Raw genomic sequence first — 43,768 nt, 5'->3', positions numbered from 1 at the left:
ACTGCTACCAAATAGCCGGTCGCAACACCCTTGTCGGAATTCCTTATCACGTTAGAGCACAGTTCATCCATTGCCCTGAGAAGAACCGTTGTGTGCACTTCAGAAATGCCCTCGCTGCTCTCCACCGACACCGATGGGGACAATCCACATGCGTGCATCTTGTCAGCCCATTCCATCGCCGCACCTCGAACAGTGCGTCTACGGCCCCTTCCCGCTTGGCTTGCGACATGTGATAATGCCTCAGCGGCCCGTTGAACTTCCTGCATAACAAGATTTAACTGCCCCGAATCACCATGCTGAGCTGCCGCCAATTGCGCACCCAACGTGGCAATGCTTAATGGATTACCCACATTGTCATGCAAGTACTCCCGCAGTGATTCCTCTTGTTCACGCCGGACATCGGTGCTTCGTTTCACCGTTGCCTGCAAGCCAAATCCTAGTACCCATAAGAGCCCAGCAATTCCCATCACTGTTGTTGACGCCGCAAAAAGGGACGTAGAAAATGGTTCTCCTGGTTCTGCCCAGGAAGGAAAAAGAACAAACACCAGCGGAACATATCCAACGAGAAATATTCCTACAAGCCCCGTTCGCACAAAACCGAGAACAGCTAAGCAACAAATGAACAATGCACTGACCGCGTTCAACGCGTATCCATTGAGTCCTTGAGCGTTAAGGATAAGAAACAGAGCAAAAACAATCGCTATGGAAACTCGTGGACGAATACTAGAGATAGCCATCCCCAAGGCCAGCAGCAGCCAAAGAAAACTCATGGCACTCCACTCGGCAAGCGCCGCCCCGCAGGACACTATGACTGCCAAGCCGACCACGAACCTATGTATCAGCAACACTCCGCGATCAACAGTAGACACCATAAAGACGCTCCTCCGGTTTTCTAGATTTTATCGCCTACGTGCTTATCCGACCACGAAACTGGAAAAGATCTATCAACTCCGTTAGGGTGCTTCGAACACGATGAGACGATCATCAACCAACCGCTCGGTCTATTTTTATTCCGCCGCTCGCCTGCATTTTCCGGTAGGCCACTTACAGTTCTGAACCGCTTGGTCTAGCGTTGCCAAGCATGAGCACTAAGTACGATAATTCCGCAGTAAACGAGTGGTCTTTTGCCACCCGCGCCCTCCACGCCGGCCAGAACCTGGACGGCTCGACCAACGCACGCAACGTGCCGATTTACCAGACCACGTCGTACGTCTTCAACGATGCCGAGCACGCCGCCAACCGTTTTAACCTCTCGGATGCCGGCCCGATTTATACCCGCCTGACCAACCCCACCCAGGATGCTTTGGAGGCCCGCCTGGCATCGCTGGAGGGCGGTGTTGCCGCCGTAGCTTTTGCTTCCGGCCAGGCCGCCGAGACCGCCGCCATTTTTAATCTGGCCTCCGCGGGCGACCACATTGTTACCTCCCCGCGCCTCTACGGCGGAACCTCTACCCTCTTTACCGTCACTCTCAAGCGCCTCGGCATCGACGTCACCCTTGTGGAGAACCCGGATGACCCGGCCTCGTGGCAGGACGCCGTCCAGCCGAACACCAAAGCCTTCTACGGCGAGACCTTTGGCAACCCGGTCGCTGACGTCCTCGATATCCCGGCCATCGCCGAGGTCGCCCACGCAAACCAGATTCCGCTCATCGTGGACAACACCATCGCCACCGGCGCCCTGGCCCGCCCTCTGGAGCTGGGCGCGGACATCGTCGTGGTCTCCACCACGAAGTTCTACACCGGCAATGGTTCCGCCATCGGCGGCGCGATTATTGACGGTGGCTCCTTCGACTGGACCGTCACCCGCGACGGCGAGCCGGTCTTCCCCTACTTCGTCACCCCGGACGAGGCTTACCACGGCCTCAAGTACGCCGACCTGGGTGCGCCGGCCTTCGCCATCAAGGCGCGCGCGGGCCTGCTGCGCGATACGGGGGCTGCCATTTCCCCGTTTAACGCCTGGCTGACGCTCAATGGCATTGAGACGTTGCAGTTGCGCGTCGATAAGCACAATGCCAACGCCCAGGCCGTGGCTGAGTACCTGGAGGGCCACGCCAAGGTCACGAAGGTCAATTACGCGGGCCTGGATTCCTCGCCGTACAAGGCCACCAAGGAGAAGCTGGGTTATGCCTACACCGGTTCCGTGCTCTCCTTCGACATCGACGGCGGCCGTGAGGAGGCCTGGGCGTTTATCGACGCCCTGAAGCTGCACTCCAACCTGGCCAACATCGGTGACACGCGTTCCCTCGTGGTGCACCCGGCCACCACGACGCACTCCCAGTCCGATGAGGCAGCGCTGAAAGCTGCGGGCATTACCCAGGCCACGGTGCGCCTCTCCGTGGGCATCGAGGATGTCCAGGACATCATTGCTGACCTCGAGCGCGGGTTCCAGGCCATTGGCTAGCACCGTTCCCGAACTCGCGCCCGAGGGCGAGCTGGCCCAGGTCCCCATCGGAGATTTCACCACCGAGGCGGGCGCCGTGCTTGCCGACGCCTCCCTGGCCTACCAACGCTGGGGCGCCTTCGCCGGCGACCCCGACGGGGTCAACAACGTGCTGCTGGTGGAACATGCCCTCACCGGAGACTCCAACGTGGCAGAGTGGTGGTCTGACCTGGTCGGCCCCGGCAAGGCCCTGGACACCACGCGGTGGTGCGTTATCGCTACCAACGCCCTGGGCGGTTGCAATGGCTCCACGGGTCCAAGCAGCCTGCACCCGGATGGCGAGCCGTGGGGCGGGCGTTTCCCCGCATTGTCCATCAGGGATTTGGTTGAGGCGGAACACGCCTGCTTGAAGGAGCTGGGCATCTCTCGCGTCCATGCCGTGCTAGGCGGCTCGATGGGAGGGGCTCGCACGCTGGAGTGGAGCCTCATGCACCCGGAGAGCGTGTCAGCGGTGTGCGTGATTGCGGTCTCAGCCCGAGCGTCGGGCTGGCAGATCGGCATTCAGACCGCCCAGATTTCCGCGATTGAGCGCGATCCGTTCTGGCACGGCGGCAATTACTACCGCACGGATAAGACCCCGCGCGATGGCCTGGCCGCCGCGCGCCGCATCGCGCACCTGACGTATCGCGGCGAGCAGGAAATCGACGAACGTTTTGGTGCCTCACCGCAGCAGGGCGAAAACCCTTTGGGGCCGTACCGTCGGCTCAACCAGCGCTTCGCGGTGAACTCCTACCTGGATTACCAGGGCGGCAGGCTTACTGATCGTTTCGATGCCGGCTCCTACGTCGTGCTTACCGAGGCCCTCAACCGCCACGACGTCGGCCGCGGGCGCGGCGGCCTCATCAAGGCGCTGGCGGCCTCGCAGGTGCCGACAATGGTGGTGGGCGTGGACACGGACATCCTGTATCCCTATCACCAGCAGGAGCACATCTCCCGCAACGTCAATCAGTTACTAGCCATGGCCAAGATTGTCTCCCCCGTCGGCCACGATGCCTTCCTCACCGAAACACGCCAAATGAACCGAATCCTGCGCAACTTCCTGTTGCTCTCCGCCCCGAACGGCCTCGACGTCGGCCCCGCATACGTGGGAGATGAGTACTACATCTAGGAGCCGAGCGCGTCGATAGAAAAGGCCATAAACGCCATCGCCGCGCCGAGGATGCCGGTGAAACAGGCGTCGAAGCGCCGCGAGCGCACGGCCAACACGCCGACTCGTGAGGAGTCACAGGTCAGGCGCACCACCGTGAGCCACATCAGTGCCCCTCCCAGCAGCATGGTGGCGCGGCGCCAGTGCTCGGAAATCGCATAGATACCCGACACCGCCACCGCCGCCACGAACAACCCGATGGCTACCCACTGCACCACCGGCGGCAGCGGCGAGGGCTTGAGGTGGGCGTCATGTGGGTTCGCCAACGACACCGGCGGCTTGGCCGGTGCTGCTGGCGCTATCTGCGGACGCTCCCGGGGGCTCTGCGTGTGCATGGAACTGCTGCTAGCTACTGGGCGGCCAGCTTCTCGGCACGTTCGACGATGTTGCTCACCAGGAACGCGCGCGTCAACGGCCCCACACCACCCGGGTTCGGGGAGACAAAGCCGGCCTTCTCCCACACGTCCTCAGCCACGTCGCCGGCGAGTTTGCCATCGACGCGGGAGACGCCGACGTCGAGAACCGCGGCGCCTTCCTTAACCATGTCGGCGGTGAGCATGTGCGCCTTGCCGGCGGCAGCGATGATGACGTCGGCCGCACGGGTCTCCGCGGCTAGGTCCTTGGTGCCGGTGTGGCACAGCGTCACCGTGGAATTCTCGCTGCGGCGGGTGAGCATGAGGCCAATCGGGCGGCCCACGGTCACACCGCGGCCGATAACCACGACCTTCGCACCGTTCAGCTCCACACCGAAGCGACGCAGCAGGTGGATGCAACCGTTCGGGGTGCACGGAAGCGGGGCGTCCTCGTTGAGTACCAGCTTGCCCAGGTTGATCGGGTGCAGGCCGTCGGCGTCCTTAGCTGGGTCGATAAGCTCCAGCACGCGGTTTTCATCCAGGTGCTTCGGCAGCGGCAACTGAACGATGTAGCCAGTGCAGGCGTCGTCATTATTGAGTTCCTTGATGACGCGCTCGAGTTCCTCCTGGGTAACGTCGGCAGGCAAGTCCTTGCGAATCGAGTTGATGCCGAGCTTCTCGCAATCGCGGTGCTTCATCTTCACGTAGGAGTGCGAGCCCGGGTCATCACCCACCAGGACCGTAGCCAGGCCCGGGGTGATCCCCTTCTCCTTGAGGGCGGCCACGCGCTGGGCCAGGTCCTCAAAAATCTCGTCGCGGTACAGGTTGCCATCTAGTTTGGTAGCGGTCATGCCCACCATCCTAGACTGATGCCTATGAGCAGCCTGCACATCGTCTTCGACAACCCCGTGATCCCCACCAACACCGGCAACGCCATCCGCACCGCCGCCGTCACGGGCGCGAGCCTGCACCTCATCGAGCCACTCGGCTTCAACTTCGAGGACAAGCACCTCAAGCGCGCCGGCCTGGACTACCACGACCTGGCGGACCTGCAGATCCACAAAGATTTCGACACCTGTATGGAGGCCCTCCCCGGCGCGCGGGTCTTCGCCTTCACCACCCACACGGATAAGTGGTTCACGGACGTCGAATACCAGGAGGGCGATGTCCTCCTCTTCGGCACCGAGCCGACCGGACTGCCGGAGGAACACGCCTTCCACCCGCGCGTGACTGAGCGGGTGCGCATTCCCATGATGCCGGCGCGGCGCTCGATGAATTTGTCCAACGCGGCGTCGACAGCCGTGTACGAGGCCTGGCGGCAGCTCGGCTTCCGTGGCGCGATCTAAACGGTCGCAAGGAACATGGAGCGTGCCGTACACTGCCATTAGCTGTGAACAGCCTGCTTGTATCCTGTCCTCGCTACCGAAAGTGTCTGTATGGCTCTCCACACCACCACTGCTTCTCTGGGCCGCAACCGTCTTCTCGCGGCCCTCAGCGCCGCGGTACTGCTTACTAGTTGTTCTAACACCGATGCCGGGTCCGCATCTGACTCCCAAACCACCACTGAAAACTCGGCTGGGGCCGAAATTTCGGAGATTCTCGCTGCCCCCACAACGCCTACTGCGACGTTGAAAAACACAACTTCGGCCAGTACTTCAACGAATCGCCAGCAGCAAAACTCAGCTGAGCCGCCAGTGAGGCGGTCCGTAATCGACCCAGGAAACGATGCTTCCGGCCAAAGGGGGCGCGACGACAACCGAGGCATCTACTATCACAACTCTGTTGACTGGGAATGGCTAAAACAGCCAGGTGGAATCGTCCCTGGCGGAAGAATTGTCAACGAGACCAGAAATGGCACGTGCTCAACAGGTTTTCTCGCTTCCAAGGGAGAGCGCTTATTCATCATTACCGCAGGCCATTGCGGTGATCGCGGGGACCAGTTTTATGTGAGCGATGCACAGAACAATTGGTCTTACGTGGGAGAGATGGTCGAGTCTTACCTTCAAGAGTCTGCCGACGGAGGCATCTACGGCACTGATATCGGCCTCATCGAAATTACGGGCGACGCCCGCTATAGATCTACCCTCCCGCTCGATCTGCCCATGCAGGGATGGATCACACCGCAGGAAGCACAGCAAAGAAACATGATGATTTGTCGGCTCGGTGCAACGACCGGGTACTCGTGCGGTGAGTTTGAAAGTATTGGCAACGGCGGCCTTTTCTACTTTCGAAATATCTCTGATCGCGGCGATTCGGGCGGCGCGATCTTCGCGGTGGATGACTCCGGAGTGTGGGCGCTAGGAGTCAGTTCCAACGTCTCCGATAGCAACAAGACTCTTCTCGGTGCCATGGAGATCGGCAGCGCCATTAATCACTGGGGGCTGACCATCCACGGATAGCTCTAGCGCTTCCGTGGCGCGATCTAGTAAGTAGCGGCACAATAAGGGTGATATCCACCAGGAAGGAGCCCACCATGTCGAGTTTGCGCCCGCGTCTTGATGCCCTGATTGACCGCGTCGAGAAGGCCACCGCCGAATACACCGAACCTATTGCCAAGGTTGCGCCCAATCACCGCCCCGGCGCGGTCAACTTGGTGCGCTATATGGCACTGCGTTCCCAGGATGCGGTGGAGGTCCAAGAAGGCCTCAGTGCGCTGGGCGCGACGAGCCTGAGCCACCCGGAGCCGGCGGTGCTGGAGCGCCTGCATGCGGCGCGCAACGTGCTCGATGCTTTTGACGGCCAGGCTCCGACCTACCCCATGCAGGCCATCGCCACCGCCTATGCGGATGCTGACGACATCCTCGACGCGAACACCGAGGCGCTCCTCGGCCCGACACAGGAGGGCACCCATGCCCGCATCATGGTGACTCTTCCGTCCGAAGCCGCCGAGGATTACGACCTTGTTCTGGGGTTTGCCCGCGCGGGCATGGAGCTGGCCCGCATCAACTGTGCCCACGACGGTGAGGCCGCCTGGGAGAAGATGGTCGAGCACGTCCACCGCGCCGCCGCGGAGGTGGGTCGCGAGATTCTCATTTCCTGCGATATTGCCGGCCCCAAGGTGCGCACCGGCGCCATCGAGCCGGGGCCGCGAGTGGTTCGGATGCGCGGCGAGCGTTCCGCGGCGGGTGAATTGTTATCCCCGCCGACGCTGGTGCTTTCCGACGTCCCCCAGGCCGAGAAAGCCCAGGAGGTGGCGAAGGGGGCGTCGGCAAGCGTGGCTCGCCCGGCCATCGCCGTAGAGGTTGACGGCGCGTGGCTGACCGATCTGGAACCGGGCAGCGAGGTGCGTTTTACCGAGGCTCGCGGCCGTTCGCGGTCCTTCACCGTGGAGTCTGTAGAGGAGGACGTGGCGGTGCTGCGCGGCGAGCGCAATTGCTACCTAGCGGAGGGTACGGTGCTCAGCCACGGTGCCGAGACGACACAGGTGCGCGGGGTTCCCGCACTAGAGCAGAAAATTCGCCTCCACCGCGGCGATGAACTGGTGCTAAGCACCTCGCAGGAGCCGGCGCGGATTGCGGAAGACGAAGTGACAACGATTGGCTGCACCATCCCGGAGGTCGTCACCGCGCTCGAGGTGGGGCATGCCGTGATTTTCGATGACGGCGCCATTTCGGGCCGCGTCACCGAGGTCCGCACTCAGGGCGAGGACCGCGAGGCCGTCATTGCTATTGAGCACGCTGGGCCTAACGGCACCAACCTGGCAGCGTATAAGGGCATCAACCTTCCGGAGACCGACATCCCGCTGCCCAGCCTCACCGAGGAGGACATTGCGGCGCTGCGTTTCGTCGCCACGCACTGCGACATCGCAGCGGTGTCCTTCATCCGCACACCTGCTGACGTTTCCTTCCTCCTCAGCACCATCGAAGAGATTGCTGCGGAACAGGACTCCGAGGATATGGCACAGCGCGTGCGCAACCTGGGCGTCGTGCTCAAGATCGAGACGGTGCCCGCATATGAACAGCTGGGTACTGTGCTGCTGGAGGGCATGCGCCACGAGAAGTTCGGCATCATGATTGCGCGCGGTGACCTCGCCGTGGAGCTGGGCTTTGAGCGCATGGTGCAGGTTCCGGGGCGCATCATGAAGCTTGCTGAGGCCGCGCACATCCCGGTCATCATGGCCACGCAGGTGCTGGAGACCTTGGCTAAGACCGGCCTTCCCTCACGTGCCGAAATCACCGACGCCGGCTACGCCCTGCGTGCGGAGTGCGTCATGCTCAACAAGGGCCCGCACATCACGGAGGCCATCCAAATTCTTGACCGGATGTCTCGCAAGCTCGGCCGCTCGCGTCTGAAGAACCGCCAGATGCTGCGCCAGGTGGGCAGCTGGACGCATCCGAACGGCTAACACGTGACGCGACTGCGTCACGTGGTGAGGATCACCTAAAAAGTGCACGTCAGAAGTAGGTAATTTCTTCTTTACTTAGGGTAACCTATATAGGAATACACGATAGGAAGAGAGCCGACCATATGTTGTCTGGGTGCCCACGGCAGACTGCCGACGCCATCCCCACCGGATGCACCGTAACCTTGGGTAGCGAATGTATTTCCTGCACCTGCGATGCCGCCTTGGCAGTGCGCTTGGGAGAGCTGGGCATCCGTCCCGGCGCCACGCTCACCATGGGCCCGCGCGTGGCCGGTGGCGCACGGGTGGTCTCGGTGGGTAACTGCCGTTACGCCATCGATAAGGCAACTCTCAAAGCCATCGAGGTCTAGCTTATCCATGGCCTCCTCCCCTAGCTGCCACGGCGATCCGGGCGGCGCGCTCGCCCCTGCTGGCGCACCCATCCTCGCCCTTGTCGGCTCCCCCAACTCTGGTAAATCCACCCTGTTCAACGCCCTGACCGGTGCGAAAGCGCAGACCGGCAACTGGCCGGGAACCACGGTGGAGGTCAGCCGCGGCGCATGGAAACTTGGTGAGTCTACCGCCGATCTCATTGATTTTCCCGGCACCTATTCGCTCGATCCGCTCAGCCCGGATGAGGCGCTGACCCGCGCCATGCTCATTGAGTGTGCTGAGGACGAGCGTCCCGATACCGTCGTGGTGGTCGTCGATGCCACCGCGGTGGCCCGCGGCCTCAACGTCGCGCTCCAGCTGGCAGAGCAGCCGTACCGCCTCATCATCGCCCTGACCAAGACCGACGTGGCCCTTAACCAAGGCCAGGCGGTTGATGCCGCAGCGCTCGCCGAGGCCACGTCGATCCCGGTGGTGGTTGTGGATGGGCGTAGGAGGGAAGGCGTCGAGAAGCTGCGCGAGGTCGTGCTCGAGTCTTTGGCTCACCACCCGGTGCAGCTGCGTGAGAATACCGGGCTGGAGGGGCGCTTCGCGGAGCTGGACGCGGCGGCGAAGGCCTCGGTGAGCGAGGTCGAGCACGCCACTCCCCTTTCGCACCGACTCGATGCCGTGGCACTCCACCCGGTTGTCGGTCCCTTGCTGTTTTTGGCCGTCATGTGGCTGGTTTTCCAGATCACCACGACGGTGGCCGCTCCCCTTCAGGACGGATTGGAGGCGTTGGTCTCCGGGCCGCTGAGCGATTGGGCTCGGGCGGGGCTTGAGGCCATCGGCCTGGGTCACCCCCTCATTACGGGCCTGCTTGTCGACGGCCTCATTGGCGGCGTCGGCATGGTCCTCACCTTCGCCCCACTGATGGCGCTGATGTTCTTGTGCTTGGCGGTGCTGGAAGATTCCGGCTACATGGCACGCGCGGCGGTGGTGACGGATCGCCTGATGCGGGCCATTGGCCTGCCGGGCAAGGCCTTTATCCCGATCGTCGTGGGCTTTGGCTGTAATGTGCCCGCGATTTCGGCCACGCGCGTGCTGGGCAGCCCGCGCCACCGCATCATGACTGCGCTGCTCATCCCGTTTACGTCATGCTCGGCACGCTTGGTGGTGTTCGTGATGCTCTCGGCCACGTTCTTCCCCGACCATGCCGGCAGCGTGGTGTTTCTTATGTACGTCATCTCGATTGCGCTACTCGTACTCGTGGGCTTGGCGCTGCGCAAGACTCTGTGGCGCGCGGTTCCGGAGGAAGCGCTGGTCATTGACTTGCCGACATATCAGCTGCCCACCGCGCGGTTGGCGCTGAGCGTCATGTGGACGCGCTTGAAGGGGTTCTTGAACACTGCCGGCGGCATCATCGTGAGCACGGTGGTCGTGGTGTGGCTACTCATGGCCATCCCCGTCGGCGCGGCCGTACACGACACCACCTTGGGCGAGCCCCCGGCCCCGGAGGATTCTGCTTACGGCGCAGTTGCCCACGCCATCGCTCCGGCCTTTGCTCCGGCAGGCTTCGATTCCTGGTCCCTGGCCGGCCCGCTGGTCACCGGTTTCGTGGCCAAGGAGGCACTGATTTCGACATGGGCACAGACTTACGCCGTCGACGATGTCACCGATGCTTCCGCCGAAGAGCAATCCCACAGCGCGCTCAGTGACCACGTGCGTCAAGATTTCGAGCAGGCGTCCGGCGGCCATACCCTGGCAGCGGTGTGGGCGTACATGCTCTTCCTTTTGGCCTACACTCCCTGCGTGGCCACGATTGCGGCGCAGCGCCGCGAGATTGGTTGGCGATGGACGCTTTTTGGCTTCGGCATGCAGCTTGTCACCGCGTGGGTGCTGGCCGTGGCAGCCTTCCAAATTTTGAAGGTGTTTATCTAATGCCTGCCTCCCCCATTCAGGCCGTGCAAGGAGCTATCGAATCTGGCGTGCGCTCGCGTGCCGCCATCGCCCAGGAGACCGGGCTAGAACCCGGCACGGTGGATCTCATCCTGGACCACCTCACCGCTTCCGGTGTGCTCGACATGGAGCCGCTGGGCTCCTGCCCCGCGGGCGGGTGCGGGTCCTGTTCTTCCGCCTCCGCCTGCGCGGGCCCCAGCAACACCCGCGGGCCGGTGCTGCTTAAGCTTCGCCGCCCTGCGGACCGCTAATCGGCCCCTCCAGAGTCGGCAGGCGGCGGGTGCGCAGGCGAGTGAGAAGCTCGGAAGCGTCGGCAGGTGTGAGGTCCTGACCCGCCATCCTGACTGGGCCCGCGACGAGGTCGAAGCGCACGGTGCGCACGCCGGCGAGGTGGCTCAACGGCCCCACTTTCAGCGTGAGCTCCTGAATGTGAGGGGTGCCAATTACCATGACGCGGCGGTTGACACGGCCGCGGTGGACGATGGCGACCGGCTGGGGTTCATCCACCAACGTCACCGACTGCTGCTTGCGGTCGATAGGGCTGACCCACGTCGCGCGCCGCGGCGAGGTGTACGTGGGCTGCGTGTGTCCTTCGGGTCGGGCGTAGTCCTCAATCTGTGTGCGGTCCAAATCAGAAACGAGCGCCAGCAGCTCCAGTGCCTGCTCGCGGGTACCTACCGGCAGGATGCGCGTAGAACCTGACTGTTTGCCGCTGCTCTTCGCGCCATAGCCTGCGACCGACACGTGCACCTCGTACCAGCCAAACATTCGCCACAACAAAGGCTGGCTGACCCGAACACCGTGGATGCGATTGATGCGGATGGTCTGACGGCGACGATCCGCTAAGCCATAGGAGATGTTGAGGGAGTTAGAGGGGGCGTCGTGAAGCGCGGTGAACGTCCACGAGGAATCCACCAGGCTCCACACGCGGCCTAGGTAGCCCACGATGACCGGCAGAAGCGCCGTCCACATGCCAGGAATAAAGAGCAACCCACCGATGAAGATCGCGGTCACGAGTGTGGGCAGACGAAACAGCTCCGCAAGAAGCGTGCGCAGGATAGGAATCTCCGGAATCAAGGCATCCGCGGCGGGTTCTTCCTCTACCTCCACGCTCGGTGCAGTTGCCGAGCCCCCTCCGTGCGTGCGGCGCAGCAATTCTTCACGCAGCTCTTCCGCCTTCGCCTTGGACAGGTACTCGATCTTGATGACGGATGACCTACCGCCAGCGGTCTCCACGCGCACCGTAGCCAATCCCAGCAAGCGTGCAATGACGGATTCCACCACATCCACAGCCTGAATGCGCTCATAGCGCGCGGAGCGGAATGACGTGGAAATAACACCATGCCGTAGTGCAATTTCATCCTCGGTGAGCTTGTAGCCCAACTTGCGCCACCAGATGCTGGACACCAGCCAGATGACCGCGCACAATAGCACGAAGCCACCGATACCGAGCAGCGTTCCGCGTCCAACCTCGCCTAGGTGACCACCTTGCAGGTAGGACAGAACGTCGGAGAGCATCGAGGCGTTGATATTGAGAACAAAGACGGCCACCAGGGCCAGAATCAGCGACCAAAAGCGCAGCAGTGGGGTGAGGCGATGGACGCGGGTGTAGCCGTCGACGTCGACAAGCGCGCGATCCTTCACAGTCCGCTCATCCTCTCACGTGCCTTGATGGCGAGGCGTTCGCGCAGGGCATCGGCGTCAACTGCGGGTAGGCCGGGGATGGTGGCATCGCTGCTTGGCGACGCCGTATGCAGCTTCACCTTTTTCAGTCCCATCGCCCGTTCCACGGGGCCGGCGGTGACGTCGACGAACTGGATACGGCCGTAGGGCACGACGGTGAAGGTGTGCCAGATTTTGCCGCGGGTGACTAAGAGTTCGTCTGCGGTCTCCTGCCAACCTAGGTTTTTCACCTGCGCGGGAATGAGCCAGAGCTCATACAGCGCCCACACAACGAGTGCGCCGGCCACCCAGTAGAGCCAGTCCCAGAAGAAATATGCAGCGGCTGCTGCGAGGGCGGCGAGGATAATATCCCAGCTCAAATTCGTGATGTAGCGGGCCTTGGTGAGCTTAGGCGATACCGGATTCATGCCACCATTTTAACACGGACCCTTGACAAGTCGTTGGGTTTATACAACACTGTGATGCATGTCCCCAAAGAAAAAGCCCACACGCCCATTATTTAACCGGGTGCGCGTGCTCCGCGTTGAACGGGACATGACGCGTGCGCAGCTTGCCGAGATGATTGGGGTCAACCCCCAAACCATCGGCGCGCTCGAACGCGGCGACCACTCCCCCAGTTTGGATCTCGCTTTCAACATCTGCGAAGTCTTCAACCTGCCTGTGGAAGCCGTGTTCTCCCGGACCGAATTCACCCCTATGTCCTCCGAAATCTATCGCAAAGGATAAACCACACATGTCCGCCTCTATTCCCGATTCCGTAAAGACCCGCAAGCGCTACATCACCCTGGCCGACTTGCCCGCCGGCCTCATCATTCTTTCCCTCGCCCTGCAGTTCTGGTCCCTGTTCACCTCGCTGATGGTGGCCGCCCTCGGAACGTTGCTGTGCGCGCTCATGACCACGCGCCTGCGCACAACCATCAACTCGGCAGACCTGCCCACAGCGGAGCTCGATGAGTACCAGATGCAGCAGCACGTCGAAGCGCGCGACGACGGCCTCAAGTACTCCCTCGCCGCACTTGTCATCCTGCTGCTGGTCACCGGCGTCATTAGCTGGGGAGCAAAGACCATGCCCATCATGGATGGCGTGTTCGTCTCCTTGCTCTACTTCAAACTCATCCTGCTCTTGCTGGTGTGGCTGCCCTTCTCCGTGGCGCGCTCCCTCGCTGGAAAGATGAACCGCGACGAGCTCATCTCCAAGGAGTAAACCATTTAGCGGAAGTCCCGCGAGCCGCGCGAGAGTGCCTCACCAAAGGCCAGCGGCTCCAGCTGGTCCGCGGCAATGGTGACCGCGCCAGAGGCATTCTGCACGATGCCACGCACGATGAGCGCGGGCGCGGTGCGGGCGGTGACCTTGTCCCGGGCCCACAAACCGGGCGTGACCATGACGTTCATCAACCCGGTCTCATCCTCCAATCCAAAGAACACCACACCGCCTGCAGTCTGCGGGCGCTGGCGGTGCGTGACCACCCCGGCAATGCGCACGCGAGTGCCGTCCTCCACGCCTGGCAAGTCCGCGGCACACAGTATCCCGCGGGCCCGCAGCGCCCCGCGCGCCTGCTCCATCGGCTGCTGGTCGTGCGTCACTCCGGTGCTTGCCACATCCGCCGCCATGAGCTCAAACGCACTCATCCCGGGAAGCGCGGGCGCCGCGATGGCCGACAGCCCCGGCAGCATCCCCGCCCGCTCCGTCGCCGCCACACCGGCCTGCCACAGCGCTTGACGCCGCTCCACCCCAAAGACATCCAGGGCCCCCGCCACCGCGAGGGCCTCCACGTGATCGACGGTGAGATCAGCTCGGCGGGAAAGATCCGGAACGCTGCTAAACGGCGCGGCCGCCTCAATGCGATCAGCGGCCTTATCGCCCAGCCCCTTGATGAGGTTGAGCCCCAAACGGATACGCACCTGACCATCCTCCCCCACCACGGTGCGGGCCTCGCGACCCGAATCGTTAACAGTGGCCGGCAGCACCTCCACGCCGTGACGGCGCGCATCCTGAATAAGGGACTGCGGCGAGTAGAAACCCATCGGCTGCGCGCGCAACAGACCCACACAAAACTGCGCCGGATAGTAGCGCTTAAACCACGCCGAAAAGTACACCAAAGAGGCAAAAGACTGCGAGTGGGACTCCGGGAAGCCATAGGCGGCAAAAGCCACAATCTTGGTCCACAGCTTGTCCGCGACCTCGCCGGTAATCCCGTTGGTCTCACACAATCCGTCATAGAAGCGCTGCTTGAGCGCGGCCATCCTCTCCGGCGAACGCTTCGAGCCCATCGCGCGGCGCAGGTCATCGGCCTCTGCACCGCTAAAGCCGGCGGCATCGACGGCAATCTGCATCAGCTGCTCCTGGAAAAGCGGAATGCCCAGCGTCTTGCCCAGGGATTTCTCCAGCACCGGATGGTCGTACTCCACCGGCTCTTTACCATCGCGGCGGCGCAGGTAAGGATGCACCGACCCGCCCTGGATGGGGCCGGGGCGAATGAGCGCGACCTCCACCACGAGGTCGAAGAAGACCCGCGGCTTGAGCCGCGGCAGCGTATTAAGCTGTGCGCGCGATTCCACCTGGAACACGCCCACCGCATCCGCGCGGCAGAGCATGTCATAGACGTCAGGGTCCGCCAGGTCCAGCTCCCACAGGTTGACCTTCCGGCCGGTGGTCTCCTCCACCAAATCCATCATGTGATGCAGGGCCTCGAGCATGCCCAAGCCCAGCATGTCGAACTTCACCAACCCCGCCGCGGCGCAGTCGTCCATATCCCACTGCAGCACCGAACGGTTCTCCATGCGCGCCCACTCCACGGGCACGACATCCGCAATCGGCCGGTCACACAACACCATGCCACCAGAGTGAATGCCCAGGTGGCGCGGCTGGCCGAGGAACTGCTCGGCTAAGGATTCGACGTCGCCAGGCGCGGGTGCTACGCCTTTCGACCACGCATCGGCCGAGCCTTGCGGATAGCCCAACGCCCGGGCAGCATCCCGCAGCGCGCCTTTGCGACGGTAGGTGATCACGTTGGCCACCTGCGCGGCACGCTCGCGGCCATGCTTGGCGTAGACGTACTGGATAACCTCCTCACGCCGCCCGGATTCAATATCAATATCAATATCCGGCGGGCCGTCTCGGTCCGGGGACAAAAAGCGTTCAAAGAGCAGCCCGGCGGAAATCGGCTCCGCATTCGTAATCCCCAGCGCGAAACACACCGCTGAATTCGCCGCCGAGCCGCGCCCCTGGCACAGGATGTTCTCCCGCCGGCAAAAATCCACGAAGTCGCACACAATAAGGAAGTAACCCGGAAAACCAAGCTGCTTGATAACGCCCAGCTCGTACCTCATCTGCTCCCAGGCCCTGCGCCGAATTTCCTCGGGACGCGAGGCATAGCGCGCCGCCGCGCGCTCGAAGGTGAGATGCTCGAGCCACGACATTTCGGTGTGACCCTCCGGCACATCGAAATCCGGCAAGTTGGGAGCGAGCGCCTCCCAGGTGAAGCTGCACTCTTCGAGGACCCGTATGGTTTCCGCGATGAGTTCTGGCCGGTCTGGAAGCAATTGCGCCATCTGATCCCCAGAGCGCAGCCAGGGAGCACCCATGGGGTGGGAGTTGGGGGAGGCGTCGACAAGCGCGAGGCGCTGGGCCAGCGCAAGCTTGGCCCCAGCCAGCCTGGCACGGTCCCGCGTAGCCGCAGCGGGCCGGGCAGTGGCAATGGCGCGCGGAACGGGGAGATTATCCAGCGCCGCGTGGTGGTCGGCGTCCTCCGGAGTTTGGGTACAGGAGTACTCCAAAACCATGCTGTCTATTTTAATTCTTTCGCTCAAAAGATCGAAATGCTCTGCCCATTCCCACCCCACAAGGAAGAAACAATGCTCCTGCAACTCCGCCGCAATATCCGCCAACGGCGGATAGGATACCGCGCCCTTCTCCCCCGCCTCCATGCGCGCGCGGGAGATGAGCCGCGACAGACGGCGATAACCCTCCGGAGTGCGCGCCAGGACGGTCAGCGGAGCCGGATCAAGACTGAGCTCCGCGCCAAAAACGGCAGGCAGCCCCACCTTAGCGGCCGCCTCCGCAAACTTCATGAGCCCATAGAATCCATCCCTGTCTACCAGAGCCATTCCCTGCAAACCCAGCCCGACGGCGCGCGCTACAAGCTCTTCCGGCTCGGACGCGCCCCGCAAAAAGCTATAGGAGCTCACCGCATGCAACTCCGCGAAGGGCACAGTAGAGTGCCCCACCTTCGGCTCATCCGTAGTCTGCGGCAGATGGTCCACCGACACCGGAATGGGCCCCGGGCGGCCGGACAGAATCCGCTCCACGCGGGACCACGGCAGCGCTGCACCCCCGTTGAACCTCATAGCCCCACACCCTAAATTAGAACAATAGTTCGCGTCAAGGTTTTCGTTGAACAATCACCGAAATAGACAAAGCGGTTCAATCATTGCTAGTTTTCGAGCAGTGTAATCACCTGCGGCATCCCTGCATGCCGCACAAACAATGAAGAAGGGACACTAGACCCATCATGAGCATCCGTCGCGCACTCGCTGCCACCTCCGCAGCCGTCATCGCCGCCACCGGCCTGGTTGCCTGCTCCTCCGATTCCTCGGACTCCGCTGAGTCCAAGGACTCCGGCGAGGCCATCACCAAGGACTCCACCATCACCATCGGCACCACCGATGCCAACATGGAAGAGTGGGCTGTCTTCCAGGACCTGGCCAAGGAGGCTGGCTACGACGTAAAGCTGGAGAACTTCGCGGACTACAACACCCCGAACCAGGCTCTGGATCAGGGCCAGCTGACCGCTAACAAGTTCCAGCACCTGCAGTTCCTCGCTAAGTACAACCAGGGCAACGGCACCGACCTCGTTCCGCTGGCATCCACCGAGATTTACCCGCTGGCCATCTACTGGAAGGACCACGAGGATCTCTCTGACGCCGAGGGCCAGGAAGTTGCCATCCCGAATGACTCCACCAACCAGGGCCGCGCTATCGGCCTGCTGGCTCAGGAGGGACTGGTTACCCTCAAGGAGGACAGCCCGCTGATCCCGACTCCGCTCGACATCGACGAAAAGAAGTCCAAGGTCACCGTCACCCCAGTCGACGCCGCCCAGACTCCGGCCGCGTACGGCGAGGGCAAGCCGGCCGTCATCAACAACTCCTTCCTGGAGCGCGCCGGCATTGACCCGAAGTCCGCTGTTGCGCAGGATGACCCGAACTCCACCGAGGCCGAGCCGTACATCAACGTATGGGCCGTACGTGCAGAGGACGCAGACAACGAGACCCTCCACGAGCTGGCCAAGCTGTGGAAGGATCCGAAGGTCACCGAAGCTGTCCTGAAGTCCTCCGGTGAGACCGCCGTGGCTGTGGACCGCCCGCAGGAGGAGCTCCAGGAGATTCTGGACCGCCTCGAAGAAGAAGCCTAAGCTCCCCGCTACTCCACATGTCCCCCCGCGTTCACGCTGAAGTGCGTGGCCGGGGGATTTGGCCGTTACACACGATTCACATAACCCCACAAGGACACCCCACGTGACTGACTACTCTGGCGCCCAGCGCGGCACCCGGATTGAGTTCCACAACATCACCAAGGTCTTTAAGAACAAAAAGACCACTACTAAAGCACTCGACAATGTCTCCCTGACCGTCGAGTCCGGCGAAATTGTCGGTATCATCGGCTTCTCCGGCGCAGGTAAGTCCACGCTGGTGCGCATGATCAACGGCCTCGATACCCCAACGTCGGGAGAGCTGCTTCTCGACGGCACCAATGTCGTCGGTATGCCCGAAAAGCAACTGCGCGGCATCCGCCGCAACATCGGCATGATCTTTCAGCAGTTCAACCTCATGTCCTCACGCACCGCGGCGGGCAATATTGAATACCCGTTGAAGCTGCAGGGCGTCGACAAGCAGGAGCGTAAAAAGCGCGTCCAGGAGCTGCTCGACTTCGTCGGCTTGTCTGACAAGGGCGATAACTACCCGGAGCAGCTCTCCGGTGGCCAGAAGCAGCGTGTTGGCATTGCCCGCGCATTGGCGACGCAGCCTTCGCTGTTGCTTGCGGACGAAGCCACCTCCGCTCTCGACCCCACCACCACACACGAGGTCCTCGACCTTTTGCGCAAGGTCAACCGCGACCTCGGCATCACCATCGTGGTCATTACCCACGAGATGGACGTCGTGCGCTCCATCGCCGACAAGGTCGCCGTCATGGAGGCCGGCCGCGTCATTGAGGACGGCAGCGTCTACGAGGTCTTCTCCCACCCGAAGACGAGCGTGGCCGAGAAGTTCGTGGCGACGTCGCTGCGCAACACCCCGGACATCGTCGAAGCCGATGATCTTCTGGCTCACGAAGGCCGCCTGTTCACCATCAACCTGACCGAGAAGTCCGGCTTCTTCGACGCTGCCGGCAAGCTCGGCGACAAGGGCGTATCCATCGCCGTCGTCCACGGCGGTATTACGACCCTGCAGAAGCATTCCTTCGGCAAGCTCACCGTGCGCCTCAACGGCCCGGCAGAGGCCATCGAAGAATTCTACGCCCACATGCAACGCACCACCGAGATTGAGGAGATTCAACGATGACCGTCACTTACCTCGCGGAGGCCAACTGGGACCGTCTAAGTGGCACGCTTGTCGACGCCATCAAAGACACCCTCATCATGGTCGCCACCACCATGGTGCTCGCCGGCCTCATCGGCCTCGTTCTGGGTATCTTGCTCTACACCACCCGCCCAGGCGGCATCCTGCAGAACAAGGTTATTTACTTCATCATCAATATCCTGGTGAATTTTATCCGTCCGATTCCGTTCATTATCTTGCTGGCCTTTGTCCAGCCACTCACGGTGGCGGTGTTGGGCAGTTCCATTGGCCGCGGACCAGCAACGTTCGTCATGGTCATCGCTGCAACCTTTGCGGTGGCGCGCATCGTGGAGCAAAACCTCGTGGCGCTGGATCCGGGCGTCATTGAGGCGGCCCGCGCCATGGGCGCCTCACCGTGGAAGATCATCACCACAGTCATCGTCCCAGAAGCGCTGGGCCCGCTGGTGTTGGGCTACACCTTCCTGTTCATCGGCATCGTCGACATGTCCGCCATGGCCGGCTACGTCGGCGGCGGCGGCTTGGGTGACTTCGCCATCGTTTACGGTTACCGCGCCTTCGAGTGGGAAGTCACCGTGGTGGCTACCCTCATCATCATCGTGCTCGTGCAGGCAGCTCAGTTCTTCGGCAACTGGCTGTCAGCGAAGATTATGCGCCGCTAGCCGCGTCGCGTCCTACCTACGTGTCGCGTCCTAAGACGCGACACGCGACATAAAAGCGAGAGGTCTTTGGCTCGTCTCCGCAGGAGGAGACGACGCCGGAGGCCTCTTTTTCTTCCAGCTCCACAACCCACGCGCGGCCATCGGCATGCCGCACGGTGACACTGTCCCCCGCAGCAGCCTCAGCTGCTGCGTCGACGTGGAGGTCGCCGTAGTGGAGGGTTTCGGGGGCGTCGAGAAGCATCCGCGCCACCGCAAGTTCCGCTACCTGGCCCTGCGGTGTGTTCAGTCCCGAGCCGCGGTTCGCTGGGTAAAAGTACTCGCCGCGCAGCGCCTTGCCCACGAGCTCGCGGCCGGCCTCCACGTTGAGGCGCCCGAAGGAATAACCCCACGGCATGAGCAGCACCGACGGCGCGAAGCGATGGCCCTTGGTGTGCGAGGTCTCCCACACCGTCTCCTCATATTCACAGGCTAGCGACGCCGCCAGTGGGCGGCCCTTCACCGCGCAGCAGGCATCGCGTTTAGCGTGCGTGCACACCAGTACCAGCGGCAGGCAGGTGCCGCGCGGGTTCTCCAAGTCGAGGTCGAGGATGTCCTCCGGGCCGTTGAGGATGTAATCCTGTACCAGGCCCTCCTGCGCCCAGACGATAAAGCAGCGGAAATGTCCCGTTCCACGCTCCCGCCCGGCGCGTCCAGGGCGGCGGATGAGCTGGAGGCCAGCTACCCCCTTGAGCTTAGCTTTGAGCTTGTCGGTGAGGCCGGGGCCGAAGGTGTGGCCGTCAAGAACATCGCGGGACCAGGCCGCGGGCCACTCGAAGAGAACGTAGACGGATTCTTGCTTAGCGGTACCAGCCAGGGGTTCGACCTGGATGTCAGAGCAGAAGGTCATGGCTCCAGTTTAACTGTCATCACTTCTTTCACAACAATGTGGTTACGATGTTCACTTCGGTGCTAGGAATTTCTCTACCGGCAGCTACGCTCGGGAGTATGCCGAAACACACTCTCTCGCGCGCAGCTGCCTCCGTGGCAGCACTCGCTGTATCGAGTGCGCTCGTGCTGCAGGGCTGCTCCGCGTCCTCTGACGACGCCTCCGCCCCCACCGCCACGCTCGACGCCACCCTGTCCGGCGCTTCCACCTCAACCGCCACCGTCACCGCCGCTCCGGCCCAGAACGCCACGGCCCCAGCCGGACTAACCCCACTGGGCGATGCCAACTTGGAGATGAAAACCCTCCGCCCGCCGGCACCCTCCGAGCTGGTCGTGACGGATGTGCGCGTGGGCAAGCACGATAACTTTGAGCGCGTCGTCTTCGAATTCGTCGGCAATGGCTCACCGGGCTGGCACATCGATTACACCGACTCCCCCGCCCAGCAGGGATCCGGCAACCCCATCTCGTATGAGGGCTCAACGGCTCTCGACGTCAGCATCGATGGCACCGCGTACCCATTCCAGCTCGACATGGAAGACCCGAACATCGGCACCGTCAAGGGCGCTGGCGGCATGGTCACCCAAGTTGTCAGCGGCGGCACCTTTGAGGCGCGTTCGCAGTTCGTCGTCGGGCTCGACGGGCGCCACCCCTACTCCGTCCAGGTGCTCAAGGCGCCAACACGTCTGGTTATCGATATCCAGAATTAGGTATACGTCGCCTCCACGGACCAGCGCCCGCCTGCCCACACAAGAAGCCAGGCGCGCTGGCCGTTCTCGTTGTCACCGACCACTTGCAGGCGCGCGCAGCGCTGCGCCTCGTTGGGGTCCCACCATCCGGTGTCCACTGGCCAAGGCCCGGCCCACCCGGTGACGCGGTAGCGGTTTCGTCCCCAGCCCAGGCCCGCGGGCTCGCCGGAGAGGAGGGCCTCGGCGGTGACGATGATGTCGCGCGCGGAGGCGTCGATAAGCCGAATGCGCGCGGCCGGGTGCGCCAGGCTCGCCGGCAGCGGTGCGGGGATACGCCCTGGCCACGTGCCCTCCGGGGCGGGGTCACGCTGCTCGCCGTAGGGAACCAGCTCGATACGCTCGGCCACCCCACGCCCCGCTGCTGGCCGCGGCTGCAGCACACGGTCCACACCGAGCTGGGACTGCACGCGCGCAATAACCCGCTTTGCCTGCTCAGTCGATTCACCCGCGCCCCACAGCACGCCATCCCCGGGCGGGGCGACTTCCACCGGCTCCAGCACCAGCTTCTCCACACCCCCACCCTCGCCCGCCCGCGCACTACTCAACCACCCATCGAGCTGCCAGCGCACGCGGTCTGCCGTGGCGGCTTCACTCAGCGCTTCCTGGGTGCGCCAGATACGCTCCAGGCGCGTGCCGCCCTCGAATTCGGCGATGACCCGCAGACGCACACAGATAAGCCCCGCATCATCCAATGCCGCGTGCAGTCGCGCCGCCAGCTGGCGCGCGGCGAAGGCCGCGGCATCCACGCGCTCAAGCGGTTCCTCGAAGGCCTGCTCCACGCCGAGGTCAGGCCGCTGAAGCTCCGGAGCTACTCGCCTATCCGGCGCGGCGGAGGCCACCGCGTGGCAGCGCCGCCCCGCCTCACCGAAACGCGTGGTGACCTGCCGCAGTGGCAGGCGCGCCAGCTCACCCAACGTGCGCACGCCGAGACGATGAAGAGTATGGACCACCTCGGGCGGGCAGCCGAGCGAGACTTCCGCAGCCAGCAACCCCACCGGTTGCTCCGCCAGAAACTCCCGCGACCCACCTTCTGACACCACCGCGCCGAGGTTCTCGTGGCGCGCGGCAATGAGCGCGGTGGCAATCTCGTCTGCGACGCCGACGGTGGCGTCGAGGTGGGCTCTGGAGGAGGCGTCGACAAGCATCTCCACTGCCCTATCTTCGCTTCCGTGGAAACGCCCCGCCGCGCGCGCATCCACAATAACCAGGCCGGGGCGCAGGACCTCCACCGAGGACGCCACCGCATCAAGCCCCGCGGCAATCCCTGCGAAGACTGCGCCATCGCGGTCCGGGTTAGCCTCCTCCACGCGCACATCCGGCAGCACCGCCTGGGCCTGGCGCACGCGCATGCCGCGGCGCACCCCGGCCCGGCGCGCCGCCGCGTTACACACCACCACGTGGTGCTGGGAGGCAATCACACACGCTGCCCTGTCGGCGTCCTGCAGCGCCTGGATGGGCCAATCCGGGAACCACAGGGCCGCGACTCTCATACCACCTCCAAGCGTGGCCGCTCAGCGCGTTCGCCGCAGGTGAGGATCCCACGACGCGGGCGCGTGCTTTTCGACGCCACCCGCACCTCAATGTCCACTCCCCTAATACGCCCCACGCCGCGGCCCACGCCGCGCACCGCCACGACGTCCGCACCGATCTCCGTGACCGTGCCCGGCAGCCGCACCCCGACGGTCAGCAGCGCCGCCTGCCCACCACGCACCTTGGCCAGCACGGGGCGTGCCCGCGTGGGGCTGAGCTCGCCCACGCCTTTGTGCACGACGAGGTCCAGCCCCTCACACAGCACACCGGTCACCGCCCAGGGCTCGACCCCAGGATCGGGCACAACGATGACCCGGGAGACATCCCCTTCCTCGGCCACCTGTGCGAGTGAAAGGTCTGGCCAACCCACGATGCCGACATGTCCGCCCGCCGCGCTAACATGACTTACGAGCTCCACCACCAAGGCCGCACAGTCCGCACAGGAGGTAACCTGCTTTCGAGGCAGGCCACCGCCAGGGAGCAGGGATGATAGCGCATCGGGAACGCCAAGGATTTCCACCTCGGGCTGGACATCTACCGCCACATCTGGCGTTTCTAGGCGCTGAATCTGGGCGCGCAAAGCCGCAACCTGGTCAGCCCGTGACCCACCCGCTAAGCGAACACCTGTTTGATTCATGGCTCCATTATGAACCTCCCACCGGACACGCGCAATTGCGCTGGTAGCGTTAGGCGGCATGAACCCCCTCCACGCGCACACCACCCCCATCCCCACTCCGCTGTGGGTACGCCTCGGCGCCTCGCTGCTGGCCGGTGCCGCCGTGACGGTCGGTACAAGCAGCATCCACTTCGGCTTGGCCCTGGGGCTGAGTCTGGTCTTCATCCTCGCTGCCTGCGCGCTGACGATTCTGCACCCCTACCGCGTGCGCATGCGCGAGTTCGCCGAGGACCACAACGTCACCATGGTGCCTTCCATAGCGCAGCTTCTACCGCTCATGGTGCTGTGGTTAGCCATCATGGTCGCCCCGCTCATCGCCTTGCCGGTGTGGGGCAGCGTGCTCGTGGGAGTCCTTGTCGGCGGGGCCGCGTTCGTTCTTTTCCCGCACGTGGACGGCTCTCGCAAGCTCGCTTATGCGCCCCCGGCTTAGACTCGCCCTGCCGCCGAAACCGGTCTCTATCTAGCCGTACTAACCGGGGACGTTGATTGACCTAGGGAGACCTCTATGTGTTGTGCAGTTATTCCTGCACGATTATAGTGCAGGAATAACTGCACGACTATTGGAGGTTCGATGACACCCCGCACATATGAGCACCCCCCTGCCGCCGACATAAGCTTGCCCCGGGTTTTGGCAGCGTTGAGCGATCCGACGCGGCTGGAGATGGTCCGTCGGCTAGCTGATGGCGAGGAGCATGACAGCCTGGAACTGGCGGAAGACCTGCCTCGCTCAACGCTCACGTACCACACCCGAATGCTGCGCGAAGCAGGCGTGACGTGGACCCGAGGCGAAGGCCGAGCGTGTCTGATTCGGTTGCGCCACGATGACCTTGAGTCCCTATTTCCGGGGGTCTTGGGCGCTGTGATTGCGAATGCCGCACCACAGGAGCACTCGTGATCCGGCGTCTGTGGCCCTTCATTATGGGCAGTGTCGCTTTGGGGCTCGACGCCTACGTGATCGCTGGCCTTCTGCCAGCGATCTCTACGTCTCTGGCATCCCGGGAAGCGACCGTCGGATTGGGTGTGGCTGCCTTCACGGGCGCCTATGCACTCGTTGGTCCAGTCCTGGCGGGGAGTGCAGGGCGCCATCCCTCGCGGAGTCTCGCGATCGCCTTGACGATCTTCACGGTGGCAAACATCGCCACGGCCCTGTCGCCCACGGTGTGGGTATTCCTCGTGGCTCGGGTGGTCGCTGGGGCCGCGGCCGGGGTGTACTCCCCGCTGTCCTCGGCTGTCGCGGCTGCTCTGGTCGGTGCGGAGCAGCGTGGCCGGGCTTTGTCGCTCGTCCTGGCTGGGCTAGCTGGAGGCACCGTGTTCGGTGTGCCAGTCGGGCTCATGCTGTCCGAGCGGTGGGGCTGGAGATCGGCAATCGCCCTCATCGTCATCACGGGAGCCTTGGCCATGGTAGGCATCGTGTGTCGAGACAGGAATCTGCCGGAGGTGCCCGCGTCCAGTCTGCGGCAACGCCTTAGGGCTATCACGCGTACCGACAATCTCGTCACGGTCACCGTCACGTTGTTGACCGGTGTCGCGTCGCTGGGTCTGTACACCTACCTCGCGCTCGTGCTCGGCCAGTCGAGTCTGTCCTCTCATCAGACGTTGGCGATCTGGGTGTGGGGCATCGGTGGGGCGATCGGGGCGTTGGGTATCGGGCGAGTCGTGGACCGCGGCCACCCGCTGAGGCTCAGCCTCATCCTGCTGGTCGGTTTGGCGTGTGCGCTGGCTGGCATGACCGCCAGCGAGATGCCTGCCGTGTTGCTGGTCAGCTTGCTCATCTGGGGGGTGTGTGGCTGGGCTTCACTGACACCGCAGCAGCACATTCTAATTGCCTCCAACCCGGAGGACGGAGCCACGGCTGTGGCCGCCAATGCATCGGCTAACTACCTCGGCTCAGCCCTCGGGGCAGTCTGCGGGTCCGTTCTGGTCGGGCAGGACTGGTCGGCTGGCGCCCTCTGCCTCGCAGCAGCCGCGGTCGCCGCCGGCGCTGTGCTCCTTCAGTTGGCACGCACGCGTATGGACCACCGCCTTGGGTAGCCCATCCGAACGCCGCGCTGACGCCCCGCCACCGGCTGATCGTGGCGCACCTAGTCGTCGAGGACGGTTGTCCGGTCAGCAAGGTCGCCACACGGTTTCAGGTCTCCTGGCCCATGGTTAAGCGCTGAGCCGACCGCTCCTGCACGGGTCAGTCCATGCATAACCACTCCTCGCGGCCGCACCACTCTCCGAACAAGACCGCTGCGAAGACGGCCAAGCGTTGCATCCAGCTACGGCTTTGCCTTCGCGAGGGCCCAGTGCGACTCGCATGCCGGCTCGGCGTTGCACCGTCAACGGTTCATCGGAGCCTGACTGACGCGCATCTGAACCGGCTGTCCCACGTTGACCGAACGTCAGGGGAGCCGGTTCGCCGCTACGAGCATGACCATCCTGGCGCGATGCTGCACGTCGATGTGAAGAAGCTCCGCAACATCCCTGACGGCGGAGGCTGGCGCTATGTCGGCTGACGGCAGGGCGAGAAAACAGCGCCGCCACACCCCGACAAGCCCAGAGACAAATACCGGGACCCGTTGATGGGCAAGGCCTATGTCCACACCATCTTTAACGACCATTCCCGCGTCGCCTACCCCGAGATCCATGACGACGAAACCGCGATCACCGCCACCGCTGTCCGGGTGAGGGTGGTCGAGTGGCTCAACGCCTGCGGCGAGCTCGAGGGCTGGTTGCACTACTACAACCACCAACGTCCCCGGTCAGCACATCTAGCCGGCTCCCGCCTCCATCGGTAACCTGTCACCGCCGCCCCCTAACTGGTCGACGTCCTCTCTAATCTAGGTCATGCGAAGCGGCCCAGCGGGTGAGCTGATGGCGGTTGGACTGCTGCGTCTTGCGCAAAATGTTGGACGCGTGCGTTTCCACCGTCTTCACCGAAATGAACAGCTGCTTGCCAATTTCGCGGTACGTATAGCCGCGAGCGAGCAGCCTCAAGACCTCCAGCTCGCGCCGCGTGAGCGCATCCACTGCTGGATCCTGCCCCTCCTCAGGCTCTGGCGCAGGAGCACCGGAAGCAAAAGCGTCGAGGACAAAGCCCGCCAGCCGCGGAGAGAAATACGCGTCCCCGCTGTTGACCTGCACTATTGCTCGGGCCAGGTCCGAGCCGGAAATATTCTTCGTCACGTAGCCGCGCGCGCCCGCCCGAATCAGCGCAATCACATCCTCCGCCGCATCCGACACACTCAGCGCCAGATACACCGGCCGCGAGAGCTGGTTGGCCGTCGCGTTAATGACGGCAAGGCCGCCGCCGTCGGGCATGTGGACGTCGAGAAGCACCACGTCCGGGGCAGTGCGTGCAATGCCCTCCAGCGCCTCGGCGACGGTCCCAGCGTCGCCCACGATCTCAATCTCCTCCGACGCCGCCAACTCGGCGCGCACGCCCGCACGGAAAACGGAGTGATCATCAACCAAAAAGACCTTCACCATGCTCATAACGCTACCGCCAGCTCCACCTCGGTGCCTTCCCCCGGGATCGAGGAAATCCGCACGCGCCCACCGACGCTCTCTACGCGCGCGCGAATACTGTCACGAATGCCGTGTCTATCAGCGGGAATATCCTCTACGTCAAAACCCACCCCGCGGTCGCGCACAAAGATGCTCAACTCGCCCGCCAGCAACTCCGCATACACATCCACCGCACCCACGCCCGCATGTTTCCCGGCGTTGACCATCGCCTCGCGCGCTGCCTGAATAAGCAGCTTCGCAGACTCCGTCAGCTCCGCATCCTCGCCCACCGTCACGGGAGAGACCCGCAGGTCGAAAAGGTCCTCTACCTCCCCACACGCCGCCTCGAGGGCGCCGAAGCAAGTGGTGGGGGCGGCGGAGGGGGCGTCGAAAAGCCAGGCCCGCAGCTCGCGTTCTTGGGCACGTGCCAAGCGAGTCACCTCACGAGGTTCCTCCGCCCGCTTCTGAATCAGCGCCAGCGTCTGCAGCACCGAGTCGTGCAAGCGGGCGGCAATCTCCGCGCGCTCTTCCGATACCGCCTTCGCCGCCTGTTCCTGCGACAGCGACCGCCACAGCTTCAGCACCAGCGGCACCACCAGCGCGCCAAAGCCCACCAGCGTCAGCGCCGTGGCCACAATCGCCGAGCCCGATCCGCTCTCCCACGTCACCGCCGCCACCACGACGCCACCGAGCACCAAGGCGGCACCGGCTGCCACGGCGACCAACCCCACCGGTGTGTTCAGCCCTCGGTCGTAGGCCAACCACGCCAACACCGCGCCGATGGCCACCACTGCCAACGGCACCGCCGCGCTTGGCGACGCCCCCGACACCCCCAGCACGCCCACCGCACTGCCCGCCAGCGCCAGGGCCACCAACCCGAGGGAGAGGGGGCTGCGGCGGGAGGAGGGGGCGTCGTCAAGCGCGGGCGTGAATATCCACAGACCCGCATAGGCCAGCGCCCCTACCCCACCCAGCAGGGACAACGCAGTCAAGGCGATGCGTACGGAGAGCACCGGAACCTGCAGATGCCGCGCAAGCCCCGCAGCCACGCCGGCCACCACGCGGCCAGACTGGGGGCGCGCCATCACGGGATAGGGCGCCGCGTTCTCTGCGGGCACATAGGGCGAAGTCATACTAGCTATAGTCCCACGCTCCACCCCTCGGGCACATCGGGGACAACCCTGAGGTCGAAAAATCAGGGCGATTACCGATACCGCCGCGAGGCCCCACGCGGCACCATAAAAGTATGACGAAGAACAACACACTCAACCAGATGTGGGCGACCCGCCCCGTCCGCCTTCCCAAAAAGCAGGGCGGCGACTCTCACATCGCGGGTGTCTGCGAAGGCATCGCGGTGCGCTACCAGGTCGATCCCACGCTCGTGCGCGTGGCCTTCGTGGTCGCCGCGCTCGCCTTCGGCGGTGGCATCGCCGCCTACCTCACCGCGTGGGCGCTCATGCCGCGCTTTGGCTCACCCTACTGCCCGCTCGATGCGGCCCTGGGCAAGGACGGCGTTAAGGAGGAGCAAGAGCTCGGCTGGATCCTCATCGTCGGTGTCCTTCTTACTTTTAGCTCCGGCCCGCTGCTCCTCAGCGGACAATCCCTCGCAGGCCTTCCACCCGCTGTGCTGACCTTCGGGCTGCTGGCGCTGGCGTGGTACGCCCTTCACCAACGCGAACCGCTACCGCCCAGCGGGCTGTTGGCCACTGAGCAGCCGGTGCGCGAGGAGCCAGTCGACCTCACGTCTTATACTCCGGCAGACGGCCACCCCTTCCCGCCAGGCCGCGCGGCCCCGCCGTCCTGGGATCCGCTCGGCGTGGTACCTGAAGCTTGGGACCTACCGGAGCCGGGGCCGCGGGAAGAACCGATAAAGAAGCGCGGTTCGCAGTGGGCTGAGGGCGCAATTGCGCTAGGTGCCGTCGGCGTCGCTTTGACGATTGCTTTCCTGGGAGTCACCTTCGTCACCGAGGCTGACGACGAGTCCGGTTTCAGCGCCCGCTTCAACGTCGGTTCTCAACACATCGCGCCCACCCATGAAGATGAGCTCGAGGACTACTACGACCTGGGTATTGGCACCTCAACAGTGGATTTGAGCCAGATTAAAGAGCTTAAGACCAAGCATGATGTCACCATCGATATCGGCATCGGCAGCGTCGAGGTCATCCTGCCGAAGGACATCCCTGTATCACTCACCTGTGATGGCGGCTTGGGAGAAAGCAACTGCACCGACCGCCATGACCCCGGTGCGCTGCTGAATATCCGCATCGACCAGGGCATCGGCGAGCTCACGGTCACTGGCTAGACTTGCCTGCATGATTCACTTCGGCACCCTGCGTTCTGACGTCAGCACGAGGTAGTGAAAGCCACAAGGTGTGTACTGCGATTTCTTCTCTTAAGTAGCGGGGTTTGCCAAACTGGTTTAGGCTGTGGGCTATGCAACTGGGGGGTTACATTCAGGCACTAGCGCGCGGACTCGACGTGGTCGAGCAGTGCGCCGATGTCTCGCGCGCGCAGCTGGTGCAGATGGGCGCGCGGCCGGACTTCGCGGAGAAGCTGCTGCACCTGCACGCGGTGTATTTCGGCGACACTATGTTCCGCTCTCGGCAACGCAAGGCGCGCCGCACGCGGCACGACGTCTTCACGCTGCTCGATATTGAGCGCTATTGTTCTCGCCTCAAGGCGCGCAAGGCCTGGGAGCTGCGCCAGCTGCTCGCCGCTACCCCGCGGGAGAAAATCCCCATGGTGGCGAAGGCAAAGCTCAAGGAATGGCGCCCGCCGAAGGACCCGGAACCGGGCGTGCGGGTGACGCGCCGGGAAGGCCGCAACCACACGCTAAGCATTACGGATTCCTCGTTGAGCATCTCCAGGATGCTGGCCGTGCTCAAAACCACCGATAAGGATTTGCTCACCGCGGCGCATACGGTCTTCCGCGGCGGGGGCGGTTCGGGCCAAAAGCTCCAGTCCAACGTCATCGTGCGCCTCGATGAGCTGGACCGCATCGTCGACGGCGATGGCGAGGAGATTGAGCTGCAGCTCACCAACGGCGCCACGATGACCGGCGCGGACTTTGTGCGCGAGGCGCTTGCCGACGTCGGCCTCATCACCCTCGTCCATCCCCACGCCGGCCCCGTCAACTTGTACATGGCGAGCCGCTTCGCCAGCCCGAAGCAGCGACTTGCCTTGTCCGCGGAGCATCCCACGTGCGCGTGGCCGGGATGTAACGCGCCTGCCGACGAGTCCCAGATCCACCACCTCATCCGCTTCCAAGACGGCGGGCCGACCAATATGGCCAATATGGTGCCGCTGTGCGCGTATCACAATGCGGTCAACGACGATGACCCCGAGCGCCCCACCGGCCGCGGACGCCTCGATCGCATTGACGGCCGCGTGCACTACCTGCCGCCGTGGGCCGGACCGCCGGTCCCGATTCCCAGCCCCGCGCATCCGCCTCCCGACTCTTCGCCTGAAGCTATGGCTAGCTCGCGGCCGCATGACAGTGGGGCGCCCCCTGACCCGCCGCCGGATTCAGGAGAACCGCCCACGGGCTAGCCGCCCCGTTCCCCGTAGTGTCGAGCCCCGCGGTGTTAACCTGCGCTGGACTCCAGCCGCTCGCTGAGAAATCTTCTCGGCGTGCGGCTACTCGTGCGCGCCTTCAACGCGGGTATGCCTGCACACTGGCCCGCCTCAGGCTGCCGAGTGCCCTAGTGTGGGGAAGCATGACCCGTTTATCGTTGTTTCCTTGGCTCCTGCACGTCGCGATGTTGACCGCATGCGCCACGCCGGTGCCCGAAACGCCGAAAGACTCTACCGCGGCGTGTGAGACGGAGAATGCGTTTTACCACCAGCGCTACGGGCTCGGTGCGGAAGGCGTCACGGCGCTGCGAAGCGACGCCGTACCGCGCTTCTACTTCACCGTCACCGAAGGCGGTTTTGACCCCTGTGCACCGCTGAGTTACTCGGTGCTCACCGGTTCCTATGGCGACCTCGAGAAACCGAACGGGATTGTGGCGTCAACAGCCCAGGGTCTCATCGTCTGGGATGGCCCGAACCCCTTGGCTAACACGGGCGTAACAGCAGCAAGCATCGAAGATGTACAGGTGATTGGCGCCGACACCCTCCGCGCCACCTTCGGCCGCCGCGCCGGCGCTACCGCTGAAGGTGTCACCGAGCGCGCCACCGTGCAGCTCCGCATTCAGGGCGACCAGCTCGTCCCTGTCGGTGGTGATGTCGAACTCTATGTCAGCATCATCGGTGAGACCCCCACCATCATCCCCTAACAAAGGAACGAAAACGCACAACGCGGCCGAGCCCCATTCCTCAAGGGCCCGGCCGCGCACCGTCGCGAGGGAGTTTTACTCCCGCGCGTTTACTCCCACTCGATAGTTCCCGGCGGCTTCGAGGTCACATCGAGCACCACTCGGTTAACGTCCTTGACCTCGTTGGTGATGCGGGTGGAGATCTTCTCCAGCACATCATATGGCAGGCGGGTCCAGTCCGCGGTCATGGCGTCCTCAGAAGACACTGGGCGCAGCACGATTGGGTGGCCGTAGGTGCGGCCATCGCCTTGGACGCCGACGGAGCGGACGTCGGCAAGCAGCACCACCGGGCACTGCCAAATCTCGCCATCCAAACCGGCATTGGTCAGCTCGGTACGCGCGATGAGGTCCGCCTGGCGCAGGGTCTCGAGACGTTCCTCGGTAACCTCACCGATGATGCGGATACCCAGGCCCGGGCCCGGGAAAGGCTGGCGCCCCACGATTTCCTCCGGCAGGCCCAGCTCACGGCCAACGGCGCGAACCTCATCCTTGAAGAGCAGGCGCAGCGGCTCGACGAGCTCAAATTCGACGTCGTCAGGCAGGCCGCCCACGTTGTGGTGGGACTTAATGTTGGCGGTGCCGTCGCCGCCGCCGGACTCCACCACGTCCGGGTAGAGCGTGCCCTGCACCAGGAAGGCAGCATTCTGGCCGTCCAGCGCTTGGTCGACAACGCGCTCGAAGGAGCGGATAAACTCCGCGCCGATAGCCTTGCGCTTGGCCTCTGGCTCGGTCACGCCGGCCAGCTTGTTGAGGAAGGCCTCGCGTTCGTCAGCGGTGATGAGCTTCGCGCCCGTCGACGCCACGAAGTCCTTCTCCACCTGCTCGCGCTCCCCCGCGCGCAGCAGGCCGTGGTCCACGAAGACACACGTCAAGCGCTCACCGATAGCGCGCTGCACCAGGGCTGCAGCCACCGCGGAATCCACGCCGCCGGACAAGGCACAGATAGCGCGGCCATCCTCGCCGATTTGCTCACGCACATCCTCAATGAGGCGCTCCGCAATGTTCTCCGCGGTCCAGTTCTGCTCCAGGCCAGCCACCTCGGTGAGGAAGCGGGTCAGCACTTCCTGACCGTGTGGGGAGTGCAGAACCTCCGGGTGGTACTGAACGCCGGCCATCTTCTTGGACAGACACTCAAAGGCCGCGACAGGCGCGCCGTCGGAGGAGGCCGTCACCTCGAAGCCCTCCGGGGCCTCGGAGACGGAATCGCCGTGGGACATCCACACCTTGTGGGTTTCCTCTAGGCCCTTGTGCAGCACGCCGCCGGACACGGTCATGTCCGTGCGGCCGTACTCACGAGCACCAGTGGCAGCCACGGTGCCGCCGAGGACACGGGTCATGGACTGGAAGCCATAGCAGATGCCAAAAACCGGGATGCCCAGCTCGAGCAGTTCCGGCTTGAGCTCCGGGGCTCCGTCAGCGTACACAGAAGACGGGCCACCGGAGAGGATAAGCGCAGCCGGGTTCTTGGCCTTAATCTCCTCGACCGACGCAGAGTTGGGGACGACCTCGGAGTAGATGTTGGCCTCACGCACGCGGCGGGCAATGAGCTGCGCGTACTGGGCGCCAAAGTCCACCACGAGGACAGGACGCGGGGTTGTATTTGGGGTAGTCACGGCCACCAGTTTAACGCAGTACCCCCGTGCCAGTGAATGTTGGACAATAGTCCGCATGACCAATCCGCTCGCCATTCTTTGTGTCATCGGCTCGTGCATCTCGCTCCAGCTCGGCGCAAGCCTGGCCATCCAGCTATTTCCCCACGCGGGCACGTGGGGCACGGCGTCGATGCGTTTGCTTGTGGCCTCGGCAATCCTGCTTCTCATCTCGCGCCCGAAGGTCGACACATGGGGACGCGAGAAGTGGGTATCGGCCACCATTTTTGGCGTGTCACTGGGGTTGATGAACGGCTTCTTCTACGCGGGCATCGACCTCGTTCCGCTGGGGCCGGCGGTGACCATCGAGTTCCTCGGTCCGTTGCTGTTGGCGGCGGTGTTATCGCGCTCGCTTCGCGACGCCACCTGCGTCACCCTCGCCCTCCTCGGCATGGCCCTACTGGGCGTGGACTCGCTGACCGGAGAACCACTCAGCCCGCGCGGCGTGGTGTTCTTGGTGCTGGCGGGTGCCTGCTGGGCGGCCTATATCTTGGCCAGTAAGAAAGCTGGGGCGCTGTTCAGTGGGCAAGACGGCCTCGCAGTGGCGCTGTGTATCGGAGGGATCACGCTCCTCCCCCTCGGCGGCAGCGGCGCGGCGAAGCTGGTGAGCGATCCGCAGCTGTTCGCCTTGGCCTGCGGCACGGGCGTGCTGGCCTCGCTTATCCCCTACTCGCTCGAGTTCATCGCCCTCAAGCGCCTTGCCCCCAATGTCTTTTCCATCCTCATCGCCTTGGAGCCGGTGTTCGCAGCCTTCTTCGGCTGGCTGCTCCTAGCCCAAGGCGTGACCGCGCTCAAGCTCACGGCCATTGCCTTGGTCGTTGCAGCGTCGGTCGTTCAGACGATGGTGCCGGCACGCGGGCGCATTATCTTCCGCAAAATTGCACTGCGCCCGCGCCGCCGGCCGCGAACCTAGCGGACGGCCAGGCCAACCTTCTGGAAGGACTTCAGGTCCGTGTAGCCGCACTTAGCCATGGCCCGCTTGAGGCCACCCACGAGGTTAAGCTCACCCAGCGGCTCGTTCGACGGGCCGTGGAGAACCACTTCGAGGGAGGGGACCTCGCCCAGCTCGGCGTCGATAACGCCAACCGGCTCGATGATGCCGCGCGGGAAACGCGGGTGGCCAGCGGTGGACGGCCAGTACCAGCCCTTGCCGCCAGCCTCCGCTGCGCGTGCGAGGACCGGTCCCAGCACGACGCCATCGGCGCCGCACGCGATGGCCTTGGCGATGTCTGCGGAGGTGTGAATGTCGCCGTCGGCAAGCACATGCACGTAGCGACCCCCAGTCTCATCGAGGTAATCGCGGCGTGCGGCCGCAACATCCGCGATGGTCGTCGCCATCGGGATATCAATGCCCAGCGTCTCCGGGTTCGTGTTCACGCCCGAGCCGACGATGATGCCTGCCGCACCCGCGCGCATGAGGTGCAGGGCCGTCGTATAGTCCGCCACACCACCAGCGATGACCGGCGTATCGAGCGAACCGATGAACTCCTTGAGATTCAGCGGCTCGCCACCAGTCTGCACGTGCTCAGCAGAAATGAGTGTGCCGTGGATAAACAGCAGCTCCGCACCGGCCTTGATGACCACCGGAGCCAGCTCGCGGGCATGCTGCGGCGACACGCGCACGGCCACGGTCACACCGGAATCGCGGACCTGGGCGATGCGCTCCGCCAGCAGCTCCTCGTTGAGCGGCGCCGCATGCAGTTCCTGCAGCGTAGACAGATCCCCGAAGTTCTCCGTCACGCGGGCAATCGCACCCTCGAGATCCTCGTGGCGGCCCCACAGGCCCTCAGCGTTAATGACGCCAAGGCCGCCCTGCTTGCCCATCTCGATGACAAACTCCGGGGTTGCCAGCGCGTCGGTGGGTTGGGAGACCAGCGGAACGTCGAAGGTATACGCGTCAATGTTCCACGAGGTGTCAACGTCCTTGGAGGAACGCGTACGGCGGGTCGGCACCAGGGAAACCTGGTTGAGGTCATAAGTACGGCGAGCCTCACGGCCGACGCCGATTTCTACGTAATCGCGCATGATGAGTCCTTAGCGGTAGTTCGGGGCTTCAACGATCTGCTGCAGGTGGTGCGGGTGAGACTCCTTGAGCCCCGCAGCAGTGATCTGGACAAACTGCTTGGTCTTCAGCTCGGCCAAGGTGGCGGAACCGGTATAGCCCATGGAGGCGCGCAAGCCGCCAACAATCTGGTGGACGATGGCGTCGATATCGCCGCGGAAAGGCACGCGGCCTTCTACGCCCTCCGGAACCAGCTTGTCCTCACTGCGCACATCCGCCTGGAAGTAGCGGTCCTTGGAGTAGGAGCGCTTCTCGCCCGACAGGCCGCGGCCCTGCATAGCACCCATGGAGCCCATGCCGCGGTAGCGCTTGTACTGCTTGCCCTGGACCACCACGATGTCACCTGGGGACTCGGTAGTACCAGCCAGCATGGAACCGAGCATGACGGCGTCCGCGCCGGCGGCCAGGGCCTTCGCGATGTCACCGGAGTACTGCATGCCGCCGTCACCAATGACCGGCACACCGGCAGGACCAGCGACGGACGCGGCTTCCATGATGGCGGTAATCTGCGGCGCGCCCACACCGGCCACGACACGAGTGGTGCAGATGGAGCCCGGGCCAATACCCACCTTGATGGCATCCGCGCCGGCCTCAATCATGTCGCGTGCGGCCTGGCGGGTGGCCAGGTTGCCGCCGATCACGTCGATGCGGTCGCCGAAGTCCTTCTGGACGCGGGAAACCATCTCCAGCACGCGGTTGTTGTGGGCGTGGGCGGAGTCGACGACGAGGACGTCCACGCCGGCGTCGACAAGCTGGCCTGCGCGCTCGTAGGACTCCTCACCCGTACCGATACCCGCGGCCACGAGCAGACGTCCGGAGGAATCCTTGGACGCGTTGGGGAACTGCTCAGTCTTCACAAAGTCCTTGACGGTGATGAGGCCGACGAGCTTGTTGTCATCATCAACGATGGGCAGCTTTTCCACCTTGTTGGCGGACAGCAGCGCCAGCGCCTCCTCCTTGCTGACGCCTTCCTTCGCCACGACCAGCGGCATCGGGGTCATGATCTCAGAAACCTTGCGGGAGAAATCCGGCTCGAAGCGCATGTCACGGTTGGTGCAGATACCCACGAGGACGCCCTGCTTATCGACGACCGGCAGACCCGAAATCCTAAACCGCGCGCACAGCGTATCAACTTCATCGATGGTCATATCCGGGGTGGCGGTGACCGGGTCGGTGACCATGCCGGACTCAGAGCGCTTCACAATCTCAACCTGCTGGGCTTGATCCTCGGCGGACAGGTTGCGATGCAGCACGCCGATGCCGCCTTGGCGGGCCATGCCGATGGCCATGCGGGCCTCGGTCACCGTGTCCATCGCCGCGGACGCCAGCGGCACGCCGAGGCGAATGTTGCGGGTGAACTGCGCCGAGGTGTCCACCTCGGAGGGAACGACGTTGGATTCTGCTGGCAATAGCAGAACATCATCAAACGTGAGGCCGTACAGTGCAATCTTGTCGGGGTTGTCTCCGCCGGTGTGGACGTGGCTCATGAGGGTAAAGCTCTCCTAAACTGACCGAATAGTTGTATGCGGTGATCCTCACTGTAGTGCGTGAGCAGCCCCTAGTGGTAGCCGTGGGTAGGCTCAATAAAATTGCCATGTGAGCGCGGAGTCAATAGGCTCGCAGGCGTGAACTTTTTCGCCAACATGCCCCGCGATCCCTTCGCGGACGATCCGAACGACCCGGCTTCCTTCCTCGGGGAGGAGGAACACGTCGATCCGCTGTCCGAGGAGGACCGCCTCGGCGTTATTCATGACCTCGCCATGGTCCAGGAGTTTGCGCGCGTGCTGAGCCCGCGCGGCATCGACGGAATATTCTTCTTCTGCGAGGACTGCGAGGAAAACCACTTCTATGAGTGGCACATCCTGGCCGCCAATATGCAGGCCACTCTGCAGGGCCAATTGGCGCCGGTCCATGAGCCAGGCGCCGAACCGGATCCCGCGCGCTATGTGCCGTGGGATTATGCCGTGGGCTACCTCGATGGCATGGATTCACGCTACTAGCGCACGGCCAACGTGCTGCACCTCAAAAAAGAACCTCTCCCTGGGATTCGGGGAGAGGTTCTTTCTTGTAGTACTACTGCTGGAACTGCGCCGGCGCAAGGCCGTTATTCTCCGCAGCGCCCTCTGTGTCGCCGTTCGGCGCTGGGGCTGGCTGCTGCGGAACCTGCTCGCCGCCACCTTGTTCAACGGGCTCAGGGTAGTTCTGCACCGGCGGACTCAGCGGGTTACCAACCGAGACGGTGCTCGTCACCACAACGGTGGACACTGCAGTCTCGAACTGCGTCACGGTGACCGGCTCCCGCGGTTGCTGCTCTTCTTCTTTCGCTGGGGCGGGCTTCTCCACGGTCTGGGTCTGCGTCACGGTGGTACGGGTCTGCTGCTTTGCTGGGCGCTCAGCCTGCTCTGCGCGGTCCTTCTTGGCCTGATCCACCATCTTTCGGGCTTCCTCAAGCAGCTGGCGGGTACCATCCATGTCCCCCTGTGCCGAGCGCTTTTCCATCTCCTCCAGCGTGCCGGCCAGCTCAACCACGGAGACGTCTTGGTCATCGGCACCGAAGAGAGACTGGTTGAGGCCGTACAGCGGGGAGCCGGGGCCCGCGTTGACGATCACGGCGCCGGAGCCTGCAATGAGCAACGTGGCCGCGGCAGCACCAATAAGGCCGTGCATGAGCGGCTTACCGCGACGGCGACGACGTGCCGCCGCCAACGAAATAACCTCAGGTTCCTCGTCCGCGCCTTCAATGAGCGGAGCCGGGGGCATGTGCTGTTCAACATCCCCGCGAAGCTCCAACAGGAGACCCGCTAGCTCATCACCGCCATCAGAGGGGTCAGTGCCTTCGGAGAGACTGGTGAGGAATGCATCATCGTCAACCAAAGGCTGCAGCTGCTCAGCGACGCTCGGCTGAGCCTGATCCTTTTGTGCCATGATGTCCTCCCTTCCTTGATAGAGAATCCTTTAAATTATCCGTGCCAAGTGCCGATGACTTACTGAGTCTCGGTCGCGCGCGAATCGAGAGACTTACGCAGTTGCGCCAGCGCACGATGCTGTGCCACGCGGACTGCGCCAGGGGTAGACTCCACAATCTCCGCAGTCTCCTCTGCCGACAGCCCCACGAATACACGCAAGATGATGATGTCCCGGGCCTTGTCACTTAACGTATCGAGCAACGCACGTACTCTGTTACTACCGTCCATGACCAGCGCAGATTCTTCGGGAGTGACGTCGTCAGCAGCGTCCTCCGGAACCTCATCTGTGGGATGGGTCTGGTCACGGCTGAGCGCACGGTGCGCGTCGGTAACCTTGTGGGAGGCAATACCGTAGACATAGGCCATGAAGGGGCGGCCCTTGTCCTTGTACGTGCTTATCGACGTCGCCACCGCCAAGCAAATCTCCTGCGCCACATCCTCGGCCGTGGGTTGGCGATTGCCGCCAATACGGGCACGGCAATAGCGCAGCACCTGTGGGTGGATGATGCGCATGATGTTCTGAAGGGCACGGCGGCTACCGTCGGCAGCCAGCGGAACGAGGTCCGCTAATTCCTTATCACTGTCACGCTTCGACGCCATTGCATCGCCGCCCGTGCCTGTAGCTTGAGTAGCCACTGCCATCCTTGCTCTGCTTGCCCTAATTTCTTCACATTCTGCACAGACATCATGTCACACCCTTCCCACGAAACCCGAAACGACGGGGCCTATTCCCAGCCCTTAAGCCAGTCTGGGAAAAGTTCATACATAGTTCACCTTCGACATAAAGGCAGGTCACTACCGCTAAAAGCGGCAGATTTCGGCCGGTTACACCTGAATGTCAGCAGTGTGTAACGTGCCGTTTACCCAGGGGGGACACACTTCAATCTCGTCTCACCACGCCTCGGCGCTCGTGATGCCTGTCGTACTGGCCTCACACTCGCTAGGGCGCTCTATCTTCGACGAAGGAGAATCGAACGTGTCTCAGTCTTTCCTGCTCCCCGGGCCGAATGCGGACTTATGGGATTGGCAGCTCCAGGGCGCATGCCGTGGAGAAAACTCTGACGTGTTCTATCACCCAGACGGCGAGCGCGGGCGCGCCCGCGCCCAGCGCGAGAACCGTGCCAAGGCCATCTGCCACACCTGCCCGGTCATCGAGCTCTGCCGCGAGCATGCCCTAGCATCCGGCGAGCCCTACGGCGTGTGGGGCGGCATGAGCGAATCTGAGCGCGTCGTCGCCCTGCGCTCGCGTCGCACCCACGCGACCGTCAGCGCTTAAGACTCCTCCCCCTCGGGGCTCTCACGCTCGGTGCGCCCCTCCACCACCTGCGCCAGGTAGCGGGCCGTGAGGGTCTCCGTGTTGAGGAACTCGCGCGGCGAACACGCCGCCACGACCTCACCACCAGCAGAGCCCGCGCCGGGCCCCATATCGATAACGTGATCGGCGTGTGCCACGACAGCACGGTGGTGCTCGACGCAGATGAGGGTGAGGGAGGAGTCCACGAGATCGTCGAAAAGCGCCAGCAGCGTGTCGACGTCCTTTCGGTGCAGCCCCACCGTCGGCTCATCCAGCACGAGGATGTCCGTCTTAGCCTTGCGGTCACTCAAGCGCACCGCCAGCTTCAGGCGCTGGCGCTCACCACCCGACAAAGTAGAAAGCGGCTGCCCCAGCGTGAGATAGCCCAGCCCCACCGCAACGAGCTGCTCACAGACGCGCTTCGCCGCGGCAACTTTGGCGCTCTTGCAATATTCGACGGCCTCCGCAGCCGGCAGTGCCAGCACCTCCGCAATGTTCTTCCCCGCCAGCTTGTAGCCCAAAACGTCGGCGGCGAAACGGCGGCCTTCACAGACCTCGCAGGGCACATCCGCGCTATCCATTGCGCCGAACTCCACCGTCACCACGCCCGCACCGGAACACACCGGACAGGCCCCGTCCGAGTTGAAGGAAAACATGCCGGGGGTCGCGCCCTCGTTGGCCTTAGCGAAAGCCTTGCGCAACGCATCCATCGCGCCAGTGTAGGTAGCAGGATTGGAACGCCGCGAGCCCGACAGCGGAGACTGGTCGACCATGAGGATGCGGTCACTGTCCGGCACACAGTCTATGAGCGAGGACTTACCCGACCCCGCCACGCCGGTAATCACCGTGAGCACGCCCAGGGGGATATCCACGTCGACGTCGTGGAGGTTGTTGCGGGAGGCTTTCCTGATTTCCAGGTGCCCGGTGGGCTCGCGCACGTCCTCTTTGAGCTCAACCTTGTCGCGTTCTGCACAGCCGGTGGCGATAATCTCGCCGCCGGCCGCTCCCGCACCGGGGCCAAGGTCGACCACGTGGTCAGCAATAGCCATCGTCTCCGGGTTATGTTCCACCACGAGGACTGTGTTGCCTTTATCGCGCAGTTGCAAGAGCAGGTCGTTCATCCGCGTGACATCATGTGGGTGCAGGCCGGCGGTGGGCTCATCAAAGACGTAGGTGACGTCCGTAAGCGCCGAGCCGATGTGCCGCACCATGCGCGTGCGCTGCGCCTCCCCGCCGCTCAACGTTCCAGTGGCGCGGTCGAGAGTCAGGTAGCCCAGTCCGAGTTCCAAGGCGGCTTCCAGCCCGCGCAGCGGGGCGGCAGCTAGCGGTGAGGAGAAAGTGCGGAGCCCGGAGGTGGCGTCGGCAAGCTCCATGGCGCACACATCCGCGATGGAGACGCCATCGATGAAGGACTCACGCGCGTGCTGTGCCAAGCGCGTGCCCTTACACTCCGGGCAGTCGATGAAGACCACCGCACGCTCGACGAAGGCGCGCATGTGCTTCTGCAGGGATTCCACCGGCTTGCTCAACACGTTGCTCTTCAACCGCGTGACCAGCCCCATGTAGCTCATGTTGACGCCGCCGACCTTAACTTTGGTCTCGGTTTCATACAGGTCGCGTTTTTGTTCCTCCGTGAACTCCGTGACAGGCACGTCCGCCGGGTACAGCCCGGACTCGGCGTAGGCGCGCCACATCCACGAGTCCACTTTCATGCCGGGGTAGATGATGGCGCCGTCGTTGAGGGACAGGGACTCATCGACGAGCTGGCGCTTATCGACGTCCCCCACCTCTCCCCTTCCCTCACAGCGCGGGCACATGCCGCCGGTGCGTTCAAAGCGACGTACCTCCTTGACCCCATTGACTTCAATTGCGCCCTGGCCCGAAGCGGAGGGCACGTTGAAGGAGTAGGCGGCGGGCCCGCCGGCGCGGGGCTCGGCGAGGCGGGAGAAAAGCACACGCAGGTGCCCCGTGATGTCGGTGGCGGTACCGAACGTGGAGCGCGCGGAGGCCGCCATGGGCTCCTGCCCCACCACAATGGCAGCCGTAAGCCCCTCCAGCTTGTCGACGTCCGGCCGTGGCGGCGCATCCATAAACCCCTGGATGAATCCGGGGTAGGTCTCGTTGATAAGCCGCTGGGACTCAGCGGCGATGGTATCGAAGACGAGCGAGCTTTTACCAGAGCCAGACACTCCGGTGAAGACTGTCAGTGCGTGTTTGGGGATGCGCACATCCACGTTCTTGAGATTATTCTCGCGGGCTCCGGTAACCGTGATGAATTCCTGTTTCACGGCTGCACAGTCTAGTAACGGGGCTGTCACCATGCCCCGGACACGGCGAAGACCCGCCACGCCCCGCAGGGTGTGCGAGGAGGCGGGCCTTCCTTACGGCAACGTGGGAAGCTCCTGCTTCCCACGCGCACGTTTAGTGCGCGTGCGCGTGGCCGGACTGCTCCGGCTCTTCCTCGGCGGGCTTCTCCACAACGGAAGCCTCGGTGGTAAGAACCATGCGGGCAACCGATGCGGCGTTGACCACGGCGGAGTGGGTCACCTTCACCGGGTCGATGATGCCCTGCTCGAGCAGGTTGCCATACTCCAGGGTGGCAGCGTTGAAGCCCTCACCGTTGCCCAGCTCGGCAACGTGGGCGACGACAACGGAGCCATCCAGGCCGGCGTTCTCGGCGATCCAGAAGGCCGGGCGGGTCAGCGCGCGGGACACGGCGAGCACGCCAATCTTGGCCTCGCCCTCAAAGCCTTCAGCGAACTCCTCGAGCTCCTTGGAGATCTGAACCAGCGCGGAACCGCCGCCGGCGATAACGCCTTCCTCAACAGCCGCGCGAGCGGCGTTGATGGCGTCCTCAACGCGCAGCTTGCGCTCGTTGACCTCGGTCTCGGTGGCGGCGCCGACGCGGATGACGGCAACGCCGCCCGACAGCTTGGCCAGGCGCTCCTCGAGCTTCTCCTTGTCCCAGGTGGAGTCGGTGCGCTCGATTTCGCGACGGATCTGCTCGCGGCGCTCCTCGACGGCCTCTGCGGTGCCGGCGCCATCCACGATCACGGTGTCTTCCTTGGACACAGTGACGCGACGAGCGGAACCGAGAACCTCCGGGCCGACCTCCTTGAGGTTGATGCCCACCTCCGGGTCCACCACGGTGGCCCCGGTGACAACGGCCAGGTCATCCATGAAGCCCTTGCGGCGCTCGCCGAAGTACGGGGACTTCACGGCGGCGACCTTGAGGACCTTGCGGATGGAGTTCACGACGAGTGCCTGCAGCGGTTCACCCTCGATGTCCTCAGCGATAATCAGCGTCGGGCGCGAGGACTCCGCGATCTTCTCCAGCAGCGGCAGGAAGTCCGGCAGGGAGGAGATCTTGTTGCGGACGAGGAGAATTGCGGCGTCGTCAAGCACGGCGTTGTAGGTCTCCTCCTCCGTAGCGAAGTACGGGGAGAGGTAGCCCTTGTCGAAGGAAATACCTTCGGTAACGTCCACGGTGGACTCGATGGTCTGGGACTCTTCGACGGTCACGACGCCGTCCTTGCCCACCTTGTCCATCGCACCAGCGACCATCTCGCCGACCTCCGCGTCGCGGGAGGAGACGGTAGCGACCTGGGAAATCTCCGCGGAGGAATTCACCGGGGTGGCGCGCTTCTTCAGCTCCTCGACGACCTTCTCAGCCGCCGCCGCGATGCCCTTGTTGAGTTCTACAGGGTTAGCGCCGGCAGCAACGTTGCGCAGGCCTTCGAAGACGATAGCCTGGGCCAGCAAGGTCGCGGTGGTGGTGCCGTCACCGGCGATGTCGTTGGTCTTGACGGCCACCGACTTCACCAGCTGGGCACCAAGGTTCTCAAACGGGTCATCAAGGTCGATGTCGCGAGCGATGGTGACGCCGTCATTGGTGACGGTCGGTCCACCAAAGGCCTTGGACAGCACGACATTGCGGCCGCGGGGGCCGAGGGTGACCTTGACGGCGTCGGCAAGCGTGTCCACACCGCGCTGGATGCCCTCGCGGGCCTCCTGGTCAAATGCAATCAGCTTTGGCATAGGGGTAATCGCCTACTTCTCGATGACAGCGAGCAGGTCACGGGCAGACAGCAGGAGGTACTCCTGGCCGTCGTACTTCAGCTCGGTGCCGCCGTACTTGGAGAAGATGACGGTGTCGCCCTCGTTGACGCCAACCGGGACAACCTCGCCCTTGTCGTTGGTGCGGCCCGGGCCGACAGCCACGACGGTGGCCTCCTGCGGCTTCTCCTGAGCGGAGTCCGGGATGACCAGGCCGGATGCAGTGGTGGTCTCAGCTTCAACGATCTGGACGAGGACCTTGTCCTCCAGCGGCTTGATGTTTGCCATGATGATTTCCTCCGAATTGTTCCTAATGCGCGCCCACATGAGCGCGCGCGTGCCGGTTGTGGGTAGTCCAGCACAGCCGTCGTCGCGGGTGAACAACTGTGGGTCAAAACAACCTGACTAGCACTCTACCCGCGCGACTGCTAACCCTCAACGTTGTGGGGAGCTCACTCGTTCGCCCTGCGCGAACGATATCTCTCGCGCGCGCGAGAGTTATCACACTTCCCGTTCCGAGCTGGCGGAATG

General features: G+C 63.6%; 42 protein-coding genes and 1 pseudogene. 24 read left to right on the top strand and 19 right to left on the bottom strand.

Translation table 11 applies throughout. The features are described from left to right. A partial coding sequence (locus tag HMPREF3149_RS04570; RefSeq protein WP_141741452.1) for a hypothetical protein occupies window positions 1-869 on the bottom strand: 869 nt, incomplete at its 3' end. A 212-nt stretch (window positions 870-1,081) separates the two neighbouring features. Between HMPREF3149_RS04570 and HMPREF3149_RS04565 the strand changes: the two genes are divergently transcribed. Continuing rightward, window positions 1,082-2,401 carry an O-acetylhomoserine/O-acetylserine sulfhydrylase gene (locus HMPREF3149_RS04565; RefSeq protein ID WP_070536894.1) on the top strand — a complete coding sequence of 440 codons (1,320 nt, stop codon included), beginning with the start codon at window positions 1,082-1,084 and terminating at the stop codon, window positions 2,399-2,401. Next, the gene (locus tag HMPREF3149_RS04560; RefSeq protein WP_256366413.1) at window positions 2,349-3,548 is read left to right on the top strand and encodes a homoserine O-acetyltransferase MetX; all 1,200 of its coding nucleotides are present in this window, start codon (window positions 2,349-2,351) and stop codon (window positions 3,546-3,548) included. Before HMPREF3149_RS04565 ends, HMPREF3149_RS04560 begins: the two co-directional genes overlap by 53 nt. Here the strand turns inward: HMPREF3149_RS04560 and HMPREF3149_RS04555 are convergent. Together HMPREF3149_RS04555 and HMPREF3149_RS04550 are read right to left on the bottom strand one after the other, a co-directional pair. Beyond that, entirely contained in the window at window positions 3,545-3,859 is a 315-nt protein-coding gene (locus HMPREF3149_RS04555; RefSeq protein WP_070536898.1) for a DUF3017 domain-containing protein, read from the bottom strand. The genes HMPREF3149_RS04560 and HMPREF3149_RS04555 overlap by 4 nt on opposite strands. 77 nt (window positions 3,860-3,936) lie before the next feature. Continuing rightward, the gene (locus tag HMPREF3149_RS04550; RefSeq protein ID WP_070536893.1) at window positions 3,937-4,791 is read right to left on the bottom strand and encodes a bifunctional methylenetetrahydrofolate dehydrogenase/methenyltetrahydrofolate cyclohydrolase; all 855 of its coding nucleotides are present in this window, start codon (window positions 4,789-4,791) and stop codon (window positions 3,937-3,939) included. Window positions 4,792-4,815: 24 nt separating this feature from the next. Between HMPREF3149_RS04550 and HMPREF3149_RS04545 the strand changes: the two genes are divergently transcribed. From HMPREF3149_RS04545 to HMPREF3149_RS04520, 6 genes are all read left to right on the top strand, one after another. Then, window positions 4,816-5,286 carry a tRNA (cytidine(34)-2'-O)-methyltransferase gene (locus tag HMPREF3149_RS04545; RefSeq protein ID WP_070536892.1) on the top strand — a complete coding sequence of 157 codons (471 nt, stop codon included), beginning with the start codon at window positions 4,816-4,818 and terminating at the stop codon, window positions 5,284-5,286. A 600-nt stretch (window positions 5,287-5,886) separates the two neighbouring features. Beyond that, window positions 5,887-6,339 (top strand): chymotrypsin family serine protease, encoded by a 453-nt coding sequence (locus HMPREF3149_RS13290; protein WP_141741451.1) that lies wholly within the window; start codon window positions 5,887-5,889, stop codon window positions 6,337-6,339. A 50-nt stretch (window positions 6,340-6,389) separates the two neighbouring features. Further along, the gene (locus tag HMPREF3149_RS04535; RefSeq protein WP_371440947.1) at window positions 6,390-8,285 is read left to right on the top strand and encodes a pyruvate kinase; all 1,896 of its coding nucleotides are present in this window, start codon (window positions 6,390-6,392) and stop codon (window positions 8,283-8,285) included. A 122-nt stretch (window positions 8,286-8,407) separates the two neighbouring features. Continuing rightward, on the top strand, window positions 8,408-8,653 hold the full coding sequence (locus HMPREF3149_RS04530; protein WP_070536889.1) for a FeoA family protein: 246 nt from the start codon (window positions 8,408-8,410) through the stop codon (window positions 8,651-8,653). Window positions 8,654-8,660: 7 nt separating this feature from the next. Next, window positions 8,661-10,592 carry a ferrous iron transport protein B gene (feoB, locus tag HMPREF3149_RS04525; RefSeq protein WP_070536888.1) on the top strand — a complete coding sequence of 644 codons (1,932 nt, stop codon included), beginning with the start codon at window positions 8,661-8,663 and terminating at the stop codon, window positions 10,590-10,592. Beyond that, on the top strand, window positions 10,592-10,861 hold the full coding sequence (locus HMPREF3149_RS04520; RefSeq protein ID WP_070536887.1) for a FeoC-like transcriptional regulator: 270 nt from the start codon (window positions 10,592-10,594) through the stop codon (window positions 10,859-10,861). Before feoB ends, HMPREF3149_RS04520 begins: the two co-directional genes overlap by 1 nt. Here HMPREF3149_RS04520 and HMPREF3149_RS04515 read toward each other — a convergent pair. After that, window positions 10,833-12,254 carry a PH domain-containing protein gene (locus HMPREF3149_RS04515; RefSeq protein ID WP_070536886.1) on the bottom strand — a complete coding sequence of 474 codons (1,422 nt, stop codon included), beginning with the start codon at window positions 12,252-12,254 and terminating at the stop codon, window positions 10,833-10,835. The two genes, HMPREF3149_RS04520 and HMPREF3149_RS04515, sit on opposite strands and share 29 nt — an antisense overlap. Next, complete coding sequence (locus HMPREF3149_RS04510; protein WP_042529479.1) at window positions 12,251-12,700, bottom strand: PH domain-containing protein; 450 nt, start codon at window positions 12,698-12,700, stop codon at window positions 12,251-12,253. Before HMPREF3149_RS04510 ends, HMPREF3149_RS04515 begins: the two co-directional genes overlap by 4 nt. Before the next feature lie 58 nt (window positions 12,701-12,758). Between HMPREF3149_RS04510 and HMPREF3149_RS04505 the strand changes: the two genes are divergently transcribed. Together HMPREF3149_RS04505 and HMPREF3149_RS04500 are read left to right on the top strand one after the other, a co-directional pair. Next, on the top strand, window positions 12,759-13,019 hold the full coding sequence (locus tag HMPREF3149_RS04505; RefSeq protein ID WP_042529477.1) for a helix-turn-helix transcriptional regulator: 261 nt from the start codon (window positions 12,759-12,761) through the stop codon (window positions 13,017-13,019). A gap of 7 nt (window positions 13,020-13,026) precedes the next feature. Continuing rightward, window positions 13,027-13,497 carry a hypothetical protein gene (locus tag HMPREF3149_RS04500; protein ID WP_070536885.1) on the top strand — a complete coding sequence of 157 codons (471 nt, stop codon included), beginning with the start codon at window positions 13,027-13,029 and terminating at the stop codon, window positions 13,495-13,497. A gap of 5 nt (window positions 13,498-13,502) precedes the next feature. Here HMPREF3149_RS04500 and HMPREF3149_RS04495 read toward each other — a convergent pair whose 3' ends face one another. Next, a complete protein-coding gene (locus HMPREF3149_RS04495) occupies window positions 13,503-16,640 on the bottom strand; it encodes an error-prone DNA polymerase (RefSeq protein ID WP_070536884.1) in 3,138 nt (1,045 codons plus the stop codon). Between the two features lie 164 nt (window positions 16,641-16,804). On the opposite strand from HMPREF3149_RS04495, the gene HMPREF3149_RS04490 reads away from it, so the two are divergent. The 3 genes from HMPREF3149_RS04490 to HMPREF3149_RS04480 all read left to right on the top strand — a co-directional run bounded on the left by HMPREF3149_RS04490 (window position 16,805) and on the right by HMPREF3149_RS04480 (window position 19,528). Next, window positions 16,805-17,704, top strand: a complete 900-nt coding sequence (locus tag HMPREF3149_RS04490) for a MetQ/NlpA family ABC transporter substrate-binding protein (RefSeq protein WP_070536883.1) — start codon at window positions 16,805-16,807, stop codon at window positions 17,702-17,704. 103 nt (window positions 17,705-17,807) lie between these two features. After that, on the top strand, window positions 17,808-18,851 hold the full coding sequence (locus HMPREF3149_RS04485; RefSeq protein WP_070536882.1) for a methionine ABC transporter ATP-binding protein: 1,044 nt from the start codon (window positions 17,808-17,810) through the stop codon (window positions 18,849-18,851). Further along, window positions 18,848-19,528 carry a methionine ABC transporter permease gene (locus tag HMPREF3149_RS04480; protein ID WP_042529467.1) on the top strand — a complete coding sequence of 227 codons (681 nt, stop codon included), beginning with the start codon at window positions 18,848-18,850 and terminating at the stop codon, window positions 19,526-19,528. The genes HMPREF3149_RS04485 and HMPREF3149_RS04480 overlap by 4 nt, the downstream gene beginning before the upstream one ends. Window positions 19,529-19,544: 16 nt before the next feature. Here the strand turns inward: HMPREF3149_RS04480 and HMPREF3149_RS04475 are convergent, their stop codons facing one another. Beyond that, on the bottom strand, window positions 19,545-20,414 hold the full coding sequence (locus HMPREF3149_RS04475; protein ID WP_070536881.1) for a sucrase ferredoxin: 870 nt from the start codon (window positions 20,412-20,414) through the stop codon (window positions 19,545-19,547). A gap of 98 nt (window positions 20,415-20,512) precedes the next feature. Here HMPREF3149_RS04475 and HMPREF3149_RS04470 point away from each other — a divergent pair, with 98 nt between their 5' ends. Beyond that, complete coding sequence (locus tag HMPREF3149_RS04470; protein WP_070536880.1) at window positions 20,513-21,160, top strand: AMIN-like domain-containing (lipo)protein; 648 nt, start codon at window positions 20,513-20,515, stop codon at window positions 21,158-21,160. Here HMPREF3149_RS04470 and HMPREF3149_RS04465 read toward each other — a convergent pair. Together HMPREF3149_RS04465 and HMPREF3149_RS04460 are read right to left on the bottom strand one after the other, a co-directional pair. After that, entirely contained in the window at window positions 21,157-22,689 is a 1,533-nt protein-coding gene (locus tag HMPREF3149_RS04465) for a DNA polymerase Y family protein (RefSeq protein WP_070536879.1), read from the bottom strand. The two genes, HMPREF3149_RS04470 and HMPREF3149_RS04465, sit on opposite strands and share 4 nt — an antisense overlap. After that, the gene (locus HMPREF3149_RS04460) at window positions 22,686-23,366 is read right to left on the bottom strand and encodes a hypothetical protein (RefSeq protein ID WP_070536878.1); all 681 of its coding nucleotides are present in this window, start codon (window positions 23,364-23,366) and stop codon (window positions 22,686-22,688) included. Before HMPREF3149_RS04460 ends, HMPREF3149_RS04465 begins: the two co-directional genes overlap by 4 nt. Window positions 23,367-23,424: 58 nt before the next feature. On the opposite strand from HMPREF3149_RS04460, the gene HMPREF3149_RS04455 reads away from it, so the two are divergent. The 4 genes and pseudogenes from HMPREF3149_RS04455 to HMPREF3149_RS12925 form a co-directional block, all read left to right on the top strand. Next, the gene (locus tag HMPREF3149_RS04455; protein ID WP_070536877.1) at window positions 23,425-23,835 is read left to right on the top strand and encodes a hypothetical protein; all 411 of its coding nucleotides are present in this window, start codon (window positions 23,425-23,427) and stop codon (window positions 23,833-23,835) included. A gap of 141 nt (window positions 23,836-23,976) precedes the next feature. Beyond that, window positions 23,977-24,300 (top strand): ArsR/SmtB family transcription factor, encoded by a 324-nt coding sequence (locus tag HMPREF3149_RS04450; RefSeq protein ID WP_070536876.1) that lies wholly within the window; start codon window positions 23,977-23,979, stop codon window positions 24,298-24,300. 23 nt (window positions 24,301-24,323) lie between these two features. Next, a complete protein-coding gene (locus HMPREF3149_RS04445; RefSeq protein ID WP_246819945.1) occupies window positions 24,324-25,436 on the top strand; it encodes an MFS transporter in 1,113 nt (370 codons plus the stop codon). A 17-nt stretch (window positions 25,437-25,453) separates the two neighbouring features. Next, a pseudogene (locus HMPREF3149_RS12925) lies at window positions 25,454-26,104 on the top strand (IS481 family transposase); the annotation flags it as partial. Window positions 26,105-26,222: 118 nt separating this feature from the next. Here HMPREF3149_RS12925 and HMPREF3149_RS04435 read toward each other — a convergent pair. After that, window positions 26,223-26,876 carry a response regulator gene (locus HMPREF3149_RS04435; protein ID WP_070536873.1) on the bottom strand — a complete coding sequence of 218 codons (654 nt, stop codon included), beginning with the start codon at window positions 26,874-26,876 and terminating at the stop codon, window positions 26,223-26,225. Window positions 26,877-26,878: 2 nt separating this feature from the next. Further along, a complete protein-coding gene (locus HMPREF3149_RS04430) occupies window positions 26,879-28,027 on the bottom strand; it encodes an ATP-binding protein (protein WP_083280773.1) in 1,149 nt (382 codons plus the stop codon). 113 nt (window positions 28,028-28,140) lie between these two features. Between HMPREF3149_RS04430 and HMPREF3149_RS04425 the strand changes: the two genes are divergently transcribed. The 3 genes from HMPREF3149_RS04425 to HMPREF3149_RS04415 all read left to right on the top strand — a co-directional run bounded on the left by HMPREF3149_RS04425 (window position 28,141) and on the right by HMPREF3149_RS04415 (window position 31,171). Continuing rightward, complete coding sequence (locus HMPREF3149_RS04425; RefSeq protein ID WP_070536872.1) at window positions 28,141-29,196, top strand: PspC domain-containing protein; 1,056 nt, start codon at window positions 28,141-28,143, stop codon at window positions 29,194-29,196. A gap of 131 nt (window positions 29,197-29,327) precedes the next feature. Continuing rightward, complete coding sequence (locus HMPREF3149_RS04420) at window positions 29,328-30,443, top strand: HNH endonuclease signature motif containing protein (protein ID WP_070536871.1); 1,116 nt, start codon at window positions 29,328-29,330, stop codon at window positions 30,441-30,443. Between the two features lie 167 nt (window positions 30,444-30,610). After that, entirely contained in the window at window positions 30,611-31,171 is a 561-nt protein-coding gene (locus HMPREF3149_RS04415; protein ID WP_141741450.1) for a hypothetical protein, read from the top strand. Between the two features lie 89 nt (window positions 31,172-31,260). Here the strand turns inward: HMPREF3149_RS04415 and guaA are convergent, their stop codons facing one another. After that, entirely contained in the window at window positions 31,261-32,880 is a 1,620-nt protein-coding gene (gene guaA, locus HMPREF3149_RS04410; protein WP_371440946.1) for a glutamine-hydrolyzing GMP synthase, read from the bottom strand. Between guaA and HMPREF3149_RS04405 the strand changes: the two genes are divergently transcribed. Then, the gene (locus tag HMPREF3149_RS04405; RefSeq protein ID WP_070536869.1) at window positions 32,879-33,772 is read left to right on the top strand and encodes an EamA family transporter; all 894 of its coding nucleotides are present in this window, start codon (window positions 32,879-32,881) and stop codon (window positions 33,770-33,772) included. The two genes, guaA and HMPREF3149_RS04405, sit on opposite strands and share 2 nt — an antisense overlap. Here the strand turns inward: HMPREF3149_RS04405 and HMPREF3149_RS04400 are convergent. Together HMPREF3149_RS04400 and guaB are read right to left on the bottom strand one after the other, a co-directional pair. Continuing rightward, on the bottom strand, window positions 33,769-34,884 hold the full coding sequence (locus HMPREF3149_RS04400; protein WP_042529442.1) for a GuaB3 family IMP dehydrogenase-related protein: 1,116 nt from the start codon (window positions 34,882-34,884) through the stop codon (window positions 33,769-33,771). The two genes, HMPREF3149_RS04405 and HMPREF3149_RS04400, sit on opposite strands and share 4 nt — an antisense overlap. Before the next feature lie 9 nt (window positions 34,885-34,893). Further along, entirely contained in the window at window positions 34,894-36,408 is a 1,515-nt protein-coding gene (guaB, locus tag HMPREF3149_RS04395; protein ID WP_070536868.1) for an IMP dehydrogenase, read from the bottom strand. Between the two features lie 138 nt (window positions 36,409-36,546). Here guaB and HMPREF3149_RS04390 point away from each other — a divergent pair, with 138 nt between their 5' ends. After that, window positions 36,547-36,921: a DUF5319 domain-containing protein gene (locus HMPREF3149_RS04390; protein WP_042529438.1), complete on the top strand. Its 375-nt coding sequence runs from the start codon at window positions 36,547-36,549 to the stop codon at window positions 36,919-36,921. A gap of 73 nt (window positions 36,922-36,994) precedes the next feature. On the opposite strand, the gene HMPREF3149_RS04385 is transcribed toward HMPREF3149_RS04390, so the two are convergent. Then, window positions 36,995-37,846, bottom strand: coding sequence for a hypothetical protein (locus HMPREF3149_RS04385; RefSeq protein WP_042529436.1), 852 nt, complete (start codon window positions 37,844-37,846; stop codon window positions 36,995-36,997). A gap of 59 nt (window positions 37,847-37,905) precedes the next feature. Next, window positions 37,906-38,529 (bottom strand): sigma-70 family RNA polymerase sigma factor, encoded by a 624-nt coding sequence (locus HMPREF3149_RS04380; RefSeq protein WP_083280772.1) that lies wholly within the window; start codon window positions 38,527-38,529, stop codon window positions 37,906-37,908. Between the two features lie 334 nt (window positions 38,530-38,863). Here HMPREF3149_RS04380 and HMPREF3149_RS04375 point away from each other — a divergent pair, with 334 nt between their 5' ends. Next, a complete protein-coding gene (locus HMPREF3149_RS04375; protein WP_042529434.1) occupies window positions 38,864-39,163 on the top strand; it encodes a WhiB family transcriptional regulator in 300 nt (99 codons plus the stop codon). Here the strand turns inward: HMPREF3149_RS04375 and HMPREF3149_RS04370 are convergent. From HMPREF3149_RS04370 to groES, 3 genes are all read right to left on the bottom strand, one after another. Further along, complete coding sequence (locus tag HMPREF3149_RS04370; RefSeq protein ID WP_070536895.1) at window positions 39,160-41,502, bottom strand: excinuclease ABC subunit UvrA; 2,343 nt, start codon at window positions 41,500-41,502, stop codon at window positions 39,160-39,162. The two genes, HMPREF3149_RS04375 and HMPREF3149_RS04370, sit on opposite strands and share 4 nt — an antisense overlap. A 100-nt stretch (window positions 41,503-41,602) precedes the next feature. Then, window positions 41,603-43,219 (bottom strand): chaperonin GroEL, encoded by a 1,617-nt coding sequence (groL, locus tag HMPREF3149_RS04365; RefSeq protein ID WP_042529430.1) that lies wholly within the window; start codon window positions 43,217-43,219, stop codon window positions 41,603-41,605. A gap of 12 nt (window positions 43,220-43,231) precedes the next feature. Further along, window positions 43,232-43,531, bottom strand: coding sequence for a co-chaperone GroES (gene groES, locus HMPREF3149_RS04360; protein ID WP_296131649.1), 300 nt, complete (start codon window positions 43,529-43,531; stop codon window positions 43,232-43,234). Window positions 43,532-43,768 lie beyond the last annotated feature (237 nt).

Origin of the sequence: Corynebacterium sp. HMSC05E07 (assembly GCF_001807225.1) — a bacterium.
Lineage (GTDB): Bacteria > Actinomycetota > Actinomycetes > Mycobacteriales > Mycobacteriaceae > Corynebacterium > Corynebacterium singulare.
This window is presented reverse-complemented; position numbering and strand designations above follow the sequence as displayed.

Bases quoted from the DNA above. Each gene is read 5' to 3' on its own strand.
- HMPREF3149_RS04545 (WP_070536892.1), top strand. From the start codon at position 4,816: ATGAGCAGCCTGCACATCGTCTTCGACAACCCCGTGATCCCCACCAAC.
- groL (WP_042529430.1), bottom strand. From the start codon at position 43,219: ATGCCAAAGCTGATTGCATTTGACCAGGAGGCCCGCGAGGGCATCCAG.
- HMPREF3149_RS04405 (WP_070536869.1), top strand. From the start codon at position 32,879: ATGACCAATCCGCTCGCCATTCTTTGTGTCATCGGCTCGTGCATCTCG.
- HMPREF3149_RS04370 (WP_070536895.1), bottom strand. From the start codon at position 41,502: ATGGTGACAGCCCCGTTACTAGACTGTGCAGCCGTGAAACAGGAATTC.
- HMPREF3149_RS04380 (WP_083280772.1), bottom strand. From the start codon at position 38,529: ATGGCAGTGGCTACTCAAGCTACAGGCACGGGCGGCGATGCAATGGCG.
- HMPREF3149_RS04495 (WP_070536884.1), bottom strand. From the start codon at position 16,640: ATGAGGTTCAACGGGGGTGCAGCGCTGCCGTGGTCCCGCGTGGAGCGG.
- HMPREF3149_RS04520 (WP_070536887.1), top strand. From the start codon at position 10,592: ATGCCTGCCTCCCCCATTCAGGCCGTGCAAGGAGCTATCGAATCTGGC.
- HMPREF3149_RS04500 (WP_070536885.1), top strand. From the start codon at position 13,027: ATGTCCGCCTCTATTCCCGATTCCGTAAAGACCCGCAAGCGCTACATC.
- guaB (WP_070536868.1), bottom strand. From the start codon at position 36,408: ATGAGCCACGTCCACACCGGCGGAGACAACCCCGACAAGATTGCACTG.
- HMPREF3149_RS04480 (WP_042529467.1), top strand. From the start codon at position 18,848: ATGACCGTCACTTACCTCGCGGAGGCCAACTGGGACCGTCTAAGTGGC.
- HMPREF3149_RS04460 (WP_070536878.1), bottom strand. From the start codon at position 23,366: ATGAATCAAACAGGTGTTCGCTTAGCGGGTGGGTCACGGGCTGACCAG.
- HMPREF3149_RS04415 (WP_141741450.1), top strand. From the start codon at position 30,611: ATGACCCGTTTATCGTTGTTTCCTTGGCTCCTGCACGTCGCGATGTTG.
- HMPREF3149_RS04445 (WP_246819945.1), top strand. From the start codon at position 24,324: ATGGGCAGTGTCGCTTTGGGGCTCGACGCCTACGTGATCGCTGGCCTT.
- HMPREF3149_RS04470 (WP_070536880.1), top strand. From the start codon at position 20,513: ATGCCGAAACACACTCTCTCGCGCGCAGCTGCCTCCGTGGCAGCACTC.
- HMPREF3149_RS04560 (WP_256366413.1), top strand. From the start codon at position 2,349: ATGTCCAGGACATCATTGCTGACCTCGAGCGCGGGTTCCAGGCCATTG.
- feoB (WP_070536888.1), top strand. From the start codon at position 8,661: ATGGCCTCCTCCCCTAGCTGCCACGGCGATCCGGGCGGCGCGCTCGCC.
- HMPREF3149_RS04435 (WP_070536873.1), bottom strand. From the start codon at position 26,876: ATGGTGAAGGTCTTTTTGGTTGATGATCACTCCGTTTTCCGTGCGGGC.
- HMPREF3149_RS04510 (WP_042529479.1), bottom strand. From the start codon at position 12,700: ATGAATCCGGTATCGCCTAAGCTCACCAAGGCCCGCTACATCACGAAT.
- HMPREF3149_RS04450 (WP_070536876.1), top strand. From the start codon at position 23,977: ATGACACCCCGCACATATGAGCACCCCCCTGCCGCCGACATAAGCTTG.
- HMPREF3149_RS04385 (WP_042529436.1), bottom strand. From the start codon at position 37,846: ATGGCACAAAAGGATCAGGCTCAGCCGAGCGTCGCTGAGCAGCTGCAG.
- HMPREF3149_RS04425 (WP_070536872.1), top strand. From the start codon at position 28,141: ATGACGAAGAACAACACACTCAACCAGATGTGGGCGACCCGCCCCGTC.
- HMPREF3149_RS04465 (WP_070536879.1), bottom strand. From the start codon at position 22,689: ATGAGAGTCGCGGCCCTGTGGTTCCCGGATTGGCCCATCCAGGCGCTG.
- HMPREF3149_RS04420 (WP_070536871.1), top strand. From the start codon at position 29,328: ATGCAACTGGGGGGTTACATTCAGGCACTAGCGCGCGGACTCGACGTG.
- HMPREF3149_RS04490 (WP_070536883.1), top strand. From the start codon at position 16,805: ATGAGCATCCGTCGCGCACTCGCTGCCACCTCCGCAGCCGTCATCGCC.
- HMPREF3149_RS04565 (WP_070536894.1), top strand. From the start codon at position 1,082: ATGAGCACTAAGTACGATAATTCCGCAGTAAACGAGTGGTCTTTTGCC.
- HMPREF3149_RS04430 (WP_083280773.1), bottom strand. From the start codon at position 28,027: ATGACTTCGCCCTATGTGCCCGCAGAGAACGCGGCGCCCTATCCCGTG.
- HMPREF3149_RS04400 (WP_042529442.1), bottom strand. From the start codon at position 34,884: ATGCGCGATTACGTAGAAATCGGCGTCGGCCGTGAGGCTCGCCGTACT.
- HMPREF3149_RS04455 (WP_070536877.1), top strand. From the start codon at position 23,425: ATGAACCCCCTCCACGCGCACACCACCCCCATCCCCACTCCGCTGTGG.
- HMPREF3149_RS04475 (WP_070536881.1), bottom strand. From the start codon at position 20,414: ATGACCTTCTGCTCTGACATCCAGGTCGAACCCCTGGCTGGTACCGCT.
- HMPREF3149_RS04505 (WP_042529477.1), top strand. From the start codon at position 12,759: ATGTCCCCAAAGAAAAAGCCCACACGCCCATTATTTAACCGGGTGCGC.
- HMPREF3149_RS04530 (WP_070536889.1), top strand. From the start codon at position 8,408: ATGTTGTCTGGGTGCCCACGGCAGACTGCCGACGCCATCCCCACCGGA.
- guaA (WP_371440946.1), bottom strand. From the start codon at position 32,880: ATGCGGACTATTGTCCAACATTCACTGGCACGGGGGTACTGCGTTAAA.
- HMPREF3149_RS04550 (WP_070536893.1), bottom strand. From the start codon at position 4,791: ATGACCGCTACCAAACTAGATGGCAACCTGTACCGCGACGAGATTTTT.